Source organism: Actinophytocola glycyrrhizae (assembly GCF_042653545.1).
Taxonomy (GTDB): Bacteria; Actinomycetota; Actinomycetes; order Mycobacteriales; family Pseudonocardiaceae; genus Actinophytocola; species Actinophytocola glycyrrhizae.
Genome location: NZ_JBHSIS010000006.1, coordinates 516,690 through 573,291, shown reverse-complemented (window position 1 = coordinate 573,291; position 56,602 = coordinate 516,690). Strand labels below are relative to the sequence as shown.

Annotated in this window: 53 protein-coding genes and 1 tRNA gene (2 of these 54 only partly in view); 24 read left to right on the top strand and 30 right to left on the bottom strand. The window is 71.2% G+C overall.

Going from position 1 to position 56,602, the window contains the following annotated elements; translation table 11 throughout:
• Positions 1 to 149, bottom strand: partial view of a nitroreductase family protein gene (locus ACFPCV_RS13450; RefSeq protein WP_378056449.1) — the 5' portion only. Its footprint begins 442 nt before the window's first position; 149 of the gene's 591 nt are visible here — the first part of the coding sequence; the start codon lies at positions 147 to 149; its stop codon lies off the left edge, out of view.
• The gene (locus ACFPCV_RS13445; protein WP_378056448.1) at positions 149 to 1,378 is read right to left on the bottom strand and encodes a mannosyltransferase family protein; all 1,230 of its coding nucleotides are present in this window, start codon (positions 1,376 to 1,378) and stop codon (positions 149 to 151) included. Before ACFPCV_RS13445 ends, ACFPCV_RS13450 begins: the two co-directional genes overlap by 1 nt.
• 144 nt (positions 1,379 to 1,522) lie before the next feature.
• Between ACFPCV_RS13445 and ACFPCV_RS13440 the strand changes: the two genes are divergently transcribed.
• The 3 genes from ACFPCV_RS13440 to ACFPCV_RS13430 all read left to right on the top strand — a co-directional run bounded on the left by ACFPCV_RS13440 (position 1,523) and on the right by ACFPCV_RS13430 (position 5,415).
• Positions 1,523 to 2,788: an aspartate kinase gene (locus tag ACFPCV_RS13440; RefSeq protein WP_378056447.1), complete on the top strand. Its 1,266-nt coding sequence runs from the start codon at positions 1,523 to 1,525 to the stop codon at positions 2,786 to 2,788.
• A complete protein-coding gene (locus ACFPCV_RS13435; protein WP_378056446.1) occupies positions 2,788 to 3,849 on the top strand; it encodes an aspartate-semialdehyde dehydrogenase in 1,062 nt (353 codons plus the stop codon). The genes ACFPCV_RS13440 and ACFPCV_RS13435 overlap by 1 nt, the downstream gene beginning before the upstream one ends.
• A 303-nt stretch (positions 3,850 to 4,152) precedes the next feature.
• The gene (locus tag ACFPCV_RS13430) at positions 4,153 to 5,415 is read left to right on the top strand and encodes a GGDEF domain-containing protein (protein WP_378056445.1); all 1,263 of its coding nucleotides are present in this window, start codon (positions 4,153 to 4,155) and stop codon (positions 5,413 to 5,415) included.
• A gap of 42 nt (positions 5,416 to 5,457) precedes the next feature.
• Here the strand turns inward: ACFPCV_RS13430 and ACFPCV_RS13425 are convergent, their stop codons facing one another.
• Positions 5,458 to 6,669, bottom strand: coding sequence for an MFS transporter (locus ACFPCV_RS13425; RefSeq protein WP_378056444.1), 1,212 nt, complete (start codon positions 6,667 to 6,669; stop codon positions 5,458 to 5,460).
• 111 nt (positions 6,670 to 6,780) lie between these two features.
• Between ACFPCV_RS13425 and ACFPCV_RS13420 the strand changes: the two genes are divergently transcribed.
• Positions 6,781 to 7,209, top strand: coding sequence for a Fur family transcriptional regulator (locus ACFPCV_RS13420; protein WP_378056932.1), 429 nt, complete (start codon positions 6,781 to 6,783; stop codon positions 7,207 to 7,209).
• A gap of 5 nt (positions 7,210 to 7,214) precedes the next feature.
• Here the strand turns inward: ACFPCV_RS13420 and ACFPCV_RS13415 are convergent, their stop codons facing one another.
• A complete protein-coding gene (locus ACFPCV_RS13415) occupies positions 7,215 to 8,300 on the bottom strand; it encodes an alpha/beta hydrolase (RefSeq protein ID WP_378056931.1) in 1,086 nt (361 codons plus the stop codon).
• A 188-nt stretch (positions 8,301 to 8,488) separates the two neighbouring features.
• Between ACFPCV_RS13415 and ACFPCV_RS13410 the strand changes: the two genes are divergently transcribed.
• On the top strand, positions 8,489 to 9,046 hold the full coding sequence (locus ACFPCV_RS13410) for an NADPH-dependent FMN reductase (RefSeq protein WP_378056443.1): 558 nt from the start codon (positions 8,489 to 8,491) through the stop codon (positions 9,044 to 9,046).
• A 56-nt stretch (positions 9,047 to 9,102) separates the two neighbouring features.
• Positions 9,103 to 9,579 (top strand): Dps family protein, encoded by a 477-nt coding sequence (locus ACFPCV_RS13405; protein WP_378056442.1) that lies wholly within the window; start codon positions 9,103 to 9,105, stop codon positions 9,577 to 9,579.
• Positions 9,580 to 9,726: 147 nt separating this feature from the next.
• Here ACFPCV_RS13405 and ACFPCV_RS13400 read toward each other — a convergent pair whose 3' ends face one another.
• On the bottom strand, positions 9,727 to 11,568 hold the full coding sequence (locus ACFPCV_RS13400; RefSeq protein WP_378056441.1) for a prolyl oligopeptidase family serine peptidase: 1,842 nt from the start codon (positions 11,566 to 11,568) through the stop codon (positions 9,727 to 9,729).
• 124 nt (positions 11,569 to 11,692) lie between these two features.
• Here ACFPCV_RS13400 and ACFPCV_RS13395 point away from each other — a divergent pair, with 124 nt between their 5' ends.
• On the top strand, positions 11,693 to 12,235 hold the full coding sequence (locus ACFPCV_RS13395; RefSeq protein ID WP_378056440.1) for a hemerythrin domain-containing protein: 543 nt from the start codon (positions 11,693 to 11,695) through the stop codon (positions 12,233 to 12,235).
• Positions 12,236 to 12,962: 727 nt separating this feature from the next.
• Here the strand turns inward: ACFPCV_RS13395 and ACFPCV_RS13390 are convergent.
• From ACFPCV_RS13390 to ACFPCV_RS13375, 4 genes are all read right to left on the bottom strand, one after another.
• The gene (locus ACFPCV_RS13390) at positions 12,963 to 13,349 is read right to left on the bottom strand and encodes a VOC family protein (RefSeq protein WP_378056439.1); all 387 of its coding nucleotides are present in this window, start codon (positions 13,347 to 13,349) and stop codon (positions 12,963 to 12,965) included.
• A 124-nt stretch (positions 13,350 to 13,473) separates the two neighbouring features.
• Entirely contained in the window at positions 13,474 to 14,313 is an 840-nt protein-coding gene (locus ACFPCV_RS13385; protein WP_378056438.1) for a COG1361 family protein, read from the bottom strand.
• Positions 14,314 to 14,714: 401 nt separating this feature from the next.
• Positions 14,715 to 14,788: transfer RNA gene (locus ACFPCV_RS13380), tRNA-Pro, on the bottom strand.
• Between the two features lie 17 nt (positions 14,789 to 14,805).
• A complete protein-coding gene (locus ACFPCV_RS13375) occupies positions 14,806 to 15,759 on the bottom strand; it encodes a metallophosphoesterase (protein WP_378056930.1) in 954 nt (317 codons plus the stop codon).
• A gap of 91 nt (positions 15,760 to 15,850) precedes the next feature.
• Here ACFPCV_RS13375 and ACFPCV_RS13370 point away from each other — a divergent pair, with 91 nt between their 5' ends.
• Entirely contained in the window at positions 15,851 to 16,321 is a 471-nt protein-coding gene (locus ACFPCV_RS13370; protein ID WP_378056437.1) for a GatB/YqeY domain-containing protein, read from the top strand.
• A 52-nt stretch (positions 16,322 to 16,373) separates the two neighbouring features.
• Here ACFPCV_RS13370 and ACFPCV_RS13365 read toward each other — a convergent pair whose 3' ends face one another.
• A complete protein-coding gene (locus ACFPCV_RS13365) occupies positions 16,374 to 18,956 on the bottom strand; it encodes a penicillin-binding protein (protein ID WP_378056436.1) in 2,583 nt (860 codons plus the stop codon).
• Positions 18,957 to 19,191: 235 nt separating this feature from the next.
• On the opposite strand from ACFPCV_RS13365, the gene ACFPCV_RS13360 reads away from it, so the two are divergent.
• Positions 19,192 to 19,506 carry a WhiB family transcriptional regulator gene (locus ACFPCV_RS13360; RefSeq protein WP_378056435.1) on the top strand — a complete coding sequence of 105 codons (315 nt, stop codon included), beginning with the start codon at positions 19,192 to 19,194 and terminating at the stop codon, positions 19,504 to 19,506.
• A gap of 182 nt (positions 19,507 to 19,688) precedes the next feature.
• On the opposite strand, the gene bagB is transcribed toward ACFPCV_RS13360, so the two are convergent.
• From bagB to ACFPCV_RS13345, 3 genes are read right to left on the bottom strand one after another with little or no spacing between them, the layout of a single operon-like run.
• Positions 19,689 to 20,825 (bottom strand): ATPase BagB, encoded by a 1,137-nt coding sequence (gene bagB, locus ACFPCV_RS13355; protein ID WP_378056434.1) that lies wholly within the window; start codon positions 20,823 to 20,825, stop codon positions 19,689 to 19,691.
• Positions 20,822 to 21,826: an ATPase BagA gene (bagA, locus tag ACFPCV_RS13350; RefSeq protein ID WP_378056433.1), complete on the bottom strand. Its 1,005-nt coding sequence runs from the start codon at positions 21,824 to 21,826 to the stop codon at positions 20,822 to 20,824. Before bagA ends, bagB begins: the two co-directional genes overlap by 4 nt.
• A gap of 46 nt (positions 21,827 to 21,872) precedes the next feature.
• Positions 21,873 to 22,124, bottom strand: coding sequence for a hypothetical protein (locus ACFPCV_RS13345; RefSeq protein WP_378056432.1), 252 nt, complete (start codon positions 22,122 to 22,124; stop codon positions 21,873 to 21,875).
• Positions 22,125 to 22,164: 40 nt separating this feature from the next.
• On the opposite strand from ACFPCV_RS13345, the gene ACFPCV_RS13340 reads away from it, so the two are divergent.
• From ACFPCV_RS13340 to ACFPCV_RS13325, 4 genes are all read left to right on the top strand, one after another.
• The gene (locus ACFPCV_RS13340) at positions 22,165 to 22,320 is read left to right on the top strand and encodes a DUF4177 domain-containing protein (RefSeq protein WP_378056431.1); all 156 of its coding nucleotides are present in this window, start codon (positions 22,165 to 22,167) and stop codon (positions 22,318 to 22,320) included.
• Entirely contained in the window at positions 22,317 to 22,781 is a 465-nt protein-coding gene (locus ACFPCV_RS13335) for a RidA family protein (protein WP_378056430.1), read from the top strand. Before ACFPCV_RS13340 ends, ACFPCV_RS13335 begins: the two co-directional genes overlap by 4 nt.
• Positions 22,778 to 23,395 (top strand): hypothetical protein, encoded by a 618-nt coding sequence (locus ACFPCV_RS13330; RefSeq protein ID WP_378056429.1) that lies wholly within the window; start codon positions 22,778 to 22,780, stop codon positions 23,393 to 23,395. Before ACFPCV_RS13335 ends, ACFPCV_RS13330 begins: the two co-directional genes overlap by 4 nt.
• A 136-nt stretch (positions 23,396 to 23,531) precedes the next feature.
• The gene (locus ACFPCV_RS13325) at positions 23,532 to 25,073 is read left to right on the top strand and encodes a hypothetical protein (protein ID WP_378056428.1); all 1,542 of its coding nucleotides are present in this window, start codon (positions 23,532 to 23,534) and stop codon (positions 25,071 to 25,073) included.
• Here ACFPCV_RS13325 and ACFPCV_RS13320 read toward each other — a convergent pair.
• Positions 25,055 to 25,954, bottom strand: coding sequence for a Gfo/Idh/MocA family protein (locus ACFPCV_RS13320; protein WP_378056427.1), 900 nt, complete (start codon positions 25,952 to 25,954; stop codon positions 25,055 to 25,057). The genes ACFPCV_RS13325 and ACFPCV_RS13320 overlap by 19 nt on opposite strands.
• A 470-nt stretch (positions 25,955 to 26,424) precedes the next feature.
• Between ACFPCV_RS13320 and ACFPCV_RS13315 the strand changes: the two genes are divergently transcribed.
• Entirely contained in the window at positions 26,425 to 27,285 is an 861-nt protein-coding gene (locus ACFPCV_RS13315; RefSeq protein WP_378056929.1) for an NUDIX hydrolase, read from the top strand.
• The gene (locus ACFPCV_RS13310; RefSeq protein ID WP_378056426.1) at positions 27,282 to 28,085 is read left to right on the top strand and encodes an MBL fold metallo-hydrolase; all 804 of its coding nucleotides are present in this window, start codon (positions 27,282 to 27,284) and stop codon (positions 28,083 to 28,085) included. Before ACFPCV_RS13315 ends, ACFPCV_RS13310 begins: the two co-directional genes overlap by 4 nt.
• Positions 28,086 to 28,087: 2 nt before the next feature.
• Here the strand turns inward: ACFPCV_RS13310 and dnaN are convergent, their stop codons facing one another.
• The 4 genes from dnaN to ACFPCV_RS13290 all read right to left on the bottom strand — a co-directional run bounded on the left by dnaN (position 28,088) and on the right by ACFPCV_RS13290 (position 31,998).
• On the bottom strand, positions 28,088 to 29,179 hold the full coding sequence (gene dnaN / locus ACFPCV_RS13305; RefSeq protein WP_378056425.1) for a DNA polymerase III subunit beta: 1,092 nt from the start codon (positions 29,177 to 29,179) through the stop codon (positions 28,088 to 28,090).
• A 39-nt stretch (positions 29,180 to 29,218) separates the two neighbouring features.
• Positions 29,219 to 30,451, bottom strand: coding sequence for an MFS transporter (locus ACFPCV_RS13300; RefSeq protein WP_378056424.1), 1,233 nt, complete (start codon positions 30,449 to 30,451; stop codon positions 29,219 to 29,221).
• 460 nt (positions 30,452 to 30,911) lie between these two features.
• Positions 30,912 to 31,586 carry a Crp/Fnr family transcriptional regulator gene (locus ACFPCV_RS13295; RefSeq protein WP_184811270.1) on the bottom strand — a complete coding sequence of 225 codons (675 nt, stop codon included), beginning with the start codon at positions 31,584 to 31,586 and terminating at the stop codon, positions 30,912 to 30,914.
• A 118-nt stretch (positions 31,587 to 31,704) separates the two neighbouring features.
• Positions 31,705 to 31,998 (bottom strand): hypothetical protein, encoded by a 294-nt coding sequence (locus tag ACFPCV_RS13290; RefSeq protein WP_378056423.1) that lies wholly within the window; start codon positions 31,996 to 31,998, stop codon positions 31,705 to 31,707.
• Between the two features lie 205 nt (positions 31,999 to 32,203).
• On the opposite strand from ACFPCV_RS13290, the gene nth reads away from it, so the two are divergent.
• The 4 genes from nth to ACFPCV_RS13270 are packed head-to-tail and all read left to right on the top strand — an operon-like array spanning position 32,204 to position 35,376.
• Positions 32,204 to 32,914, top strand: coding sequence for an endonuclease III (gene nth, locus ACFPCV_RS13285; RefSeq protein WP_378056928.1), 711 nt, complete (start codon positions 32,204 to 32,206; stop codon positions 32,912 to 32,914).
• Positions 32,915 to 33,502 carry a redoxin domain-containing protein gene (locus ACFPCV_RS13280; protein ID WP_378056422.1) on the top strand — a complete coding sequence of 196 codons (588 nt, stop codon included), beginning with the start codon at positions 32,915 to 32,917 and terminating at the stop codon, positions 33,500 to 33,502.
• Positions 33,495 to 34,187, top strand: coding sequence for an NUDIX hydrolase (locus ACFPCV_RS13275; protein ID WP_378056421.1), 693 nt, complete (start codon positions 33,495 to 33,497; stop codon positions 34,185 to 34,187). Before ACFPCV_RS13280 ends, ACFPCV_RS13275 begins: the two co-directional genes overlap by 8 nt.
• Positions 34,188 to 34,191: 4 nt before the next feature.
• Positions 34,192 to 35,376, top strand: coding sequence for a MarP family serine protease (locus tag ACFPCV_RS13270; protein WP_378056420.1), 1,185 nt, complete (start codon positions 34,192 to 34,194; stop codon positions 35,374 to 35,376).
• On the opposite strand, the gene ACFPCV_RS13265 is transcribed toward ACFPCV_RS13270, so the two are convergent.
• From ACFPCV_RS13265 to acs, 6 genes are all read right to left on the bottom strand, one after another.
• On the bottom strand, positions 35,373 to 36,746 hold the full coding sequence (locus ACFPCV_RS13265) for an alpha/beta hydrolase (protein WP_378056419.1): 1,374 nt from the start codon (positions 36,744 to 36,746) through the stop codon (positions 35,373 to 35,375). The two genes, ACFPCV_RS13270 and ACFPCV_RS13265, sit on opposite strands and share 4 nt — an antisense overlap.
• 62 nt (positions 36,747 to 36,808) lie before the next feature.
• Entirely contained in the window at positions 36,809 to 37,699 is an 891-nt protein-coding gene (locus ACFPCV_RS13260; protein WP_378056418.1) for an alpha/beta fold hydrolase, read from the bottom strand.
• Between the two features lie 59 nt (positions 37,700 to 37,758).
• Positions 37,759 to 38,268 carry a phage holin family protein gene (locus tag ACFPCV_RS13255; protein WP_378056417.1) on the bottom strand — a complete coding sequence of 170 codons (510 nt, stop codon included), beginning with the start codon at positions 38,266 to 38,268 and terminating at the stop codon, positions 37,759 to 37,761.
• Between the two features lie 46 nt (positions 38,269 to 38,314).
• A complete protein-coding gene (nhaA, locus tag ACFPCV_RS13250; RefSeq protein WP_378056416.1) occupies positions 38,315 to 39,478 on the bottom strand; it encodes a Na+/H+ antiporter NhaA in 1,164 nt (387 codons plus the stop codon).
• Positions 39,479 to 39,541: 63 nt separating this feature from the next.
• Positions 39,542 to 40,255: a VIT1/CCC1 transporter family protein gene (locus tag ACFPCV_RS13245; RefSeq protein WP_378056415.1), complete on the bottom strand. Its 714-nt coding sequence runs from the start codon at positions 40,253 to 40,255 to the stop codon at positions 39,542 to 39,544.
• A 453-nt stretch (positions 40,256 to 40,708) separates the two neighbouring features.
• Positions 40,709 to 42,697 (bottom strand): acetate--CoA ligase, encoded by a 1,989-nt coding sequence (acs, locus tag ACFPCV_RS13240; protein ID WP_378056414.1) that lies wholly within the window; start codon positions 42,695 to 42,697, stop codon positions 40,709 to 40,711.
• 145 nt (positions 42,698 to 42,842) lie between these two features.
• Here acs and ACFPCV_RS13235 point away from each other — a divergent pair, with 145 nt between their 5' ends.
• Complete coding sequence (locus tag ACFPCV_RS13235) at positions 42,843 to 43,574, top strand: Fic family protein (protein WP_378056413.1); 732 nt, start codon at positions 42,843 to 42,845, stop codon at positions 43,572 to 43,574.
• A gap of 113 nt (positions 43,575 to 43,687) precedes the next feature.
• On the opposite strand, the gene ACFPCV_RS13230 is transcribed toward ACFPCV_RS13235, so the two are convergent.
• The 6 genes from ACFPCV_RS13230 to ACFPCV_RS13205 all read right to left on the bottom strand — a co-directional run bounded on the left by ACFPCV_RS13230 (position 43,688) and on the right by ACFPCV_RS13205 (position 51,956).
• Positions 43,688 to 44,614, bottom strand: coding sequence for an N-acetylmuramic acid 6-phosphate etherase (locus ACFPCV_RS13230; RefSeq protein ID WP_378056412.1), 927 nt, complete (start codon positions 44,612 to 44,614; stop codon positions 43,688 to 43,690).
• A gap of 20 nt (positions 44,615 to 44,634) precedes the next feature.
• A complete protein-coding gene (locus ACFPCV_RS13225; protein WP_378056411.1) occupies positions 44,635 to 45,552 on the bottom strand; it encodes a MurR/RpiR family transcriptional regulator in 918 nt (305 codons plus the stop codon).
• A 176-nt stretch (positions 45,553 to 45,728) separates the two neighbouring features.
• Complete coding sequence (locus ACFPCV_RS13220; protein WP_378056410.1) at positions 45,729 to 47,477, bottom strand: serine hydrolase domain-containing protein; 1,749 nt, start codon at positions 47,475 to 47,477, stop codon at positions 45,729 to 45,731.
• Between the two features lie 19 nt (positions 47,478 to 47,496).
• Positions 47,497 to 48,753, bottom strand: coding sequence for an exo-beta-N-acetylmuramidase NamZ family protein (locus ACFPCV_RS13215; RefSeq protein ID WP_378056409.1), 1,257 nt, complete (start codon positions 48,751 to 48,753; stop codon positions 47,497 to 47,499).
• A gap of 20 nt (positions 48,754 to 48,773) precedes the next feature.
• The gene (locus ACFPCV_RS13210) at positions 48,774 to 50,528 is read right to left on the bottom strand and encodes a glycoside hydrolase family 3 protein (RefSeq protein ID WP_378056927.1); all 1,755 of its coding nucleotides are present in this window, start codon (positions 50,526 to 50,528) and stop codon (positions 48,774 to 48,776) included.
• A 621-nt stretch (positions 50,529 to 51,149) separates the two neighbouring features.
• Positions 51,150 to 51,956: an HAD-IB family hydrolase gene (locus ACFPCV_RS13205; RefSeq protein WP_378056408.1), complete on the bottom strand. Its 807-nt coding sequence runs from the start codon at positions 51,954 to 51,956 to the stop codon at positions 51,150 to 51,152.
• A gap of 442 nt (positions 51,957 to 52,398) precedes the next feature.
• On the opposite strand from ACFPCV_RS13205, the gene ssd reads away from it, so the two are divergent.
• The 4 genes from ssd to ACFPCV_RS13185 form a co-directional block, all read left to right on the top strand.
• Positions 52,399 to 53,505 carry a septum site-determining protein Ssd gene (ssd, locus tag ACFPCV_RS13200; RefSeq protein ID WP_378056407.1) on the top strand — a complete coding sequence of 369 codons (1,107 nt, stop codon included), beginning with the start codon at positions 52,399 to 52,401 and terminating at the stop codon, positions 53,503 to 53,505.
• Between the two features lie 632 nt (positions 53,506 to 54,137).
• Positions 54,138 to 55,262, top strand: a complete 1,125-nt coding sequence (locus tag ACFPCV_RS13195; protein WP_378056406.1) for a TadA family conjugal transfer-associated ATPase — start codon at positions 54,138 to 54,140, stop codon at positions 55,260 to 55,262.
• Positions 55,256 to 56,053, top strand: coding sequence for a type II secretion system F family protein (locus ACFPCV_RS13190; protein ID WP_378056405.1), 798 nt, complete (start codon positions 55,256 to 55,258; stop codon positions 56,051 to 56,053). The genes ACFPCV_RS13195 and ACFPCV_RS13190 overlap by 7 nt, the downstream gene beginning before the upstream one ends.
• A protein-coding gene (locus ACFPCV_RS13185; RefSeq protein WP_378056404.1) for a type II secretion system F family protein crosses the window boundary here: on the top strand, positions 56,050 to 56,602 show its 5' portion. Its footprint extends 152 nt past the window's final position; 553 of the gene's 705 nt are visible here — the first part of the coding sequence; it begins with the start codon at positions 56,050 to 56,052; its stop codon lies off the right edge, out of view. Before ACFPCV_RS13190 ends, ACFPCV_RS13185 begins: the two co-directional genes overlap by 4 nt.

Genomic DNA, 56,602 nt, shown 5'->3' with positions numbered 1-56,602 from the left:
CCGTTCGACGGTGCCCACCGCGCGGCCTCCAGCACCGCCCGTAGCTGCTCGTCGGTCACCACACCGGCCGGGTCCAGCGCACGGGGGCTCCACCTGGCCGCGATCAGCGGGTGGATGGGCACGCTCGTGTCGGCATTCCTGTCACTCATCAGATGGCGTAACCCCACGACGTCAGCGCGTATGCCCCGAACCAGGAGGTGACCACCGCCAGCGCGCACAGCGTCACGACGAACGTCGACACCCGCCGTTTCGCGAGCGCCAGCGCCACCGGGATCAGCAGTGTGAAGGCGGGCACCAGCAGCCGCGCCTTCGAGTTCATCAGGCCGTTCGACGTCAGGTCCATGGCCAGCACCGCGGCCGAGTACGTGACCAGCGGCCACTCGACCTTCCGCACGATCATGATCACCAGCAGCACCAGCGCGACCACGATCAGCCCGACGGTCGTGACCTCCAGCACGGACCGGGCGTCGGCCAGCGCGTCCAGCGAGAACCGCAGCGTCGCGGCACCGCCGTCGAAGCCGGTGCCCCACCCGCGTTGCTGCAGCGCGAACCAGCCGTTCCACTCGCCGGTCCGCGTCCCGACCCACGCGAGGTAGCCGAGCAGCCCCAGCGGCGCGATCGCCCCGCCGAGCCACGCCCGCCACGACCTCGGGTTCCTGATCACCACGAGCAGCGCGGCCAGCCCGACCGCCAGCACCAGCGCCGCCCCGGTCGACCGGACCAGCCCGGCCAGCGCGCAGCACACCCCGGCGAGCAGCCACCGCTTCTCCAGCACCCCGACCAGCGCCCACGCGGCGAACGCGCAGAACAGGGCCTCCGAGTACGCCATCGCCAGCACGACCGACATCGGCGACGCAGCGAACAACGCGACCAGGATCAGCCCGGTCCGCCGCGACCCGCCGCGGACGTGCTGCCCGAGCCGCGCCAGCGCGTAGGAGCACACGACGCCGGCGACGATCGTCACGGTCAGCGCCGAGGTGACCAGCCCGATCCCCTCGGGCCCGTCGATCGCGGCGAACCACCGCACGACCAGCGGGTAGCCGGGGAAGAACGCGAGCGGGGTCTCCGCGCTGCGTTGTCCGTACGCGTCGACCAGCCCGTCGGGCACGCCGGAGTAGCCGCCGTCGGCGATCGCGAGGAACCACTGCCCGTCCCACGACCGCAGCGCCCCGGACACCGAGTGGTCGTTGCGGCTCGCCATCCACGTGAGCACGAGCAACCCCAGCTCACGGATGCCGAGGAAGATCAACGCGGGGGCGAGGACCGCGCCGGTTCTCCGGACGGTCCACGCGTGCCCGCGCTTGCCCGCCTCGACCGGTTCCTCGTCCGGGACGGCGGACCCCTCCGCCTCCGCCCGCGTCACGTCCGTCGCCGACACCCCGATCCCTTCCCACCCACCGGCTGGCTGCCCACAACAGGGTAGGGCGGGCGTTCACGCACGTGGCGGGCGCCACACGGACGACCGGTCCGATTCGCCCTACCGGTTAGGCTCGCCTTTGACTCTTCGAGGAGGTAAGAGCCAGTGGCGCTCGTGGTCCAGAAGTACGGCGGTTCATCGCTCGAGAACGCGGACCGGATCAAACGGGTGGCCGAGCGGATCGTCGCGACCCGCAAGGCCGGCAACGACGTGGTGGTGGTGTGCTCCGCGATGGGGGACACCACGGACGAACTCCTGGATCTCGCGCAGCGAGTCAACCCCGTCCCACCAGAACGCGAGATGGACATGCTGCTCACCGCGGGTGAGCGCATCTCCAACTCGCTTGTCGCGATGGCCATCGGCGCCCTCGGTGCCGAGGCCCTGTCCTTCACGGGTTCCCAGGCCGGTGTCATCACCGACTCGACACACGGCCGGGCCCGCATCATCGACGTCACGCCCAGCCGGGTGCAGCAGTCGCTCGACGACGGCTACATCTGCCTCGTCGCCGGCTTCCAGGGCGTCAGCCAGGACACGAAGGACATCACCACGCTCGGCCGGGGCGGCTCGGACACCACCGCCGTCGCGCTGGCCGCCGCGCTGAACGCGGACGTGTGCGAGATCTACACGGACGTGGACGGCGTGTACACCGCGGACCCGAGGATCGTGCCGAACGCGCGCAAGCTCGACCGGGTCCCGTACGAGGAGATGCTGGAGATGGCGGCGTCCGGGGCGAAGGTCCTGATGCTGCGCTGCGTCGAGTACGCCCGCCGCTACGGCGTCCCCATCCACGTCCGCTCGTCGTACACCAACAAGCCGGGCACGATCGTCACCGGCTCAACGGAGGACATTCCCGTGGAACAGGCCATGATCACCGGCGTAGCGCACGACCGCTCCGAGGCGAAGGTCACCGTGACCGGCGTCCCGGACCAGGCGGGTGTCGCCGCCCGGATCTTCCGGGTGGTCGCGGACGCCGAGATCGACATCGACATGGTGCTGCAGAACGTGTCGAGCACGGTCTCCGGCCGCACCGACATCACGTTCACGCTGTCGAAGGACAACGGGCCGACCGCGGTGGCGGCGCTGGAGAAGATCAAGGAAGAGCTGGGCTTCAAGTCGGTCCTGTACGACGACCACGTCGGCAAGGTGTCGCTGGTCGGCGCGGGCATGCGGTCCCACCCCGGTGTCACGGCCACGTTCTGCGAGGCACTCGCCAAGGCGGGCGTGAACATCGAGATCATCAACACCTCGGAGATCCGGATCTCGGTGCTGATCAGGGACACCCAGCTCGACGAGGCCGTGCAGGCCATCCACAGCGCCTTCGGGCTCGGCGGCGACGAGGTCGCCCAGGTTTACGCGGGGAGTGGTCGCTGATGTCCGCACCGGTACTCGCACTGGTCGGCGCCACCGGCGCGGTCGGCACGGTGATGATCGACATCATGGACTCGCGGCCCACGTTCCCGTTCGGTGACGTGCGGCTGATCGCGTCGCAGCGCTCGGCGGGCAGGAAGCTCACCGTGCGCGGCGAGGAGAAGACGGTCGTCGCGCTGTCGCCGGAGGCGTTCGACGGCGTCGACATCGCGATGTTCGACGTGCCCGACGAGATCTCCGCGGAGTGGGCGCCGGTCGCCGCGTCGCGCGGCGCGGTCGTGGTCGACAACTCGGGTGCGTTCCGGATGGACGACGACGTGCCGCTCGTCGTGCCCGAGTGCAACCTCGACAAGATCCACGAGCGGCCGCGCGGGATCATCTCGAACCCGAACTGCACGACGCTGTCGATGATGGCCGCGCTCGGCGCACTGCACCGGTCCTTCGAGCTGAAGGAGCTGGTCGTCGCGTCCTACCAGGCCGTGTCCGGTGCCGGTGTCGCCGGTGTCGAGCGGCTGTACGCGGAGCTGGCAGCGGTGGTCGGCAAGGGTGTCGGCGTGCGGGCCGGTGACGTGCGCGAGGCACTCGAGGCCGCCGGGCTGCCGCTGGCCGACTCGCCGTTCCCGGCGCCGCTCGCGCTGAACGTGGTCCCGTCGGCCGGTTCCTACAAGGGCGACGGCTGGTACTCCGAGGAGCTGAAGGTCCGCAACGAGTCGCGCAAGATCCTCGGCATCCCGGACCTCAAGGTGTCGGCGACCTGCGTGCGCGTGCCCGTGGTGACCACGCACTCGCTCGCGGTCCACGCGACGTTCGCCTCCGAGGTGACCGTCGCGCGGGCCCGCGAGGTGTTCGAGGCACAGTCGTCGATCGTGCTGCAGGACGACGCGGAGAACGGCGTCTTCCCGACCCCGGCCGACGTGGTCGGCGGCGACCCGACGTACGTGGGCCGCATCCGGCAGGCGCTGGACTTCCCGAACACCCTCGATTTCTTCGTGTGCGGCGACAACCTCCGCAAGGGCGCCGCCCTCAACACCTACGAGATCGCGGAGGCACTCGCCCAGCGCTGAGCGGACTGTTCCGCCTCCCCGGAATTTCAAAGTGTTGGTTGCGTGCCGACGAACGGTGCGGTCGGCGGGTGGTTTGTGGCTGGTTGCCGTCACGTTCCCCTGGGGTTCCGTTCGTCGGCGCGGGACATTGTTCGAAGATCGCGTGGTTCGTGAGGTGCGCTGAGCGAGCGCTTCCGTTCCTCGGATTTCAGGTGCGCTGAGCCGAACGGGTTGGTCAGCGTCGCCCAATCCGGTCGGGTGCACGGTTTTCCGGTACCTTCATGCCTTCTGGCTCGGGGACGTGAAAACCGTGGAGCGACGAGCATGACCGCAACCCGACCGCGGTGGGCGATCCTCGAGGCGCCGCGACTCGTGCTTCCGCTGTGCCTTGGCGTGGGGACGCTCGCGGTGGTGCTCGTCGTCGCGTTCCCCGGGCCCGTACCCACCGAAACCGACTGGGCGCGTTTCCTTGCGCTGCTTGTGGTTTCGTGCGTGCAGACCGAGTTGTCGCTCGGCACCGAGAAGGCCCGCCGGTACCTGGCCGACCGGCCGCACATCAACATGACGTCGGTGTGGATGTTCGGCGGCGCGGTCGTGCTGCCCGCGGCGCTGGCGGTCACGCTGGCCGTGCTCACCTACCTGCACCTGTGGTTGCGGGTGTGGTGGCCGATCCAGGGCAGGCCCGCCTACCGCGTCGTGTTCTCCTCGGCGACGATCGTGTTGTCGGTCCTGTCGGTGCCGCCGGTGCTGCGGCTGTTCGGCGCGGCCGACGTGCTCCGCGACGACTGGCACGGCGGCCGGGCGCTGCTGGCGATCGCGGTCGCGATCCTCGTGTACACGACGGTCAACGGCGGGCCCGTCGCGGTCGCCGTGAAGCTGCACCACCCGGAACGGCCGTGGCGCAAGACGTTCGGCACCAAGGCGGAGAACGCGCTCGAACTGGCGACGCTGAGCCTCGGTGGCGTCACCGCGACCGTCCTACTGACACAGCCGGTGCTGGTGGCGCTCATGCCGCTGCCGGTGATCGTGTTGCACCGCAACGTCCTCATGCGCCAGCTGGAGGAGAAGGCGGCGCAGGACTCCAAGACCGGGCTGCTCACCGCGGAGGAGTGGCAGACGCGGGTGGCGGCCGAGCTGGTGCGCAACGCGAAGAGCAGGGAGCCCTTCGGGGTGCTGATGATCGACCTCGACCGCTTCAAGAAGGTCAACGACACCTACGGCCACGTCGCGGGCGACGCCGTGCTGCGCACCGTGGCGGCGACGATCACCGGCCAGCTCCGCGCGTACGACTCCGTCGGCCGCTGGGGCGGTGAGGAGTTCGTCGTGCTGCTGCCCCAGATCCCCGACCAGGGCGCCTGTGACGTGGCGGAACGTGTCCGCACCGCCGTCGGTGACCTGTCCGTCACCGTGGCCGTCGGCGACACCACCCACGTGATCACCAACCTGTCCGCCTCGGTCGGGGTGGCGTGCTTCCCGGACGCGGCCACCACCGTCGACGGCCTGGTACACCGGGCAGACGAGGCGATGTACTTCGCGAAGCGGGCGGGCAGGAACACGGTGGTGAGCAGCGCGGAGCGGGCGACCTGATGATCAGGCACGCACAGGACTACCTGCGGCTTCGGAGAACGATCAACTGACCGACCCGGCCCTGGTGCCGGGCTCGACGGCCGTGCCCGCCGGTGCCCGGTCCCGTTGCCGTGCGGCCAGGAGCCACGCCAGGGCCGCGACCAGGACGCCGCCGACGCCCGCCAGCGCGAAGCCCCAGCCCGGTGACGCGTGGTCCACGACGAACCCCACGCTCGGCGCCCCGACGGCCGCGCCGAGCGTGAACGCCGACGACTGCAGCCCGGTCGCCTCGCCGCGGGCGGCGGGTGGGGCGAGCCGGGCGACCTCCTCGCCGGTGGCGGCGATCGTCGGCGCGCACAGGAACGCGGCGGGCAGCAGCACCAGCATGAGCGACCACCACGAGCCGCCCGCGAGCCCGATCGGGATGGTCAGCACGCCGAGCCACGCCATCAGGGTGACCTGCCGGTACGACCGCGCCAGCGCCCCGTAGACGAGCCCGCCCACCGCGGACCCCGCCGACCACACGATCACCACGACACTCGTCCACGACAGTTCGCCGCTGTGCTGCATCTGCGCGACGATCGCGACCTCGGTGCCCGCGAGGATGAACACGGCGCCCGCGCCGACGAGCAGGACACCGACCAGCCGCGGCGTGAGCCACACCCGGCGCGGGATCCGTTCGGTCGACGCCTTCTCCGCCTCGCTGCGCACCGCCGGGTTCATCACGAACAACGCGGTCCCGACGACCGCGATGCCCACCGCCATCGCGACCAGCGCGGTCTGCGTGGAGAACTGCGTCGCCACGACCACTGCCGCCGCGGGCCCCACCATGAACGACAGCTCGGTCGACACCGAGTCCATCGAGTACGCGGTGCGCCGCAGGTCCGTCGGTACGAGCGCGGCGATCGCCTGCCTGCCGATGGACATCGCGGGCAGCACGAGCATGCCGCCGAGGAACCCGCACACCAGCAGCAGCGGGTAGGACATGAACCGCGCGAACACCCAGAACGTGGCCTCGCCGATCGTGGTGATCACGAGCATCGGCCGCAGCCCGTACCGGTCGACGACCCGCCCGAGCACCGGCGCGCCGAGCGCGATGCCGATGGTCGCCACCGCGCCGACCGTGCCCGCCGCCCCGTAGCCGCGGTCCATGGTCACGGCGATGTGCAGGGTCAGTGCCATCCCGGCGGCCGTGGCCGGGATGCGGGCGAAGAACACGAGCACCAGTAGGGTCCGGACCCCGGGCAGGGCCAGCGTTCGGCGGTACAGCTGCATGGCTCGATGTGACCTCTCGCGCTCGTCGCTCGGCAACCAATTTACGGGCGACCACCGACACTGCCGCGAGCAATCTTGACTCGTTCCAAAGATGGTGGTGTCGTGGAGGCCATGAACGACCACCGGGCCGAACAGCTGCGTACCGTCGGGCTGCGGGTCACCGCGCCGCGGCTCGCCACGCTCGACTGGCTGGCCGAGCACCCGCACGCCACCGCCGAGCAGGTGGCCGCCGGGGTGCGCGCCCGGCTCGGGTCGGTGTCCACCCAGGCCATCTACGACGTGCTGCACGCGTGCACGCAGACCGGGCTGCTGCGGCGCATCGAGCCCGCGGGTTCGCCCGCCCGGTTCGAGACCCGCACCCAGGACGGCCACCACCACGTGGTGTGCCGGGGCTGTGGCCGCACCGAGGACGTCGACCGCGTCGTCGGTGCCGCGCCCTGCCTCGAACCGGCGGCGTCCACCGGGTTCGTGATCGACGAGGCCGAGGTGGTGTTCTGGGGGTTCTGCCCCGCCTGCCGGTCGGGCCCCGCCGCCGGATAGACCTGCTACGCGGTCGGCCGGAACAGGTCGACGACGTTCGCGCGGGACCGCAGCGCGAGGCCGGTGCGCAGCGCGCCCGCCGCTTCCGCGACGGCCTCCCGGAAGCGCACGCCCAGGTTCACGAAGCTGACGAACCCGTGGATGAGGTCGTCGTGCTGCCGCTTCACCACCGGCACCCCCGCCTCGCGCAGCCGGTCGGCGAACGCGTTGCCCTCGTCGCGCAGCGGGTCGAACCCGGCCGTCGCCACGTAGGCGGGTGGCAGCCCGCGCAGGTCGTCCGCGAGCAGCACGGACAGCCGGGGGTCGGCACGCAGGTCGAGGTCCGGGCAGTAGTGGTCGAGGAACCACGTCATGTCGTCGTCGGTCAGGAAGAAGCCGTCGCCGAACAGGTCCCGCGACCGGCGGCGGGTGGTGCCGTCGGTCGCCGGGTAGAAGAGCAGCTGGAAGACCGGCCGGGGCCCCTTGCCCATGGTCTGCAGGCACACGGACGCGGCCAGGTTCGCGCCGGCGCTGTCGCCGCCGACCGCGATCGCCGACGGGTCCGCACCGAGTGTCTCGGCGCGGGCCGCGGCGAACCGGAACGCGGTGAGCGCGTCCGCCACGGCGGCGGGGAAGTGGTGCTCCGGCGCGAGCCGGTACCCGACCGACAGCACCCGGACCTGGGCGTTCCTGGCCAGGTAGCGGCACGTCGCTTCGTGCGTCTCGATGCTGCCGATGACCCAGCCGCCGCCGTGGAAGTACACGAGCAGCGGTGACCCCGGCGCGAGACCGACCGGCTCGTACAGCCGCGCGGGCACGGGCTCGCCCGACTCGGCCGGGAGGTCCAGGTCCCGGCTCCGCACCCCGGTCACGCCGGGCCCGACCAGCCCGTGCCGCAGCTCCAGCCGCGCACGCGCGGTCACGTGGTCGCCGCCGCCCAGGCTGGTGTCGGTGAACGCCAGCATCCGCAGCAGCAGCTGCGCGTCGAGCGCCAGCTCCAGCCCGTCCCGCCGGATCGGCGCGCCCGCGATCAGCCTGCGCACCGGCCGGGGCAGCGCGAACACCGTCTGCAGCACCGCGCCCTGAACGGGCAGCGGAACCCTGTCCATCATCGTCGACATGAAACGCCTCCCCAGGCGGCTACGGGTGGAGGCTAACCAATGAACGTGGTCGCGGTCACCCGACCTGCCGAAACTCCACCGCCGGGTTCCTCCCGGTGACCGGGCGGTCGACGGAACTACCGGGAGTGGAGCCGGACGTCGCCAGAAGGGAGGATGATCGGGGTGACGAGAGGAGCGCGGTGACTGTCAGCGTGGTGGGCATCGGTGGGTCGTTGCGCACGGACTCCCAGTCCGAACGCGCACTGCGGATCGCCCTCGACGGCGCGGAGCGCCTGGGCGCCAGGACCACCGTCATCTCCGGCGCCGACCTGGTCCTGCCGTTCTACGACCCGGCTGAGCCGGAGCGCAGCCCGGCCGCGGACCGGCTGGTCGAGGAGCTGCGGGCCGCCGACGGCGTCGTCCTCGTCTCACCCGGTTACCACGGCACCGTCTCCGGCCTGGTCAAGAACGCGCTCGACTACGTGGAGGACCTCCGCGAGGACCCCCGCCCCTACCTCGACGGCCGCGCCGTCGGCTGTGTCGCGGCCGCCCGTGGCTGGCAGGCGGCGGTCACGACGCTCACGTCGCTGCGCTCGATCGTGCACGCGCTGCGCGGCTGGCCGACCCCGCTGGGCGCGGCCGTGAACTCCGCGCACGTGCTGTTCGGGCCGGACGGCGACTGCTCCGACGAGCAGGTCGCCGCGAACCTCCGCACCATCGGGTCACAGGTCGTGGAGTTCGCCACAGCGCGCGTGTGACCAGGAATCTCCCCGGGTACACCACCGTTTTCACAGGTGTACTGAGGAGGTATGAGATGACCAAGTCCCCCATCACGAGTCCACTCGGTGACGCGGAGCGCGAAGCCACCGGCGCCGTGCTCCAGGCAACGCTCGTCGACCTGATCGACCTGTCCCTGATCGCCAAGCAGGCCCACTGGAACGTCGTCGGCGCGAACTTCCGCAGCGCGCACCTCCAGCTCGACGAGCTGGTGTCGGCGGCCCGCCAGTACGTCGACGACGTGGCCGAGCGCGCCAACGCCATCGGCATCTCCCCGAACGGCAAGGCCAAAACCGTCGTCGAGTCGTCCGGCATCCCGGCCTACCCCGACAACTGGCAGCCCGTCGAGGCCACCGTCGCCGCGATCGTCAAGATCCTCGGCGAGGTCGTCAAGCGGCTGCGCAAGCGCATCGACGAGACCGACAAGACCGACCTGGTCACCCAGGACCTGCTGATCGAGATCGCGGCCGAACTCGAGAAGCAGCACTGGATGTGGCAGGCGCAGATGGCCTAGCTGGTCCGCCACCCCGCGATTCAAAGTGTTGGTCCTGACCCAGCGACACCAGCGGACCGCAGGCGGTTGGTGGTCCAGTGCCGTCACGTTCCCCTGAGGTAGCTGCTGAGCGGGGTGCGGACTTTTGCGCAAGGATCCAAGTGCGGCCTAGGCCATCCGCAGGTGACGGCGGACGAAGTCGACCTCGATCGCCGTCTGCTTGATCGTCTCCGCCACCACGAGCGACCCGTGCCCCGCGTCGTACCGGTACACCTCGTACGGGCTGCCGCGGTCCGCCAGCCTCGCCAGGTAGTTCTCGATCTGGCGGATCGGGCAGCGCGGGTCGTTCTCCCCGGCCACCACCAGCACCGGCGCCGCCACGTTGTCCACGTACGTGAGCGGCGAGCACTCGACGTAGCGGTCGGGCACCTCGTTGGGTGAGCCGCCGAACAGCGCCCGGTCGAACGCCCGCAGCGGCTCCATCTCGTCCTCGTACGCGGCGAGGTAGTCCGCCACCGGCACCCCGGCCACTCCCGCGGCCCACAGCCCCGGCTGCGTCCCCAGCGCCAGCAGCGACAGGTAACCGCCCCACGACGCGCCGTTGACCACGCACTTCGCGGGGTCGGCCAGCCCCTTCGCCACCGCCCACTCGTGCACCGCGGCCACGTCCGCCAGTTCCGTCAGCCCCGGCCTGCCCTCGATGGCGTCCCGCCACTTCGAGCCGTACCCGGACGAGCCGCGGTAGTTGACGTGCACGACCGCGAACCCGGCGTCGAGCCACACCGCCCGGTACGCGGAGAACCGGTCCTCGTCGTGCGAGTGCGGGCCGCCGTGCAGCGCGAACACCGTCGGCAGCGGCCCGTCGGGCGCGTCGGCGGGCCGCGCGTACAGGGCGTGCACGTCGCCGCCCTCGCCGGGCACGAACACGTCGAGCAGCTCGACCGACTCGGGTGCGCGGTGGCCGGGCGGCGCCAGCAGCACCCGCTCGGTGCCGTCGGTGTACAGCGCCCGCACCACGCCCGGCCTGGCCGCGTTGGACCACGAGTACTCGACCGTCTGGTCGGGCCGCACGTCCACCGACCCGATCGTGCCCGGCGGGGTGTTCAGCCTGGTCAGCTCGCCGTGCCGGAGGTCGTACCGGTACACGCTGTTGCGGGCCTCGTGCGTGTGCACCACGACGATCGCGCTGCCGTCCGGATACCAGTCGGCGGTCAGCTCACCTGGCAGCTCGATGACCAGCTCGACCTCGGTGCCGGCCGCGACGTCCCAGATCAGCAGCTCGTCGCGGCCGCGCCGCTCGTGCCGGACCAGGAGCCGCTGGTCGCCGGCGACCGGGCTGAACCCGACCGCGTCGAGCCCCTTGCCCTCGCCGTCCCACTTCTCGGCGACCGTCGCGCCGTCGGCCACCGCGAGCACCCGCAGCGCAGGGTGCCGGTTGTCGCCGTGCTCGGAGTGCTCGATGGCGAGCAGCGTCTCGTCCCGGGACAGCGCCGCGACGCCGCCGTCGTGCTCGTTCCGGTACACGACCTGGGCCCGCGCACCGCCCTTCGTGACGAACACGGTCGTGCCGTCGTCGTTGGAGACGCCGGTCACCGTCACCTCGCGGCCGATGGCGAGACCCGCGGGGTAGCCGGGCACGCTGCCGGGCACCGCGGCCGTCGGCGGCTCGTGGACCGGCCTGCCCGCGAACGGCTCGGACACCCAGCTGCCGAACTCGTCGCCGTCGGAGTCGGAGAACCACCACACGCGCTCGCCGTCCGGGCTGATGGCGCCGTTGTGGGTGCCGTTGGGCCGGTCGGTGACCTTGCGGTGCGTGTCGGTCGCCCGATCCCACGCGTAGATCTCGAACACGCCACTCGCGTTGGAGACGTAGATGTTGCGGTCCGGTGCGTCGTGCGCCCAGTCGGGCAGGGACACGCGGGCCGCGGTGAACCGTTCTCGCCACCGGGCCTCGGCTGCGTCGTCGGCGAAGAGTCGGTCGGGGACCGCGGCGGGTGGGTGGTTGCTCACCCCCTGATCCTGCCAAACCGCGGCCACTTCGCACAGTGAGTCCGCGGGTCGGCGACACGTGGCGGAAATCCACTGTCCCACAAGGAAAACGTTAACAATGGCCGAAACGGGGTACCCCCCGTACATGGGATACGTCGTGGACCTGCACCGCCCGGTGGCAGGCGATGTCATTGACCTGATCCTGGCCGACCACCGCCTGTTCGAGGACCTGTTGCGCGCCCTGCGGGACGCCGGTGCGGACCGCGACGAGGTCCGCCACGCACTGGCCGCGGTGCTGGTCGCCCACGCGGAGGCCGAGGAGAAGTACGTCTACCCGAAGCTGCGCAAGCGCCGTGCGGTCGGCAAGGAGGAAGCCGAACACAGCGAGGAGGAGCACGCGGAGGCCCACGAGGCCTTGCTGAAGGTGCTGGAGCTGAAGGGCACCGACACCAAGGCCTTCGCCGACGCCGTCGAGGAGCTGTCGGGCACCGTCAACCACCACCTGGCCGAGGAGGAGCTGACCATCCTCAACCCGGCCCGCGACGAGGTGGGCCCCCAGGTCCGCGCGGAACTGGGCCGCGAGTTCCTGGCCGAACGCAACCGCCAGATCGACGCGGACTGCGGCCGGGTGGAGAACGTCCGCCTCCTGGTGAAACGCGCGAAGGAACAGGGACAGCTCGACGACTAGACAATAGATTCCGTGAAGCTCACGTGAAGTGGCTTCGGCGTAGGCACATCCCCTGCGGTCGCCCGAGACGGGGCGGGGCCAATGCCGTGAAAGGCGCGTTCACGGCACAACGGGTGCCGTCAATGCGCCTTTCACAGCACTGCCAACGCCGTCAACGCGCCTTTCACAGCACCAAACCAGGCCGCTACGCGCCCGGGCCCCGCGAAGCGGGGCCCTTGCCCGCCAGACGGGCCCGCAACCCCACGCAACACCGACGGTGGCGCAAGCCCACCCAAAAGGGGCTCCCTGCCATCCCGTCGACCTGGCAGCGCCCGATCACGCCGCGTCAAGGGGGGCCAAACACCCGAATCACAACACGCACGAATCGGCCCCCCTTGGCGCGGTGTGATAGCCCGTAGGGAGGTCGACGGGATGGCAGGCAGACCCGAACCCAACCGCCGCCGAACAGCCCCTCCGCCACCCCGGAGACCTGCCCGTCCGGCGAGGACAAACCCACAAGCCAGCACACCCCGACCGACGAGACCAGCACACGACAACCACCCACTCACACCGACTTCATGGAATCCTTGCGGTTGCGCGGGCTCGGTCCTTCGGGACGGTGGTGAGGTCGTGTTCCTGAGAGCGTCGTTCGGGACACCGGTCCTGCCGTCAACGCGCCATTCACAGCACCGGAGCCAGGACGCTGCGCGTGGCGGGGCCGTACCCCGACGGTGGCGCGATCAGTCGTCTAGAGCACACAGAACTCGTTGCCTTCCGGGTCGGCCATGAGGTAGTGGTCGGGCCGCCCCTCCCACTCACACACCGTCACCACGGTGGCCCCGGCCCGCACGAGCCGTTCGGCGGCGGCGACGGCGCGGGGCCACCGCTCCTCCCACGGCACCGCCCGCCCACCCCCGGCCTGGATGTCCAGGTGAAGCCGGTTCTTGCCGACCTTGCCCTCCGGCACCCGCAGGAAGCTGAGGGAGGGCAGGGCCCCGTCCGGGTCGTGGAGGAACGCCCCGTCGTCGTCGGTATCGAGCGGCTCCCGCGACTCGTACCCGAGGGCGGTGGCCCAGAACCCGGCGACCACAGCGGGCGCCGCACAGTCGATCGTCACACTCCACCGGACAGCCATACCGGCAACGTACAAGCGACCACCGACAAACCCGGCTGGACGGCAGTTGGTGACGGCCGCGTGAGAACGACCAGGCCCCGCCCGCGTCGAAGCGCGGCCGGGGCCTGATCCGGCATCGTCCCCGTCAGCACCGCACGAGCAGCCCAGTCAACGCGGTGCAGGACCGGCGAGCACTGTCGTTACCACCATCAGGGTCGGAAGGCGTGGAGGAAACCCGGGCCACGGAAGCGGAGAAGGAGCCCAGCGTCAACAGCCCGGCGTTGACGGAGAAGGAAGCGGAACCCGTGCCACCGACAGGGACCGAGGAGAAGTCACACACCACGGACCGGCCCCCGTCCCGGACACACCCGCTGCCACCGGCCCAGGCCAACCCGGCGGCGTAGGTCCCGCCGACCCGGACCGGGGAAGCATTGGCAGGCCCATGGTTCGCGACGGACACGGTGTAGGTGACCCGGGAGGTGAGAATCCCCCGAGGCGAGGCATCGAGCGAAACGGCGAGATCAGCGACCTGAGGCGACGGGACAACGGAAACCACCGGCCCGTGCCCAGGCGCGAACGAGTAGTTGGCGCCGACGAGCTGGTGTTCGAGCGGGTAGTCGCCGAGCGCGGCCGACTCGAGCACCCGGAACGTGAAGACCACAGTGGCCTCACCACCGGGAGCGAGATCCCCGACCCCACCGCGGTAACTGGTCGGCGAGTACTCGTAACAAGCCCCGCCATCGCAGGAAACCAGTTCCACCACGGCGGTGATGGGCGCCTCCGCCAGCCGCAACTGCGCGGCAGCGGACTCGATGCCGAACCCGTGCGGATTGAACAATTCGACGGAAACCGTGAAGGTACCCCCGGGCACGACCTCGGCGGCCCCGAGGATCGCGGCACTGGGCTCAGGAGGTGCGGCGACAGCGCTTCCCGGCAACACAAGTCCCGCAAGCACAACAAGCGCCCCGACAAGCCCTGCGCGCATACCCCACCCATTCCCCTCGGCAACACCACAGCGACAGTCGCCCCCTCGTCCACCCCCGTTACGTCACCCCCGAACCACTACTCGAAAGGGTGAACAGCCGAAGTGGACCCCGAACTCCCAAGGACAGACAATGGCGAGCCGCGGCTACGCCCAAGCGCGTTTCGCGCAGGGAAACCTATGAGATATAGGCAGCGCCGTCACCTGCCCCAAACAAAGGCGCCGGGCTCGTGGAGACGTCACACCGAAGCCATGTGGACTGGCGTTCATGTGTGATCGCGAATGGTGCATCCTTGACGTGAGAGTCCTCAGTAGACGGGACCTTCGGCGTCGAGATGCAGGAGCAGTTCGTCAGGCAGAGACAAATCAGGCCCCGTCTACGAGTAGACAGGGCCTGACCACCGTCGGGGTGACAGGATTTGAACCTGCGACCCCTTCGTCCCGAACGAAGTGCGCTACCAAGCTGCGCCACACCCCGGTGGTACGGGAAAGAGTCTAGCCGACGTCCGCACCGGCTCCGAAGCGGGCACTGTCTGTGGCTCCGGCATGCCCGGAACCGCTGGTGGGACGGGGTACGAGCGTCAGAAGTGAGGCCTCCGGCGGGCACGCGAACCGCACCGGGGCGTAGGGCGAGGTACCCAGGCCGGCGGACACGTGGAGCCACGTGTGCGCTCCCCACCGCGACGCTCCGCGGGCGCGGGTCCGGTCGAGTTGGCAGTTGGTGACGATCGCCCCGTAGCCGGGCACGCGGAGCTGGCCGCCGTGGGTGTGACCGGCCATGACCAGGTCGTAGCCGTCGTCGGCGAACGAGTCCAGCACGCGGGGTTCGGGGGAGTGCGTCAGCCCGAGGCGGAGCGTGGCGGTGCGGTCCGGTTTGCCTGCGACGTCCGAGTAGCGGTCGCGGCGGAGGTGGGGGTCGTCGACGCCGGCGACGGCGATGGTCTGGCTTTCGACGGTGAGGAGGCGGCGCACGTGGGTGAGGTCGTGCCAGCCGCGTTCGACGAGGGCCGCGCGCAGGTCCCGCCACGGCAGGGGGATGCCGTGGATGCGTTTCTTGGACTTGGTGAGGTACCGCACCGGGTTCTTGGGGCGGGGCGCGTAGTAGTCGTTGCTGCCGAACACGAACACGCCCGGCACGTCGAGCAGGGGGCCGAGGGCGCGGAGCACGCCGGGGACGGCGTGCTGGTGGGCGAGGTTGTCGCCGGTGTTGACGACCAGGTCCGGTTCGAGGTCGGCGAGCGCGGCGACCCAGCGCTGCTTGGACTTCTGGCCTGGCGTCATGTGCAGGTCCGAGATGTGCAGGACCTTGAGTGGCCGGGCGCCTTCCGCGAGCACGGGCAGGGTGGCCTGCCGCAGCGTCCAGTGCCTGCGTTCGATGCCCGCGGCGTAGGCGACGGTCGCGGTGCCGACCGCTGTCGCGCCCAGTGCCGCCCGGCCGATGTTGCGCACGAAGTTACCCACGTACCCGAGCCTAGATGCGTCCTGCCGCTGATCGGAAACCGCCGTGAGTCAGGTCCCGCTGACCAGTAGTGTTCGCGTCATGGCTGACCTCAAGGCACGGCTGCGGGCTGACCTGGCCGCGGCCATCAAGTCCCGGGAGACGACCCGCATGGCGTCGTTGCGCATGGCGCTCGCGTCGATCACCACCGAGGAGGTGGCCGGGGACGAGGCGCGTGAGCTGTCGGACGCCGAGGTGGAGAAGGTGCTGGCCCGCGAGGTGAAGAAGCGCCGCGAGGCCGCGGAGGCGTTCGCGGGTGCCGGGCGCGCGGAGCAGGCGCAGGCGGAGCGGGACGAGGCCGCGGTGCTGACCGACTACCTGCCCGAGCAGTTGACCGACGACGAGCTGTCCGCGCTGGTCGCGGACGCGGTGACCGAGGTGACCGAGCAGCTCGGGCAGGCACCGGGGCCGCGGCAGATGGGCCAGGTGATGAAGGCCGCGAACGCGAAGGTCGCGGGCCGTGCCGACGGTGGCCGGGTGGCCGGCGCCGTGAAGGCCCGCCTGCAGAGCTGACCGACGAACGAAGCCGGGGCCGAAGCGTTCGCTCGGCCCCGGCTTCTTCACGTCATCCGCCGGGCGGCGGGCCGCCGGGCTGGGTTCCGCCACCGCCGCCGCCGCCACCGCCACCACCGCCACCGGGATTACCGGGGCCGGGGTTGCCGCCGCCGCTGGGCGGTGGCGTGCCGCCGCCACTGGGGGGCGGCGACGGCGGATCGCTCGACGGCGGCGGGTCCTGGGTCTGTGCGGGCGGGACGTAACCGGTGCTCACGTAGATGGTGATGGTGGCGCCGGGGATCGTGGCACCGCGAGGGCTCTGGTTGACGACCGTGCCCTTCGGGTCGGAGCGGTTGGTCCGCTTGACCGTCACCTTGTAGCCGGCGTTCTGGAGCGTCGCGGTCGCGTCGGCCTCGCTGTCGCCGACGACGTTCGGCACGCGGCTCTCCGGGCCGCCGTCGAGGTAACGCGGGTCGCCAGGTGGCAGCGGCGCGGCGGGTGCGTTGCCGAGGATCTGCCCCATCGCCTCGAACCACGTCCTCGCCGGGGCCCGGCCACCGAAGATGGACCCCCTGCCGCACAGGTGCGGCGGCCTGCCGGACTGTGTCGTGTCGCAGATCGGCCTCGGCCGGGGACCGTCGTTGAAGGTCATGGTCGCGGCGGCGAGCTGCGGGGTGGCGCCGACGAACGCGGCCGACTTGTAGTCCTGCGTCGTGCCGGTCTTGCCGATCATCGGGCGGGTCCAGTTGAACGCGCGCGCGGCACCGGCGGAGGTGCCCTCGCCGGTGTCGTCCTTGCTCATGCCCAGCGCGAGCGAGTTCGCGAGCCCCTCGGCGACCGCCTGCTCACACGGCTCCTCGTACTTGGTGATGTCGAGCTTCTTGCCGTTGCGGTCCAGGACCTCCACCAGCGGCGTCGGCGGGCACCACATGCCACCGCTCATGATCGTCGCCGCGACGTTCGCCATTTCCAGCGTGCTCACCGGCGCGGGGGACAGCGTGAACGACGCGCGGCCCGGGTAGCCGCCAGGCTTGGGCCGGAAGTACTCGGTCTGCGTCTGCGTCTCCTCGGCGCGGTCGCCGGACGGGTCCGGGGTCTGACCGCTCATGTTGGTCGCCATGGTCTCCCGCAGGCCGAGCCTGCTGGCCATGTCCACGACCAGGTCCATGCCGATCGCTTCCTCCAGGATCACGAACCCGGTGTTCGGCGAGGTCGCGAGCGCCTCCTGCAGTGTCATCTGCGACGGGTACTTCTCGTTGAAGTTCGACAGGCAGTACTTGCGGTTGTTGCCGTCGTTCGGCGCGTCCGTGCGGGGGCACCGCTCGGCGCCACCGCTGAACACGTTCGACACGTGGTTGTAGGGCGTCTGGATGACGTGGTTGATGCCGCCGCCCTTCTCCAGGTACGCGGCCGCGGTGAAGATCTTGTACGTGGACCCGGCGCCGAACTTGTTCATCACGCCGTACGGGTAGGAGATCGTGGTCTGGCCCGCGTCGCCGTTGAGGCCGTAGTCGCGGTTGGCGACGAGCGCCACCACCTCGTGCCGCTTCTTGCCCGGCCGGACGATCGACATCGTGTTCGCGATGCCCTCGGTGTTCTTCGGCACCTGGTGCTCGACGGCCGCCTTCGCGAGCTGGGTGGCACGCGCGTCGAAGGTGGTCTTGATGGTGTAGCCGCCGGAGTACAGCTGGTCCTCGGAGAACATCCCGATCTTCATCAGGTAGTCCTCGACGTACTGGCAGAAGAAGCCGTACTCGGGGCCCGCGCCGACGCAGTTCGCCGCGGGCTTCTTCGCCCCGTCGGGGTGCACGCCGAGTGGCTCCTTCTTCGCCTTCTCCGCGTCCTCCTCGGACAGCCTGCTCGTCTCGACCATCGTGTCGATCACCCGGTTGCGCCGCTTGAGCGTCTCCTCCGGCCGCCGCCACGGGTGGTACAGGCTCGGGTTGTTGACCATCCCGGCGAGCATCGCGGACTGGCTGACGGTCAGCTTGTCCGGCGTGGTCTGGAAGTAGGCCGCCGCGGCCGCCCCGACGCCGAACACCCGGTCGGTGAACTCGACGACGTTGAGGTAGCCGGTGAGGATCTCCTCCTTGGACATCTTCTGCTCGAGCTGGATCGACAGGCGCGCCTCACGCAGCTTGCGGGTGACGGTCTGCTCCTGCGCCCGCTGCCGCCCGATCTCGTTCTCCGGGTCCTCCTCGGCCCCCACCTGGTCCCGGTAGACGACGTTGATCAGGTAGTTCTTGACGTACTGCTGCGTCAGCGTGGACGCGCCCTGCGTGTCCGACGACGACGAGTTGCTGATGGCGGCGCGGATGGTGCCCTTCCAGTCCACGCCGTGGTGCTCGTAGAACCGGCGGTCCTCGATCGAGATCAGCGCCGCCTTCATGGTTGGCGAGATCTGCTCGGACGTCACCGGCAGCCGGTACTGGCTGTACAGGTAGGCGATGTCCTTGCCCTGTGAGTCCGTGATCCGGGTGATCAGCGGGGGGTCGGTGGTGACCAGGTCCGCGGAGACACTGTCGATCGTGTCGCTCGCGCGGTTGGACGCCACGCCCAGGGCACCGACGACGGGGAAGAGCATCCCGGCCATCAGGACACCGGCCAACAGGCAGAGGCCGAACATCTTCAGCAGACCGTCTCCGACTCGCACGGGGGCCAGGGTACGCGGGATAGGGCGGCCACCCGGTTACCCGACGGAGTTATTGACTTTCTGTAACGGCTGTGCCCCCAGACGTTCTCGTGGGAACCGGCGGGCCTTAGAGTCCGTCAACGTCTCAAACGACATGAGCCGGGCAGGGCGACCACAAACGGTGGCCGGCCGCTGGCGCTCCGGGGCCTAAGGGGGGACCCGGGGTAGGGGTCGAGACGAGGTAGGGGCGGGGGTTATGCAGCAGATGGAAAAGGCGGACTGGCGGGTCAACGCGTCGTGCCGCAACGAGGACCCGGACGGGCTGTTCGTCCGTGGCAAGGAGCAGCGCAAGGCCAAGCTGGTGTGCATCGCGTGCCCGGTGCGCACGGAATGTCTCGCCGAGGCGCTGGACGGCCGCATCGAGTTCGGCGTGTGGGGCGGGATGACCGAGCGTGAGCGCCGCGCTCTGCTCCGTCGCCGCCCGGACGTCACGTCGTGGCAGGAGCTGTTGACCGAGGCCAAACGCCAGCACGTCGACGAGGACGAGGACGAGGACGTCCGCGTCGGCTAGGTCCATGCCCAGGTCCAGTGTCCTGAGCCGAACCGAACGTCAGACTCAGGACACTCGGGCCCTCCGGTGGGATCGTCGTGCGAAGGTCCGAGCCTGGTCAGCGGTTACCTCAGGGGAACGTGACGGCACTGGCCCACCGACCACCTGCGGTCCGGAGATTCGCCGGGTCGGGACCAACACCTTCAAATCCGGGGAGGCGGACCAGCCAGTCGTTCGCCGATCGTGCGCAGCCCGGTGAGGTCGTGCACGTCCGAGGGCATGGCGGGCACGCTGACCGCGGGCACGCTCGGGTGCGCCTTCGTGAACCTGGCCAGCAGCCGGCGTTCGCGCATCCGCACGGCCACCCGATCCGCGTGCAGGCGCAGCACGGCGGCCGCGAGGCGGGACTCGCCCTTCGCGTCGAGCCCGTCCGCGGCGGCGATCGCCTTCGTGGCGGACAGCTCGGCCAGCACCGGGTGCGTCCGGTTGATCACCAGCCCGGCGAGCGGCATCGACTCGGCCGCCAGCCGCTCGACGAAGTAGCTCGCCTCCCGCAGCGCGTCCGGCTCCGGCGAGGCCACCACCACGAACGACGTGCCGGAGGAGCGCAGCAGCTCGTAGGTCTTGCGGGCCCGCTGCTTGAAGCCGCCGAACATCGAGTCGAAGGCCTGCACGAACGCGGACGCGTCGGCGAGCAGCTGCCCGCCCACGATGGTCGACACGGCCTTCGCGAACAGCATCACCCCGGCGCCGACGACCTTGCGGATGCCCCAGCCGCCGCCGCGCGCGGGCCCGGACAGCAGGCGGATCATCCGGCCGTCCAGCGCGGTCGACATGCGCTGCGGCGCGTCGAGGAAGTCCAGCGCCGACCGGCTCGGCGGGGTGTCCACGACGATCAGGTCCCACCGGCCCTCAGCGGCGAGCTGACCGAGCTTCTCCATCGCCATGTACTCCTGCGTGCCGGAGAACGACGACGAGATCGTCTTGTAGAACGGGTTGGCGAGCACCTCCTGCGCCCGCTTCTCACCCGCGTGCGCCAGCACCATGTCGTCGAACGTGCGGCGCATGTCGAGCATCATCGCCGAGAGCTGGCCGTCCGGCTCGAACCCGTCGACCTCGACGTCCTTCGGGGTGTTGCCCAGCTCGCGCAGCCCGAGCGCCTGCGCGAGGCGGCGCGCCGGGTCGATGGTCAGCACCACGGTCTTGCGGCCGCGCTCGGCGGCGCGCACCGCGATCGCCGCGGCCGTGGTGGTCTTGCCGACGCCACCGGACCCGCAGCACACGATCACCCGGATGTCCGGGTTGTCGATCAGCGTGTCGACGTCGAGCGCGCCGGTCATCGCACCCCCTGCTCGACCATGGCCTCGGCCAGCTCGTACAGGGCCGCGGTGTCGATGCCCTCGTTGACGTCGGGCAGCTCGACCGCGGGCAGGTCCACCTCCGCGAGCTGCTCGCGGGCGTTCTGCTCGGCCAGCACCCGGACCGCGTGCTCGACGGTCTCCTCGACCAGGCCGTCCAGGTCCTCCTCGGACAGGTCCAGCCCGGCGGAGGCGAGCCCGTTGCGGACCCGGGAGGCGTCGACGCGGCCACCGGCGGCCGGGGTCACCGACCGGGTGGGCAGGCGGGGCGGGCGCACCCGGTTGAGGAACACCACGCCCGGCCGCAGGTCCGCGCCGTCCAGCTCGGTGACCGCCTCGATGGTCTCGCGGACCGGCATCTCCTCGAGCAGCGTCACCAGGTGCACCGCGGTGTCGCCGGAGTGCAGCAGCCGGACCACGCCCTCGCTCTGGCCCTTGATCGGGCCGACCTTCGCCAGGTCGGCCATGGCCTTGGTGACGTCGAGGAACTTCACGATCCGGCCGGTCGGCGGCGCGTCCAGCACCACCGCGTCGTACCTGTGCCTGCCGTTCTCCTCGGTGCGCCCGACGGTCTCCTTGACCTTGCCGGTCAGCAGCACGTCCCGCAGGCCGGGCGCGAGGGTGGTGGCGAACTCGATCGCACCCATCCTGCGCAGCGTCCGGCCCGCGAAGCCCAGGTTGTAGAACATCGCGAAGTACTCGAGCAGCGCCTCTTCCACGTCCACGTGCAGTGCGCGGACCTCGCCGCCACCCGGCGCGGACGCGATCCTGCGCTCCTCGTAGGGCAGCGGATTCGTGTCGAAGAGCTGCGCGATGCCCTGGCGGCCCTCGACCTCGATCAGCAGGACCCGGCGCCCGCCCGTGGCCAGCGCGAGCGCGAGCGCGGCGGCCACGGTGGTCTTGCCGGTTCCGCCCTTGCCGGTGACCACGTGCAGGCGCGCCCGCGCGACCTGGTCGGTCCATCCGACGACGGGAGTGCTCACGTTTTCAGAGTAAGTGGACCGGTGCGGGCCGCGCTCACGAACCGGGTCAACTAGCGAGCATCATCACGGTCACGGTGCCGCCGATCACGACCACGACACCCCACGCGAGGCCCGCGGGCAGCACCAGCAGCACGAGCCCGACCAGGATCACCAGGACCACGAACGAGATCGCCCCGGCCACCGCGACGTCCCCGCCGGTCGAGCCCCGGCGTTCGCGCACCTTCGCCATCGTGAGCAGCATCAGCACGATGCCCGCCATCGCCAGCAGTGCCCCCGCCAGCAGCCGCCAACCCTCCACGCGGCACACGGTACCGGGACGGCGGCTAGAGTCGCGGACCATGACCAAGTGGGAGTACGCCACGGTGCCGCTGCTGATCCACGCGACCAAGCAGATCCTCGACCAGTGGGGCGAGGACGGCTGGGAGCTCGTCACGGTGCTGCCGGGGCCGACCGGTGAGCAGATGGTCGCCTACCTGAAGCGGCCGAAGCCGTGACCTGGGCGGACCGGCTCGCGGAGCTGGGCGTCGAGCTGCCGTCGGTGCCCGCGCCCGCGGGCGCGTACGTGCCCGCCGTCCGGTCCGGCGACCTGGTCTTCACGGCCGGGCAGGTGCCGTTCGTGGACGGCAGGATCGCCGCGACCGGCAAGGTCGGCCGCGAGATCAGCCCGGAGGAGGCCAAGGCGCACGCCCGCACCTGCGCGCTGAACGCGCTGGCCGCCGTGCACGACCTGGTCGGCATCGACAACGTGGTCCGCGTCGTCAAGGTCGTCGGGTTCGTCGCGTCCGCGGAGGGCTTCACCGGCCAGCCAGCGGTGATCAACGGCGCGTCCGAGCTGCTCGGTGAGGTGTTCGGCGACGCGGGGCAGCACGCCCGGTCCGCGGTCGGGGTCGCCGAGTTGCCGCTGGGCGTGCCGGTCGAGGTCGAACTGACCGTCGAGGTGCGGGAGGGCGCATGACCGAGATCGACGACCGGAACGACGCGTGCCACGAGCTGCTGCTCCGGCTCGCGGGACGGCTGCCCGACCGGCAGCTGTGGCGGCTGCGTGACTGGCTCGCGGGCGGCGCCATCGACGCGCTGGCCCGTGCGCTGCCGCTGACGTTGCTCAGAGAACGGGTCGCGATCACAGCCCGTGAATCGATGCTGCTCAACGCGGCGCTGCTCGACTCGGGAGCGGACGCCGGACGGCTGCACGCGGTGCCCTGGGTGGACCAAATCGACGAAGTCGACTACACATTCACTTCGGAGTCGCCCGAACGGGTGAACTCGGGTGACTCCGAAGCAGTAGTGCTCGGGGCGGTCCTCCACGGTCGTCCCGAGTTGGTCGACGTGCGTGGGAGCTGGCGACGACACCGGTCCGGGGTGGGGCAGGCCACCAGGATCGTGCTCGTCACGGCATCGACGGGCTGCGCTCGGTTGACCGGGGAGCTGCAGCGCGTGCTGCGTGCTCTTGGTACGCACGAGCCTGGCGTCGAGGTCATGCCGGAAGGCATCGATCTCCCGCCCTACCACCGTGCGGCACTGGCGGCTTCCGAGCCGTTGCTGCCCGGAGTGCTCGTGCACCAGGGGTGATCCTGCTCCCCAGCACAAGCCGTCGATGCCGACGAGAGCTGGGAAGGAGCCGACCGTGACACAGGTCGCGCGGGGGGTAGGAGCGGGTGGCGCGAACCGTCCGGGTATCGCGTTGCCCATCCGAATACATGATCTGTTGCTGACGCTCGCAGGGCGGCTCGACGACGACGCGCTGGGGGACGCACGCCAGATGCTGGCGTCCGCCGAGCTGGACCGGTCGCTCGAGTTCGTCGCCGGGTGCCTCGCGGCCGGCCGGGTCGTGCTGACCAGGGACCAGCACAACGAGCTGGAGTCGCTGTTCGCCGACATGTACCTCGACCCGACGGTCATCGACCGCGTGATGGTCACCGATCGCGTCGAGGCGGGCAGGCACCGGTTCGCGTTCGGTTCGGTCGACGGCCGCGAGCCGGACCGGGGCGTCGCCGACGCGGTGCGCCCGGTGCTCGGCGTGCTGCCGGACGTGCGGTCCATGTGGTGCGTGTGGCGCCTGACCCCGGCAGGCCCGGCGTCCGGCCCGGTCCCGCACCTGCTGGTGCTGGTGGGCATCGGTCCCGGCGGGTTCCCGCCCGCGACCGCCTACCGCGTCGAGGAGGCGCTGCGGCGCGCCGGTATCCGCGCGTCGGTCGAGGTGCTGATGGACGGCGTCGAGCCGGGCGAGTACCACCGCGAGGCGATGCGGAGTGCGCGCCAGGTCCCTTTTGACGGTCACGGCTCCAGCAGACCGCGGGTGGAGCCGGCGTACGAAGCGCCGCGGATCGAGTCGGCCAGAGCCAGGGTCGAACCGGCCAGGGTCGAGCCGCCGAGGATGTCGGCGGTGCCCGAGTCCCCGAGGATCGAGTCGGCCCGCGTCGAACCGCCGCGGCTGACGACCGCACCGGAACCGCCGAGGATGCCCGAGCCCGAGCCCGAGCCGCTCCCGGAACCGGTCCCCGAGCCGCCGCGGCTGTCCGCGGTCCAGCCGGAACCGCCCCGCGTGGCCGCCGTGCCGCTGGAGCGTCCGCGCATGGACCCGCCTGCCGTGGACGCGCCGAGGATCGACTCGCTGCCGGTGCGCAAGGACCCGCCGTTCGGCGACCAGTTCGGCGACCAGCCGGTGTTCACCGAGCCGCAGCAGGAAGGCCCCAGGGTCGACCCGCCGACGATGATGACCCCGGCGGCGGGTGGCCTGGAGGACGGCGAGCCACCCCGCGCCGACGCGTTCGAGCCGCCGCAGGCCCAGCAGCAGTTCGCGCAGGAACGGCTGCCTGAGGAGCCGCAGGCGGCGCCCGACCTGCCGCCCTCCGCGCTGCGCGAGGAGACCCGCACGGACTCCCAGCCGTCGCCGAGCCCGCGCCGCAGGGCCGAGCCGCCCAAGGACGAGCAGCCCCCGCAGGAGCCGCCGTCCCGCCCGCGGCTGGCACCGGCGGGTGGGGGTGTCGACAAGCACTCACAGGCGTTCGTCGACGACATCCTCAACACGCAGGAGCGCAACCTCCTGCGTGAACTGCAGGACGAGCTGGCGAGGCGCGAGCAGCAGGAGCCGCAGAGCACCGGCTCGTGGAAAGTCGACCGGTCCGGTCGGCACGGCAAGCCCGCCACGGCGGGCCCGTTCGAACACCCGAACCAGACCACCGGCCCGATGATCATCAACGGGGTGCCGCCGCACGCGGACAACCGGGGTTACCCGCCCGTCAACTGATCGGTGACACGGCCGAGCAGCCGCTGAAGGTGCAGCCCCCGCCGCACGTCCAGCGGATGCTCGGCCGTTTCGCGCTCGACGAGCCGGACGAAGTCGTCGAGCAGCACCGCGTACCGCGTGGTCGCGTCCCCACTGGCGTCGAACGCGAGGAACCCGTGCGGCCCGTGCACGGCGAAGTCGGTGACCGCGGGCTGGGCTGGCGTGTGCATGGACAACGTCGCGGTGCTCAGGCGCCCGTTCTCGTGACCGAGCATGACGTGCCAGACCCCGCGATCGAGCCGGGCCTGTTCGACACCGGTGACGGGGCCGAGCGCGGCGTCGAGCAGATCGAACACGTGCGGCCCGATGTCGGCCAGCGCACCGCCGTCATGCCGCCACCGCGACTGGTCGTACCCGATGTCCAGCAGGGTGCCGGAGAACCAGCGGGCGAGCCCGCCGTCCCACTCACCGACCCTGGCGACCTCGTCCAGCCACCGCCGGGTGCCGAGGTCGTACCGGAAGGTGAGCACCATGATCGTGGTGACCCCGGCGTCCGAGACGGCGCCGGCCAGCCGCTCGGCGTCGTCGACGGAGGGCGCGACCGGCTTCTCGAGCACAAGGTGCTTGCCCGCGGCGGCCGCCCGGGCGGCCAGGGGCGCCTGCACGGCGGGCGGCACCGCGAACGCGACCGCGTCGACGTGCCGGAGGAACTCGTCGAAGTCCGCGAAGGGCGTCGCGCCCCCGATCGCCGCGACGTCGGCCGCCGCCTCGGGCCGACGAGCCCAGGTCGCGACCAACTGCGTGCGTGGGTGGGCCACGATCCCGGGCCCATGCACCTTGTGAGCCCACGGCCCAGCCCCGACAAGCCCCATCCGCAGCACGTCTCCAGTCATGGCCCCCATCCTGCCGCGTCCACCCCCGGCGCCGAGCCCGGCCGCCCCCGGGTGCCTTGCCGCCGCCGAAGCGCTGGGTTCGGCGCGGCGGACGGTCGCCGGATCGACAGGCGGCCTGCTCCGTCCCATTGCGACGCTGAGGTCGGAGCCGCTGCGCCGGTTCGGCCTCCGGCCCCCGATGCCACGCTACCGTGGAGCACCGACATTCCCTTGCCGCGCAAGGAAGTTGTCCACAGGGGCCGTCTCCGTGCCGGGTTGTCCACAGGCTCGGTCTTCGAGGCCCGGTTCTGTCGGTGGTTGCCGCTACGCTGGATTTCGGGGGGCCGGAGGCCGCCCTCGGGACCCGAGGGCGGCGTGGGTTTGCGTGTTGACGTGCGCGGGGGTTTCGGCGGTCGCCGGGGCTGGGTGTGTTCGTGGCCTGCGCCTCATCGTGGGGTTGTCGGGGTGGGACGTCGAAGTAGGCTCCCTCTGTGCGTGAGCTGCCGAAGGAGCTGAGCCTGCCGTCCGGGTTGGTGCCGCCCGAACCGCCTGACCCGCCGGTCACTCCCAAGGACGCGGCCACCGTGATGCTTGTCCGGGACACGGCTGCCGGGCTCGAGGTGTTCCTCCAGCGGCGGGTGCGTGGCATGGCGTTCGCCGGGGGGATGACCGTCTTCCCCGGGGGTGGGGTCGACCGGCGCGACGACGACACCTCCATCGCCTGGCACGGGCCCGCGCCCGAGTGGTGGGCCGAGCGGTTCTTCTGCGACGTGGGGCTCGCCAGGGCGCTGGTGTGCGCTGCCGTGCGGGAGACCTTCGAGGAGTCCGGGGTTCTTCTTGCCGGGCCAGACGGGCACAGCGTCGTCGCCGACGTGCGGCCGTTCGCCGCGGCCCGGGAGCAGCTGGTGGACCGGGAGTTGTCGCTCGCCGGGTTTCTCGCTGAGGCCGGGCTTGTGCTGCGGGCCGACCTGTTGCGGCCCTGGGCCAACTGGCTCACGCCCGAGCAGGAGACCCGCCGGTTCGACACGCGGTTCTTCCTCGCGCGGTTGCCCGAGGGGCAGCGCGCCGACGGGGACACCTCCGAGGCCCAGGACACGCGCTGGCAGCGGCCCGGTGACGCGCTCGACGACTGGAAAGCCGGGCGTGACGGGCTGCTGCCGCCGACCTGGACCACGCTCGCCGAGCTGGAGGAGTGCGCGACCGTCGCCGACGCCATGGCCGTCGAGCGGCCGATCACCGTGCTCATGCCCAAGGTGGCCCGCGACGGCAACTCCCTGCGCATCGTCCTGCCCGGCGACCCGCGCTACGACGACTCGCCCGCGCACCTCGACGCCCGGCCCGACGACCGGATCGGTCGATGAGCGGAGCCAACCATCGGGTACCGGGCGGGCACCCCGCCTACGGTGAGCTGCGGACGGTCACCGGCACCGCCTCGGTCATGCTCGAGGACAACCCGGGCACGATGACGCTCGAGGGCACGAACACCTGGCTGCTGCGTGCCCCCGGCGCGTCGGCGTGTGTCGTCGTCGACCCCGGTTACGAGGACGAGCCGCACCTGACCCGCGTCGCCGAGGCGGCTGGTGAGGTCGCGCTGATCCTGGTGACCCACCACCACCCGGACCATGTGCAGGGCGCGCCCTGGCTCGCGCGCCGCGTCGGTGCGCCGGTCCGCGCGTTCGACCCGGCGCTGTGCGCGGACGCGGCCGCCCTCACCGACGACGAGGTCATCGAGGCCGCCGGTCTGGCGATCCGCGTGCTGCACACCCCCGGCCACACCGACGACTCGGTGTGCCTGGCCCTCGACGGTGCCCTGCTCACCGGGGACTCGGTGCTCGGCCGCGGCACCACGGTGATCTCCGACCTCGGCGCGTACCTGGGCACACTGCGCCGGTTGACCGCGCTGCCCGGCGACACGATCGCGCTGCCCGGCCACGGGCCCGAGCTGCCCGACATCGCCGAGACCGCGCGCCAGTACCTCACGCACCGCGAGCAGCGGCTCGACCAGGTCCGCGCGGCGCTTCGGGTCCTCGGCGCCGACGCGACCGCCCGCCAGATCGTGGAACACGTGTACCGCGACGTGGACGAGTCGCTGTGGGGACCGGCCGAGTGGTCGGTCCGCGCGCAGCTCGACCACCTCCGCACCACGGGCGAGGCCCGCTGACGTCATTTGGGCGGCAGCATGGGCATCACCACGTAGCGGACCGTCGGTTCTGTCGGCTCCACCGCGGAGAAGACGGTGGCGCGCATGCCCGGCTGGATCTCCATCCGGACCTCCTTGCCGCCGAAGCAGCGGAGCGCGTCGGTCAGGAAGCGGGACTGGTAGGCCTGGCCGGTGCGGCCACCGTCCACCCCAGCCTTGACGGACTCCTCCGCCTCGCCCGCCTTCGAGTCCGCGCCACGCAGGCGGATCTCGCCATCGCCGATCTCCACCAGCAGGACACCGCGGGCGTCGGTGTACAGGCCGACGCGGCGGACCGCACCCGCCAGCGCGTCGGCGTCGGTGGTGACGACCGTGTCCACGTCCGAGAGGTGGATCTTCGACTCGTGCAGGAACGAGCCGTCGAGCACCGCGGTCGTGGCCAGCGCGCCGCGCCAGCCGAGACCGAACCGGTCGCGGTCGGCGTGCACCGTGACCTCGCCGGCCGGGAGCTGACGAGCCAGCTCGTTCAGCAGGCTCGCCGGCACCAGCGCGTCGACCTCGCCCCGCGCGTGCCAGGGCAGCGACGCGAGCGCCATCTGGTAGCGGTCGGTCGCGACCATGATCAGCCGGTCGTCCTCCGAGCGGACCCGGACGCCGGTGAACATGGGTAACGCGTCGTCCCGCGACGCCGCCAGCACCGTCGTGGCCAGCGCGGACGCGAACAGGCCGCCGTCGACCGTGCCCGCCACCGCGGGAGCGGCGCCGACACCGGGGTGGACGTCCGCGTCCAGCAGCGGCAGCGCGTAGCGGGCGCCCGGCGCGCGGATCGCGAGCTTCGAGCCCTCCACGACCAGCCGGACCTGCTCCTGCTCCAGCGCACGTAACGTGTCGGCCAGTGGCTTGGCCGGCACCAGCACCCGTCCCTCGGTGTGCACGACCGCGTTCCGGTGCACCCTGACCGCGCGCTCCCGGTCGTTGGCCGCGAGCGCGACACCCTCGGGCGTCGCGGTGATCAGCAGCCCGGCCAGCACCGGGTCGATCAGCTTGCCGGGAACCAGCTTGACCAGCGCGGATGCCGCGCCGGCGAGTTCTGCGGTGGTGACGGTGACGTCCATGCGCACAAGATAGCCGCGACCACCGACAATCGCGGTCGGTCAGTTCACGGCGGCCAGTTCCGGCGCGGGCTCCGGCTGCTCGGCGAACGTGTGCCTGCGGGCGAGGACCAGCCCGGCGATCAGCACACCCGCGACGCCGGCGGCGATGAACGCCGACCACACACCGACGCGCTCCACCAGGTAACCGCTGACCGACTGGCCGGCGGCGAGGCCGAGCGTCACCGACGTGATGATCCAGCCGAACGCCTCGGTCGCCGTGCCCTCCGGCGCCACCAGCTCGATCGCGGTCGAGTGCGTCGTGGACTGCGGGGTGATCCACATGCCCGCGAACAGCGACAGCACAGCCAGCCAGATCAGGCTCGACGTGCTCGCCATCGGCGCTACGAACAGCGCGAACATGCCGAGCAGGAACGGCAGCCGCAGTCCCATCGGCTTCGGCCACGGCCGGGACGCGTAGTACACGCCGAAGACCACCGAGGTCAGCGACCACGCGGCCAGCATGACACCGCCCAGCGGCGCGTGTCCGGCGTTGGTCGCGGCCGCGGGGATGGCGACCTCGACGAACCCGACGGTGACGCCGAACCCGAGCGCCGCCAGCGCCACGGTGCGCATGCCGGGGGTGGCGAGGGCGCCGAGGAGGTTCCCGCCACGGCTCGGGGCAGGCCGCACGGCGCGGACCGCGGCCGTGAACGCGAAGCCGACCCCGCCGACCACCATGCACGCCGCGCTGAACACGAGGCCGGTGCCCGCCCACGGCGCCGCGACCATGATGCCGGCGAGCGCGGGCCCGAGGATGAAGAAGACCTCGAGGCTGATGGCCTCGTAGGCGAAGGCGGCGTGGCGGATCGGGCCGGGTGGCACCAGGTGTGTCCACAGTGCACGGGACGCGGAGCCGACCATCGGTTCGGTGAGGCCGATGAGCCAGCCGAGCGCGACGAGCGCGGGCCCGCTCCGGTCGGCCTCGATGGCGACGATCACCGCTGTGACGGTCGCCACGAACAGGGCCGACGCGATCAGCAGCGGCCGGGTCGGGCCGAGGCGGTCCATGATGCGGCCCTGCGCGACGGCGCCGATGGCGACGCCGACGAGCGAGCCGGCGGAGACGAAACCGGCGATCGTGAACGAGCCGGTCTCGCGCTGCACGTACAGCAGCAAGGACAGGCCGACCATGGCGATCGGCATCCTGGCCAGCAGTGATGTGAGTACGGGAGCACGGGCGCCCGGCGTCGTCAGCGCGGCGCGGAAGTCGGCGAGGCCGGCGGAGTGGGACACGCGTACCAGTATGACAAATTTTGGTACATGCGTACCAATCGAATTATTTGGTAACGGTTCGATAACGACAGGGGAGAACCGCACAACGGATGGGTACTCGAATCAGTCCTCGTATATGAAAAAGCTCCCGTTCGCGGGTAACGATCTGCGATGGTGTGCGTTCAACTGAACAAGCTCCCTCCGACAGACATGGGTCGGGGCCTAATGGTTCGGAGGGCGGGGAGCGTGGGCCGTCGGGGGATGGTTCACGCAAAGCAAGGAGCCGGTGTGCCGCGTCGGGGGCGGCACCCGGCTCCTTCGCTGTTCTGAGCGGCGGGTCTGGCCTCCGGCCCCCGGTTTCCGCGCTACGGCAGTGCACCGACAGGCAACGGCCACGTGTGGACAACCTGTGGACAACTCGGCCCTCGTCCGGGCATGCCGAAGGGCCCGCACCTGGTCGGCGCGGGCCCTTGGACGTGGGTCACCTGGCGCGGCGGGCCAGGCGCTCCGGGTCGAGGATCAGCACGCTCTTGCCCTCGAGCCGCAGCCAGCCCCGGTGCGCGAAGTCCGCGAGGGCCTTGTTGACCGTCTCGCGGGACGCACCGACGTACTGGGCGATCTCCTCCTGCGTGAGGTCGTGCATGACTCGCAGCAGACCGGCCTCCTGGCTGCCGAAACGCTGCGCGAACTGCAGCAGCGCCTTGGCGACCCGGCCCGGCACGTCCGTGAAGATCAGGTCCGCCAGCATGCCGTTCGTCCGGCGCAGGCGGCGTGCGATGACGCGCAGGAGCTGCTCCGCGATCTCCGGGCGGGTCGCGATCCACTGGCGCAGCGCCGGCCGGTCCATGGTCCGCGCGACGACCTCGGTGACCGTCGTCGCGGTCGAGGTCCGGGGGCCGGGGTCGAAGATGGACAGCTCGCCGAACATGTCGGCGGGGCCCATGATGCCCAGCAGGTTCTCCCGGCCGTCCGGTGACTTGCGGCCGAGCTTCACCTTGCCCGACTGGATGATGTACAGACGGTCGCCGGGCTCGCCCTCCGCGAAGATCACGTGCCCACGCGGAAACTCGACGGTTTCCAGCGTCTGAGCGAGCGCTTCAGCGGCAGCCGGTTCGACACCCTGGAAGATGCCGGCCCTGGCAAGGGTCTCGTCCACCTGCGTCCCTCCCAATCAGACTCGTGCGGTGAACAGCGGCAACGGCGCCCTGATCACCCTTGGGAAGTGTAGAGCGTGTGCGGTGGATCACCTCGTAGGGCATACCACGGGTATGTCGTCAGCCCATCCTCTTGGGGAGGTCGGCCCGCGAAATACGCACGGTCGGCGCGTTCATGACCTTCTTGGCGCGCGCGCTGACCTTGCCCTTGCGACGCAGCCGGAAAAGCTCGAGCGCACGGCCGATGCCGTGGCCGTACAGCGCGCGGACCTCGTCCGGGCGCGGGTTGTCCAGGAACGCCTCGACCTCGTCCTCCTGGACGGCGACGTGCCGGAGCCGCGCCTCGACCCGCTCCATGAACAGGGCGAAGAACATCACGACGATCGGGACGGCGAACACGAACCAGACAGCCATAGTGTTGTGATCCTCGCTCAGTTCCGGTCGGGTGACGCGGACCACCAGGTCCGGCGTGTCCCTCACTTGATGGACGTCCATGGCACGGATGTGGTTGTGCGGCGGCCCGTAGGCTAGCGGGGTGCCGCCCGCCACTCGACAGCTACCCCGCGCCGCGACCGTCAAAACCCCGCCGCCGACCAGCCTGGTCCGCCGCGCCCGCCGGATGACCAGAGTCCTGGCCGAGGCGTTCCCCGACGCGCACTGCGAGCTGGACTTCACCAACCCGCTCGAGCTGACCGTCGCCACGATCCTGTCCGCGCAGAGCACCGACGCGCGGGTCAACCTGACCACGCCCGCGCTGTTCGCGCGGTACCGGACGGCCGCCGACTACGCGGGCGCCGACCGGCTGGAGATGGAGGAGCTGATCCGGCCGACCGGCTTCTACCGGAACAAGACGACCTCGCTGATCGGCCTCGGGACCGCGCTCGTGGAACGGTTCGGCGGCGACGTGCCGGACAAGCTGGCGGACCTGGTCACCCTGCCGGGGGTGGGCCGCAAGACCGCCAACGTGATCCTCGGCAACGCGTTCGGCGTTCCCGGCATCACCGTCGACACGCACTTCGGCCGCCTGGTCCGCCGCTGGGAGTGGACCGAGGAGGAGGACCCGGTCAAGGTCGAGCACGCGATCGGCGAGCTGGTCCCCAAGAAGGACTGGACGATGCTGTCCCACTGGGTGATCTTCCACGGCCGCCGCGTGTGCCACGCGCGCAAGCCGGCGTGCGGCGCGTGCGTGCTCGCCAAGGACTGCCCGTCGTCCGGCACCGGGCCCACGGAGTTCGAGGAGGCGGTGAAGCTGGTCAAGGGACCGGAGGCGCCGCACCTGATCGACCTGGCGGAACGCGTCCGCAACGGGTACAAGCCGGGGCGCGCGTAGATGGGGAACGGAGCGCGGTGGTCGATCGCGGCGGTGATCCTGATGATCGCCGGCGTGGTCGCGATCTGGCCGCGCTCCGAACCGGAGCCGACGCCGCCCCGGGACACGACGCGGACCGCCACCGACCTGTCCGGCGCGCGCGCCAAGGCGGCGTTGCCCTCCTGCCCCGAAGGCGCGGCGGGCCCCGCCGACCTGCGCGGGATCACCGTCGAGTGCCTCGCGGACGGTGGCACGCTCGACGTGGCGACCGCGCTCGGCGACCGGGTGCTCGTCAACATGTGGGCCACCTGGTGCGAGCCGTGCAAGACCGAGCTGCCCGTGCTGGCCGAGTACGCGGCAGGGCCGGACGCCATCCCGGTGGTCACCCTCGGCGTCGAGTCCCGGCCGGGCGACGCGCTCGAACTGCTCACCGCACTGAACGTGCGGCTGCCGAGCCTGCTCGACGAGGACGGCCGCACCAGGCAGAAACTGCACCCGATCGGGTTGCCCGCCTCGTACCTGGTCGAGAACGGTGCGATCACGCTGATCGAGAGCCCCCGGGTGTTCACCTCGGCCGACCAGGTCAGGCAGGCAGTCGCGAATGGCTGACCACGGACCGCTGGTCGACCCGGCGATCATCCCCGCATGGCTGCGGCCGGTCGTCGAGGGCAGCCGCGACCTCGACCCGGCGATGTTCCGGCGCATCTCGCCGCCGACGGCCGACGCCCGCGACGCCGCGGTGCTGATCCTGTTCGGCGAGCACGAGACCCGCGGCCCGGACGTGCTGCTGCAGTTGCGGGCCGACGGCGGCGGCGCGCACTCGGGGCAGGTCGCGTTCCCCGGCGGCTCCAGCGAACCCGGCGACGACGGACCGGTCGAGACCGCGTTGCGCGAGGCCGTTGAGGAGACCGGGCTCGACCCGGCGGGCGTGCGGCCGGTCGCGCTGCTGCCCCAGCTGCACATCCCGGTGTCCCGCTTCCACGTCACGCCGGTGGTCGCGCACTGGGAGAAGCCGAGCCGGGTGTGGGCGGTCGACCCGGCGGAGAGCGCGGCGGTGGCCCGCGTGCCGGTCACCGACCTCGTCGATCCCGCGAACCGGTTCCTGTGCAGGCACCCGTCCGGTTTCACGGGACCCGCGTTCGCCCTGCCGGGGATGCTGGTGTGGGGATTCACCGCTGCGCTGCTGACTCTGCTGCTCGAACTCGGTGGCTGGGCGAAGCCGTGGGACGGCTCGGACATACGCGACCTTGACGCCGCTTGGCGTTCAGTGACGCAGAGCGTCGGGGAGGTATGAACGGGTGAACTGGGTCGACCTGGTCGTGATTCTGCTCGCGATCCTGGCCGCGATCTCGGGTGCGCGGCAGGGCGTGATCACCGCGCTGCCCGCGTTCATCGGGGTGCTGCTCGGCGCCATCGCGGGCATCAAGATCGCGCCGCTCGTGGTGCGGTACATCGAGTCGACGCCGACCAGGGTCGCGTTCGCCGTGGCGATCTTCGTGCTGCTGGTGGCGCTCGGCGAGACACTCGGCGTGTGGCTCGGCCGCAGTCTGCGCGAGAAGATCAAGTCACCGCGGCTCGCCGGGGTGGACAACGCGCTCGGCGCGGTCGTGCAGGGTGCCGTGGTGTTCGTCGTGGCGTGGCTGATCGCGTTGCCGCTGGTCACCGTGGGCGGCCTGCCGGACCTCGCGTCCGCGATCCGCAACTCGACCGTGCTCGGCGGTGTCGACAAGGTCATGCCGCAGGCCGCGCAGGACCTTCCCGACGAGCTGCGGCGGCTGCTCGACGTGTCCGGGTTCCCGGAGGTCGTCGACCCGTTCGACCGGACCCCCAACCGTGAGGTCGCGCCACCGGACCCGGCACTGCAGAACAGCGCGGTCGTACAGAACGTGCGGCCGAGCATTCTGAAGATCCACGCACGGGCGCCGTCCTGTTCGCGTGCGCTCGAGGGCAGCGGGTTCGTGATCGCGCCGGAGCGGATGATGACCAACGCGCACGTCGTCGCCGGCACCACCGAGGTCGTGGTGGAGACCGACGACGGCCAACTGGACGCGCGGGTCGTGCTGTACGACCCGGACACCGACGTCGCGGTGCTGTCGGTGCCCGGCCTGGCCGCGGCGCCGCTGTCGTTCGCAGGCCAGCCCGCGGCCTCCGGCCAGGACGGGATCGTGCTCGGCTACCCGCTGGACGGGCCGTACCGGGCAGCACCCGCCCGGGTGCGGGACCAGATCACGCTGAACGGGCCGGACATCTACGACGCGAAGCAGGTGCAGCGTGAGGTGTTCACCCTGCGCGCGCTGGTGCAGAGCGGCAACTCGGGTGGCCCGCTGGTCGACACGCAGGGCCGCGTGATCGGCGTGATCTTCGGCGCCGCGACGGACCAGTCCGAGACCGGCTTCGCCCTGACCGCCGCCGAGGTGGCGGAGGAGGTCGAAGCGGCCCCGGGCCTGTCCCGTGCGGTGGCGACCGGAAACTGCGCGACCTAGCCCGCCGGGCAGTGCGTGCCGGGCCGCGGGGTCTCGCGGGCCAGCACGTAGTCCGTGAACACGGCCCTGGTGCAGTCGGTGCGGTCCATGACACCGTGGCCCGCGCCGTCGTAGGTGAGCAGGACGCTGTCGTCGAGCTGCCGGTGGACGTCCTTCGCCCACGCGTAGCCGGTCGCCGGGTCGTGCAGCGAGTTCATGATGAGGATCGGCGGCGCGTCGTCGGCGTCGGTGCGGTGCTGCGGGTTGGGAGTGGCCGCGGGCCACGCCGAGCACAGCGAAACGACCGCCAACGCGAAGTGCGTGCGCATGACCGGCGCCGCCGCGTTCTGCTTGCGCCACAACGACAACCACTCGCCCTGAGACGAGAACCGGACGCGGTGGTCGGTGCAGAACGCAGCCACCGGGAACGGAGCAGTCCTCGCCGAGGCGGTCTGGGGTGCGCCCTCGGCCAGTCCCTTCAGCTGCTCGGCGAGCCCCGCCCAGTCCGGGCCGTAGAGCTTGTTCAGCGTGTTCTGGTTCAGCGCGACGGGGGGCACCGGCAGCTCGCCACGCAGGGACTGCTCCCACAGGTCGCCATACAGGCGGTTCACGTCCTGGCCGTGCAGCGCGCACGTGGCGTCGTCCGCGCACCAGTTCGCGAACGCGGCGAACGCGTCCTCACCGGCCGCCGCCTGCGTGGTGATGAACGTCGACTGGCTGAGGCCGTGGTCGAAGACGCTGTCGAGGACGATGCCCCGCACCCGGTGCGGGAAGTTCTCGGCATACATCTGACCTGCCAACGTGCCGTAGGACCGGCCGTACAGCGTGATCTTCCGTTCGCCGAGCGCGGCCCGCAGCGCGTCGATGTCGCGGGCGACGCTCACGCTGTCGACGTGGTCGAGCAGCGGACCGGTGTGCTCGCGGCAGCTGGTGCCGAGATCGCGGGCATACTCCTGGATGTCCGCCAGCCGCGCCCCGGTCCCGGGGATCACGTTCGGCAGGTTCGCGACGAGGTTCGCGTCGCACTCGATGGGGTGGCTGCGGTTGGTGCCGCGCGGGTCGTAGCTGACGACGTCGTACCGTTCCGCCACGGCGGCCGGCACGACGTTCCCGGCCAGCAACCGGTCGACGCCGGAACCGCCCGGCCCGCCCGGCATGAACACGAGCGTGCCCGCGCGTTCGCCTGTCGCCCGCTGGCGGGCGACGGCCACCTCGATCGTCCCTGTCCAGGGACGTGTGTGGTCGACGGGCACGGTGATCGTCGCGCACTCGACGGGACTGTCCGGCTCACAGGGCTGCCAGTCGGGCGTATTGCCTCGTTCGGCCGCTGCGGTGCCGGTCACGACACCCGTCAGCAGGACGGCGGCCAGCAGCACGGAAACACGTTTCATGCGCCGAGTCTTTCGCCGGCGGGCGCACCGCCGTCTCCGGGAGAACCCTGAGATGTCCCGGACTATCGCGTCAGGAACTCGGCGAGCGCCTGGTTTGTCGCGGCGGGCGCCTCCTGCTCCGGGAAGTGGCCGACCCCGTCGAGCGTCGTCGTCCGCACCGGCCGCGTCGCCCACGCCGCCGACTCGGTCAGCGTGCGCGGCAGCACGCACGGGTCGACCGCGCCCGCGAGCTGCAGCACCGGCACGGTCACCTTCCGCTGCATGGCTTCCGAGAACCGGCGGCCCTCGCCACGCAGCTGCGAGCGGCCGGCCCAGCGGTAGTACTCGAGCGCGCTGTGCGCGACGCCGCGGACCATCATCGCCGAGCGGTGCCTGCCGACCGTCGCCGCGAAGTCCGGTGTTTCCGTCCACTGTGGACCAGACCAGCGGCGCATCAGTTCCTCGACGGTCGCCGCGTTGTCCCTGGTGAGCCAGCGTTCCGGCGCGATCGGGACCTGCGCGCGGAACACGTGCCCGAGCGCGCGGGCCTGGTTGGTCGCCTTCCGGTGCAACGCGGTGCGGCGCATCTGCCTGCGCAGCGCCATCGGGTGCGCGGACGCGACCGACGTGACCGACCGGACCAGCCGGGGGTGCAGCGCGGCGACCGTCCACGCCAGCATGCCGCCCCACGCGTGCCCGACCAGGTGCGCACACGGCTCACCCAGCGCCTTGATCAGCCCGCCGACGTCACCCGCGAGGGTCCAGCCGTCGTAGCCGCGGGGCGGCTTGTCGGAGTCGCCGTAGCCACGCAGGTCGACCGCGACCGCGCGGTAGCCGGCGTCCGCCAGCGCGCCGAGCTGGTGGCGCCAGGACCACCAGAACCCGGTGAACCCGTGCAGCAGCAACACAAGCGGGCCCTCACCGGCCTCCGCCACGTGCAACCGGATGCCGTTGGCGTGGACATCGCGATGCACCCATGGCCCGTCGAGGCGCACTGTCGACGGATCGGGACGCACGACGGTGCTCGGGCCGCTCAAGAGCGGCGGAGTTCCAGCTCGTCGTACTGGTCGTCATCACCGCGGCGCAGCGCCGCGATGGTGTCCTTCGCGGAGTCGATCGTCCGCTGCGGCGCCCGGATCCGCTTGATCTTGCGCACTCCGACCAGCACGAGCAGGCCGACCACGACGAGGAAGAGCACGAACGTGATGAGGAAGCCAGCCCACGGGTGGTCCTCCCAGTCCACGAGGTCGTTGAGCCCGAGCGCGAACGCGACGAAGAGGAACGGGATGGACAACAGCAGCACCGCGAGCGCGACGATCAGCGAGATGCTGCCCGTCAGGCCCTTCTTCACCTCGCCGGCGACCTCGGCCTTCGCCAGTTCGAGCTCGCCTCTGATCAGCGTCGACAGATGTGTCGTGGCGTCCTTGACCAGGCCGCCGATCGACTGGTCTCCCGATGCGCTCGCGTCGTCCGAGAGCGGGATCGACGGGACCCTGGGCAGCCCCGCCCCGTTTCCGTGGCTGTTCTCGTGCGCACTGGTCACCGCGCCATCGTGCCATGTGCGGATCAAAGAAGCTGGCCGGGCAGGGTCAACCCACCGAATGCGCCCTGCTTCTGCGCAACAACAGCACCGCGGCGAGCAGCGAGGCCAGCAGCGAAGCGACCAGAACCGCGCCCTTCGCGAGCTCCATGTCGGGCCCGTCGAGCGACAGGTCGGCGATCAGCAGGCTCACCGTGAACCCGACCCCGCCGAGCATCGCGACCGCGACCAGGTCCCGTTTCTCCAGGTCCGAGGGCAGCCTGGCCACCCCGAACCGGACCGCGAGCAGCGACGACCCGACGATCCCCACGAGCTTGCCGACCACCAGACCGGCGATGATCGCGAGCGAGAGCCGGTCGGTGAACAGGCGGCCGAGCGCCTCACCGTTGATCGTGATGCCCGCCGCGAACAGCGCGAACCCCGGCACCGCGAGACCGGCCGACCACGGCTGCAGCCGGTGCTCCAGCCGCAGGCACGGCGACTCGTCCTCGCCGGGATCGGCGCGCACCCTGGTCAGGAGGGCGAGTGCGACACCGGCGACGGTGGCGTGCACCCCGCACGAGTGGACGGCGACCCACGTGGCGACGGCGACCGGCACGTACACCCACGGCGTGCGGACCCGCTTGCGCTGCAGGAACCAGTAGAGCACCAGCAGTGCCACCGCGGCGCCCGCCGCGACGAGGTCGAACGAGCCGGTGAACAGGATCGCGATCACCAGGATCGCGCCGAGGTCGTCGACCACCGCGAGGCTGAGCAGGAACACCCGCGCACTGCTCGGCAGCCCCGACGCGGTCAGCGCCAGCACCCCGAGCGCGAACGCGATGTCCGTGGCGACGGGGATCGCCCACGCCTGCGCCATGCGCGGATCGCCCCAGCCGACCCCGAGCGCGACCAGTGCCGGGACGACCATGCCCCCGAACGCGGCGATCACGGGCAGCATGGCGTTCTTGAGCCGCGACAGCTCGCCGACGACCAGCTCCCGCTTCAGCTCCAGCCCCGCGACGAAGAAGAACAGCGCGAGCAGCCCGTCCTTGGCCCAGTCGCCGACGGTGAGGTTCAGGTGCAGGAAGTGCGGCCCCACCTCGGTGTCCCGCAACGTCAGGTAGGCGTCGGCCCACGGCCCGTTCGCGGAGAGCAGCGCGATCGCGGTGGCGCCGACGAGGATCGATCCGCCAACAGTCTCGGTGCGGAGGAAGCGGCCGAACTCGGTCACGGATCTCCTGGGGTTCGGGGACTGAACATGCCGACCAGACTTCCCGGCTCACCTGCGACGACCCTAACCGCCAACGGTGACCCCGAACAAAACCCCGACAAGATATGTGACGAGCATCGTCAACGCCCCGACCCCGACGTTCCGGGCGATCGCGCGGGTGACGTTCGCGTTGCCGAGCCGGGCGCTGACCGCACCCGTGACCACGAGCCCGACCAGCACGGCAGCCGCGCACGCCCACACCCGCATGCCGACCCCCGGCACCGAGATCGCGAGCAACGGCAGCAACCCGCCGACGGTGAACGCGACGAGCGACGCCCATGCCGCGAGCCAGGGGCTGGTGAGGTCGTCCGGGTCGATGCCGAGCTCGGCCTCCGCGTGGGCCTCGAGCGCGTTCTTCTCGGTCAGCTCGTGCGCGACCTCGGCGGCGAGACCGGGGGAGAGGCCGCGTTCCTCGTAGATCTCGGCCAGCTCCCGCTCTTCCTCCTCCGGCATGGTCTCGAGCTCGTACTGCTCCAGCCGGAGCGCGGCCTGCTCGGTGTCGCGCTGCGTGGAGACGGAGACGTACTCACCGCCCGCCATCGAGAGCGCACCGGCGACCAGGCTCGCCACACCCGCCACGAGGATCGCGGTCCGGTCGGGCGTCGCCCCAGCCACCCCGACGGCCACCCCGGCGACCGACACGATCCCGTCGTTCGCCCCCAGCACACCGGCCCGCAACCAGTTGAGCCGCTCACCGAGACTCGCGTGGTGCGGCTCGCCGGGATGGGTGACTGACACCGCCATATTGAACCGCGACCGGGCCGGGCGCGCCCAGTCCGTGGGGGGAGTTGTCCACAGCTGGGGTAGTTATCCACAGTTGGGCTCGTGTGCCTTGTTTTGTCGGTGGGTGCCGGTAGACTGGCATGGCGGGACGCCCCCGGGTTCGGGTGGGGGTTGCGTTCCGCGCGGTTTGCTTGTTTTCGCAGGTCGGCGTGGCAATGCCCTGAAAGGCGCGTTTAGGGCGCTGGGCGCCCTGAATGGCCCATTGACGGCACTTGTTGTGTTTTCACGGCACCGGCCCGTCCTGCGGGGGCCCGTCGGGCGCTGCGCGCCCGGCGTCGCTGCGCGGGCGCGGGTGTCATGCCCTGAACGGCGCTTTCGGGACACCGGCGGGCGGGCACGGGACGCCGAGTTTGTCGCACAACGGGACGGGCCGCGACCACACTGGTCGCGGCCCGTCGTCGGGTCGGGTCACTCGTCCGAGCCGGTGTCCTTCAGGCCGGTCGAGATCAGTTCCATCACCGACGAGTCGGCCAGTGTGGTCACGTCGCCGATCTCGCGGTTCTCGGCCACGTCGCGCAGCAGGCGGCGCATGATCTTGCCGGACCGTGTCTTCGGCAGCTCCGGCACCACCATGATCTGCCTCGGCTTGGCGATCGGGCCGATCTCCTTCGCCACGTGGTCGCGCAGCGCCTTGATCGCGTTCGCGCCCTTGGCCTCGTCCTCGGCGACGCCGCCGCGCAGGATCACGAACGCCACGATGCCCTGGCCGGTGGTCGCGTCGGACGCGCCGACTACCGCGGCCTCGGCCACCGTCGGGTGTGACACCAGGGCCGACTCGACCTCGGTGGTCGAGATCCGGTGGCCGGACACGTTCATCACGTCGTCGACCCGGCCCAGCAGCCAGACGTCGCCGTCCAGGTCGTACTTCGCGCCGTCGCCCGCGAAGTAGAAGCCCTGGTCGGCGAACCGCGACCAGTACGTGTCCCGGTACCGCTCCTCGTCGCCCCAGATGCCGCGCAGCATCGACGGCCACGGCTTGTCGAGCACCAGGTAGCCACCGCCACCGGCGGCGACCTCGTTGCCCTGGTCGTCGACCACCTTCGCGGAGATGCCCGGCAGCGCGCGCTGCGCGGAACCCGGCTTCGCGGGTGTCACGCCGGGCAGCGGCGAGATCATGATCGCGCCCGTCTCGGTCTGCCACCACGTGTCGACCACCGGGGTCCTGGCCGCGCCGATGGTCTCCCGGTACCAGATCCACGCCTCCGGGTTGATCGGCTCGCCGACCGACCCGAGCACGCGCAGCGTCGACAGGTCGTACTTCGCGGGGATTTCCTTGCCCCACTTCATGAAGGTGCGGATCAGCGTGGGCGCCGTGTAGTAGATGGTGACGCCGTACTTCTGCACGATCTCCCAGTGGCGGCCCTCGTGCGGCGTGTTGGGCGTGCCTTCGTACACGACCTGCGTGGCACCGTTCGCCAACGGTCCGTACACGATGTAGCTGTGCCCGGTCACCCAGCCGATGTCGGCGGTGCACCAGTACACGTCACTCTCCGGCTTCAGGTCGAAGACGTTCCTGTGCGTGTACGCGGTCTGGGTCAGGTAGCCGCCGGACGTGTGCAGGATGCCCTTCGGCTTACCGGTCGTGCCGGAGGTGTACAGGATGTACAGCGGGTGCTCGGAGTCGAACGCCTCCGGCGTGTGCTGGTCGGACTGCCCGTCGACGGTGTCGTGCCACCAGACGTCGCGGCCCTCGGTCCACTCGACGTCGGTGTCGGTCCGCCTGACCACCAGCACGTGCTCGATCGACGGCGTCTTCGCGACCGCCTCGTCCACCGCGGCCTTCAGCGGTGCCGGCTTGCCGCGCCGGTACTGGCCGTCGGCGGTGATCACGAGCTTGGCCTGCGCGTCGTCGATGCGCGACCGCAGCGCCTCCGCGGAGAACCCGCCGAACACGACGCTGTGGGTCAGGCCGAGCCGCGCGCACGCGAGCATCGCGAAGATCGCCTCCGGCAGCATCGGCATGTAGATCGCGACCCGGTCGCCGGTCCGCATGCCCAGCGAGGCCAGCGCGTTCGCGGTCTTCGACACCTCGCGCAGCAGGTCGGCGTAGGTGATGGTGCGGCCGTCGCCGGGCTCGCCCTCCCAGTGGATGGCGACGCGGTCCCCGTTGCCCGCCTCGACGTGGCGATCGACGCAGTTGTAGGCGACGTTGAGCCTGCCGCCCACGAACCACTTCGCGAACGGCGCGTTCGACCAGTCCAGCACCTGGTTCCACGGTGTCTCCCAGGTCAGCTGCTCCGCCTGCGCGGCCCAGAACGCCTCGCGGTCGGCGTCCGCCTGCTCGTACAGGTCGGCCTTGGCGTTCGCCTGCTGCGCGAACTCGTCGCTCGGCGGGAAGGTCCTGCTCTCCGTGAGCAGGTTGTCCAGCGTCTGGCCCTGGCCGGACTGCTCGGTCATGATGCGGATCCTCCTCGACCCAGGGGACGGCGTGTGTCTGCCGTGAACGGTAGTGCTCTATCACGCCTGGCGACAGCACGTACAGAGGTCCAGACCAATGAACTGGAGGTTCCCGGACGGATGTCACCCGGTAGGGTCCGTCCACGTGACAGACCCCCTGGCACCGCTGCTGGAGCTGCCCGGCGTCGACGAGGCGGTGGCCGCCGCCCGTGAGGCGGTCGACTCCGTTCACGGACACCCGGCGAACCGGCGCGGTTGGCCCGCCACCGCGGCGGAGGCATCGGTGCGCGCCGCCCGCGCGTCCGCAGCGCTCGACGGCGGCGCGGCGGACATCCCGACGACCGGCGAGGTGACGGATCCGCACCTCGCGGGTGCGTTGCGCATCGGCGAGTCCATCGGCCCGATCCTGGCGGTGTGGCAGCGCGCCCCCATGCAGGCGCTGGCCCGGCTGCACGTTCTGGCCGCCGCCGACCTGGCGGACGACGACTCGCTCGGCCGTCCCCGGCAGGCGCGCTGGATCTCCAAGCGGCTGGACATCCTGGCCGGGATCGTCGCGGGTGGCACGTCCGTGCCGGGGCCCGTCCTGACCGCGGTCGTGCACGGTGAGCTGCTGGCCCTGTCCCCGTTCGGCACCGCGGACGGGGTGGTCGCACGCGCGGCGGCCCGGCTGACGATGATCGCGACCGGCCTCGACCCGAAGGGCCTGATCGTGCCGGAGGTCTTCTACCTGCGCCGCTCCGACCGCTACCGCGAAGCGGCCGCCGCGTTCGCGAGCGGCGGCGACGGTCTCACCGAGTGGCTGCTGTTCTCGTGCGAGGCCATCGCGGCGGGTGCCCGCGAGGCGACGAGCATCGCGGAATCGGCACTACCCGCCTGACCCGCCTCGCCAGCGCGCTTCCGGCGGCGAGGAGCGAGTCCCCCGTTCTTCGCCGAGCGGGCCCCTCAGGAAGTGGGCCGGGAGTCCCGGCCCACTTCCTGAGGGGCCCCTGATCAGAACGCGGACGTGTCCAGTTTGGTCAGCGCCTGGCGGACGTGGCCGTCGGTGGCGGCGAGGACGGCGGCGGCACGCTCCGGGTCGACGCCAGACAGCAGGTGCACGAGCGCGACCTTGAGATCGCCTCGCGCCTCGTCGAGCGCGACCGCGCACTCCTGCCTGCTCACCCCGGTGGCCTCCTGCAGGATCCGCAGCGTCCGCCCGCGCAGCTTGGCGTTGGTGGCGCGCATGCTGACCATCAGGTTCGAGTACGTGCGGCCCAGCTTCACCATGACGGCCGTCGAGAACGCGGTCAGCACCAGCTTCTGCGCGGTGCCGGCCTTCATGCGGGTCGACCCGGCGACCACCTCGGGTCCGGTGTCGACCTCGATCAGCACGTCGATGTCGAGCAGGCCGGTCGCGTGCGGGTTGGAGAACACGAGCCCCGTGTGCGCACCGAGCTCACGGGCGGCACGCAGGGCGCCGAGCACGTACGGGGTCCGCCCGGACGCGGTCAGGCCCAGCACGAAGTCGCCCGCCGAGGCCGACGCGGCGAGTTCCGCCGCGCCAGCGCCGTCGTCGTCCTCGGCGTCCTCGACCGCGTTCTGCAGCGCGTGGTTGCCGCCCGCGTGGTGCACCACGAACCAGTCGGCAGGCGTGTTGTACGTCGGCACCAGCTCGGCGGCGTCGACGGTCGCCAGCCGGCCGGACGTGCCGGCGCCCACGTAGTGCACGCGGTGACCAGCACGCAGTGCCTCGGCGGCGAAGTCCACCGCGGTGGCGAGGGAGGGCAGCGCCGCCGACACCGCGTCGGGCACCAGGCGGTCCTCCGCGTTGATCGCTCTCAGCAGGTCGAGCGTCGGCAGCTGATCAAGATCCGTCGTCCGCGGGTTCCGCCGTTCCGTCGGCGATTCGACGTGCACGGCCTGTCGCGGCACAGTCATGTTGCTGCCTCCCCCACCGATCATTTACCGGTCTCCCGCGCCTTGCGGCGACCGTCGTGGCGGGTCTCCAGCCGGTGCGAGCCCACCGCGTCCCTGGTGTCGTCGAGGGCCTTCATCGAGTCGTCCAGGTGGCGCTGGGCGACCCCGATGAAGAGGCAGTCGATGACCGTCAGCTGCGCGATCCGGCTTGCCATGGCGCCGGACCGGAACGTGGTCTCCCGCGCCGCCGTGGTGAGCACGAGGTCGGAGACCTCGCTGATCGGCGCGGTGGGGTAGTTGGTCAGCGCGACGGTCGTGGCACCGGCGCGCCGCGCCTCGCGCAGGGCCTCGACGGTGTCGGCCGTCGCGCCCGTGTGCGAGATGCCGACGGCCACGTCGCCGCGCCCGAGCACGGCGGCGGAGGTCAGCATGATGTGGGTGTCGCTCCACGCGAAGCTGATCCGCCCGATGCGGTGCAGCTTCTGCTGCAGGTCGGCGGCGACGAACGCGCTGGCGCCGACGCCGTAGACGTCGACCCGGCCGGCCGAGGCCAGTGCCGCGACGACCTTCTCCAGCACCTCGGCGTCGAGCTGGGCGGCCGTCTCCTCGACGGCACGCGCGTCGGCGAAGGTGACCTTGCCGACCACGGTGGCCATGTCGTCGTCGGGAGCGATCTCGCCCCCGAGGTCCCGGTCGACGCGGGCCTCGGAACGTGCGGTGTCCGCGGCCAGCGCGATGCGCAGCTCCGGGTAGCCGCCGACGCCGATGGCCTTGCAGAAACGGGTGACGGTGGTCTCGCTCGTACCGGCCGCCTCGGCGACCTCGGTGATGCTGCGCCGGGCGACGGTGCCGGGGCTGTCGAGGACGACCTTCGCCACCCGCTGTTCGGCGCGGGCCAGACCGGGCAGGAGCGACCGGATTCGGACCAGCGGACTTGACTCAGTGTGTTGTGTGGTCATGGCACTCGCGCTCACGTGGGAAAGTTACTAACAGGCATGTGGATGACAAGGCGGCAGCCGTCGTCTGTAGACAACGCTACCCAAAACCAGTCGAAACTTCAGGTGCGGTTGTGTGCGTGCAACATCCCAGTCGACGTCCGACCGCACCTTGTTAGCGCTTCAACCAGTTTTCTTTCTCATCGTGATCTAAGCTGCCAGCCTTCCGGCCCGAGCTTGTGGGGTTCTTTCTCACCGTTGAGGAGCGTTCGACCACGTTCCGTGACCGTGATGTGGTCAAGGTGCACGCCGCGCCCGGTGTAACGGGCGTCGGTAGCGAATCGCCAGCGCAGCGTGATCTCCGCTGCGTACGGCAACCGGGCTTCGACTCGCCACCATGCGCGGTGGCCGTTTCCGGCGAGCGAATCGACCGTTCCGTCCGGTGCGCCGCGGCCCTGGACGGACAACGGCACCGCCGTCCAGGTCGCCCCATCGGTGGTTACCTCGAATACCAGCCGATCCGTGCTCTCCGTGTCCACAAAGGCGTCGAAGTTCACCCGAACGGGTCGCCGAGGGTGCAGCGTAATTGTCGTCAGTGACGCAGAGGATGCGTCCCCAAGGCCCGCATACCACGCGTCCCTGCCGTGCCGAGGCTTCACCGCGAGCGCTCTGGCAAGCCCGCCGCTCAGCGCCTCGCGGGCGATGTTGATCGACCCCCAGCTACGGCTCGGGTGCACCCGGTTGGTGAGCAGGATCGCGAACGACCGCGACGCGGGGTCGATGACCACGTCCGTGCCCGTGTACCCGGTGTGCCCCGCCGTGCGCGGGCCCGCCAGCGCGCCCATGTACCACATCTGGTTCAGCTCGAACCCGTAGCCGTGGTCGTGGCCGGGGAAGTCCTCGTTGTGGTCGGTGAGCATCGCCGTGACCGTCTCCGGCCGCATGATGCGCTGGCCGCGGTAGCTGCCGCCGTTGAGGATCGTCTGCGCGAGAACCGCCATGTCACCGGCGGTCGAGAAGACACCGGCGTGCCCGGCGACCCCGCCGAGCGACCAGGCGTTCTCGTCGTGCACCGAGCCGCGGACCATGCCGCGGGGCGGTGTCGTCTGGTACTCCGTCGCCGCGATCCGGTCCAGCTTCGACGCGGGCGGGTTGTAGCCGGTGTCGGCCATGCCCAGCGGACCGGTGATCCGTTCGGCCACCACCTCGTCCAGCTTCTTGCCGGTCAGCCGCTCGACCAGCACGCCGAGCGTGATCAGGTTCAGGTCCGAGTACTCGTAGTTCGTGCCCGGGGTCGTGCGCGGCGAGACGTCCATCACGGCCTTGATCCGCGACGGGATGTCCGGGTGCGCCGACCACAGCGGCAGCCACGACACCAGGCCCGAGGTGTGCGTGAGCAGCTGCGCGACGGTGATCGACTCCTTGCCGTTCACGCCGAACTCGGGCAGGTAGGTCGCCACCGGCTCGTCCGGGTCGACCTCGCCCGCCTCGACCAGCTGCATCACGGCGATCGACGTGAACAGCTTCGACACCGAAGCCATGTCGAAGATCGTGTCCTGCCGCATCGGGACCCGCTGGTCCTCGGGCAGCTCGGTGCCCGCCCCGTCGGCGTACCGGACCGCGTACCCGGCGGTGTCGCGGCCGACCACGACCCCGTCGTGCGCGACGAGGCTGACCGCGCCGGAGTACAGCGGCACGGTCAGCCTCGGGTCGTAGTTCTTCCTGGTCCACTCGTCGATGCGGCCCAGCGCCGCGTCGATGGGCGCGGGATCGAGGCCGACCGAGGCCGGTGGCCCGTCCCGCAGGACCGTGTGTGGTGACGCGTACCCGGGTAAGGGCACGTCGAAGCGGCCGGTGACCCCGCCCCGCGACTCGGCGGCACTCACGCCCGAGCCGGCCGTCACAGCGACGGCCAGCGCGAGGACGGTGACGCGAAGGACTCCGGACATGGCCACCTCTTATCGATCGTCACCGGTAGAGCAGGTACTTCTCCCGCAGCCTCGTGAACGCGGCCAGTTCGTCGCGCCACGCGCCGGTCACCTCGTTGACCGTCGCTCCCGCGTCGATCATCGTGCGCAGCCGGGCCGAGCCGGAGAGCTTGTCGATGAAGTTGTCCGGCCGCCAGCCGAAGACCTCCGGGTGCACCTGCTTGGCCGTGACCAGCATGGTGATCGCGGTCCTGATCGCCTGGAAGCGCCGTTCGTCGGTGATGTGGACCTGCACACCGCCGCAGGTCTTGCCGGCCCACTTCGAGAACGTCGGCACGAAGTAGTGCTCGCGGAACCGCACCCCCGGCAGCCGCGCCTGGTTGAGCGCCTCCGCCCAGCGCCAGTCGACACCCGGTGCGCCGATGATCTCGAACGGCCGTGTCGTGCCCCGGCCCTCGGAGTACACCGTGCCCTCGAACAGGCAGGTGCCCGGGTAGGCGAGCGCGGTCTGCGGCGTCGGCACGTTCGGGCTCGGTAAGACCCACTCCAGGCCGGTGTCGGAGAACAGGTCGTCCCGCCGCCAGCCCCGCAGCTTCACGACCTCGAGGCTCCGCAGCCGCCCGCCCGCGTCCGCGGGCAGGAACTGGGCGTCGAAGAACCTGGCCAGCTCACCCGCGGTCATGCCGTGCTGCTGGACGATCGGCTTGCGGCCGACCCCGGAGGAGAACGCCGGGTCCAGAATGGGGCCGTACGCAGTGCCGCCGATCGGGTTCGGCCGGTCGAGCACCATGAAGTCGATGCCGGTCAGCACGGCCGCGTGCATCGCGTTGTACATCGACCAGATGTAGGTGTAGAAGCGCGCGCCGATGTCCGCGATGTCGAACACCAGGAGGTCGATGCCCGCCTTGGTGAACTGTGCCGCGATCCGCTCCGCGGTCAGCGTGTAGGTGTCGTAGACGGGGATCTGGGTGCGCGGGTCGAGGTAGTCGCCCTCCGAACCACCGGCCTGCGCGGTGCCGCGGAAACCGTGCTCCGGCCCGAACACCGCGGTCGGCGGCATGTTCGCGGCCGCCATCGAGTCGACGATGTGCGTGTTGTCGCGCAGGACGCCGGTCGGGTTGGTCAGGATGCCGACCTTGCGGCCGCGGAACCTGCGCCAGCCGTCGGCGGCCAGCGACTCCGCACCGGTCGTCGTGCCGCGGTGCGAACGCTCCTCGTCGGCGCTCGCCGTCGCCGCGCCCGCGCCCATCAGAGGGGCCGCCATCGCGGATGCCATCAGGAAGTTTCGGCGGTCCATGCCGCGCCTGCCTTTGTCGCTCACCAGGTCAGCCCGTGGTCGAAGGGGTAGAGGACGTCAGAGGTGCCGCCGACCGGGATGTCCACCGGCAGCTTGCCCTGCGGCGAGACCTCGCCGGTCAGGACCTTCGTGAGGGACTCCATCGCGTGCGCGCGCCAGCCGTAGGTCGCGACCCAGGTCGGCGCGTCGACGTAGCCCGCGTCGTACGGGATCTGGGAGGCGACCGCGATGACCGGCCTTCCGGTCGCGAGGAGCGCGTTCACCAGGTTCCGCTGCGCGGTCCGGTCCTTGAGGTTGTTGGTCAGCACGACGACCAGGTCGGACGTGCCGGCCGCCGCCACCGCGTTCGCGATGGTCGTCGCGTTGGGGTTGGTGCCGGTCGGCATCGCCGTCGCCGTGGCGCCGCGCCGGTTGAGGCTGTCGGCGAGCCACTGCGGGCTGCGGCTGTCGCCGACACCGGTCACCAGCACCTTGCCGGGATCCCCGGCCAGCGGCAGCAGGTTCGCGTCGTTGCGGACCACCGTGGTGGTGCGGTCGCTGATCTGCTGGACCGTGTCGATGTGCTCCGGCGTGCCGACGATGCCGGCCACCTTGCCCTCGTCCACGAACGGCGAGGTGATGATGCCGCGCTTGAGCTTGAGCAGCAGGACCCGCAGCACGCTCTGGTCGATGCGCCGCTCGCTCAGCCGCCCGCTCTCCACGGCCGCCTGCACCGAGTCGAGTGCCAGCGGCAGGTTCGGCGGCATGAGGAGCTGGTCGACACCGGCCTCGATGGCCATGACCGGGATCTCCTCCGGCGGGAACACGTTCGCGCCGCCCATGCCGAGGGCATCGGTGACGATCACGCCCTTGTACTTCAGTTCGCCGCGCAGCAGGCCGGTGAGGATCGGCTTCGACAGCGTGGCCGGGACGCCGGACGGGTCGAGGCTCGGCACCTGGATGTGCGCGGTCATGATCGAGTCGACGCCGGCCTTGATCGCGGCCCGGAACGGCGGCATGTCGATGGCCCGCCACTCGGCCTCGGTGCGGTCGATGTTCGGCAGACCGGTGTGGCTGTCGGTCGAGGCGTCGCCGTGCCCGGGGAAGTGCTTGGCCGAGGAGGACACGGTCTGGTTCGCCCGGCCGCCCTCCTGGTAGCCCTTGACCTCGGCGGTCACCATCTGGCTCGTCAGGTCCGGCCGTGACGAGAACGACCGGGCGCCGATCACCGGGTTGTCCGGGTTGGAGTTGACGTCCGCGACCGGCGCGAAGTTCTGGTTGATCCCCATGGCCCGCAGTTCACGGCCGTTGAGCGTGGCGACCGTCTCGGCGTCGGCGGCACTGCGGCCAGCGCCGACGGCCATGCTGGCGGGGAACTCCGTTGCGGGCGTCTCCAGGCGGGTGACGTTGCCGCCCTCCTGGTCGATGGCCACGATCAGCGGGATCCGCGTGTTGTGGCGGACGGCGGCACGCTGCAGGCCGTTGGAGAACGCCGCCATCTGCGCGGGGTTGTCCACGTTGTCGGTGCCGCTGTTGTTGAAGTAGATGACACCGCCGACGCCGAACTTCTCGACCACCTGGGCGGGAGTGTCGACGCCGTAGTTCGCCTGGTTGGTGGGGTGGACCTCGTCGGCGCTCTTGCCCCACACCGAGACCACGAACAGCTGGGCGATCTTCTGCTCCAGCGACATGCCGCGCATCTGGGCGCGGGCAAGCGCCTGGGCCGCCGCTTCGCTGCTCACCTGGGGGGTGGCGGTGCCGGCCACGGCGGTGGCCGGGTGCGCACCGCTAACCATGGCGGTGGTCGCGACCGCCGCGACCGCGACGGACAGACTGCGACGGGCGGACGTTCTGGACAGAGACACAGCGGCCTCCTTGGCCGGCAGGGCGGGACAATCCGTAACCTCTTAACCGATAGCTGGCAGCATCGGTAAGTTACCCACGAGACGATCCCGTGGGCAAGCAGGTGTTCGGCCTAACCTAGCCCGCCGCACCGACAAAGCGCGGTACGTGTCATGCCAGAAAAAGAGCGATCCCGGTCCGCCGTGATGGCGGACGGGGATCGCCCAAATCGACCGCACGAGCATCTCGGGTTACCAAGCGTGCAACAGTGTCGTACCTACCTGGCCTCGGCGTCCGGCGTCCCGGTACGCAGTCCCTTGACGACATGCCTCCCGCGGCTCGCTGCGCGTGGGTGCCCGGTGCTCGTGCACGGAGATCCGCCGGGGTGGACCAGGCTTCTCTTCCGCCTGCTCCCTGGCCGACCGGATGTCCGCACCTCCTTTGTACCCAGTGGTCAAGGTCACTTCAAGTCCACAATCGGGTGCACCGTTCAAGACTCCGCGGGCGGTCGACGGCCACGCATCGTGAGCGTATTCTGCGTGGCCGACCAGCGGCCGGTGCCATCGTCGACTGTGTCAACGCTTCCTCCTGCGGTGGATGCCGTACCACGTGGCACCCGCGGTGGCGATCGCGCCGAGGCCGATCGCGGTGACCGTGACCGCCGTGCCCGATGGCTGGAAGCGCGACCGCAGCGACACCGGTTTGGTGAACTCGAGGACCGGCCAGCCCCGTTCGAGCGCCAGCGTGCGCAGCCCCCGGTCCGGGTTGACCACGGTCGGGTGGCCGACGGCCTCCAGCATCGGCAGGTCGGTGATCGAGTCCGAGTAGGCGTGGCTCGCGGCGAGGTCGTAGCCGTGCTCGGCGGCCAGCTGCTTCATGGCGGTCGCCTTGTTGTGGCCGTAGCAGTAGAAGCCGATCTCGCCGGTGTACTTCCCGTGCGCCTCGACCATCCGGGTGCCGATGCTGTGCGTCGCGCCGATCATCTCGGAGATGGGGGTGACGATCTCCGCGCCGGATGCCGACACGACAACGATGTCACGGCCTTCTTCCTTGTGTTCCACCACGAGTTCCGTCGCCTCGGCGTAGACCAGCGGGTCGACGATGTCGTGCAGCGTCTCCTCGACGATCGCGCGGACCTGCTGGACGTCCCAGCCCGTGCACAGCGCGGTGAGGTGCGCGCGGATGCGCTCCACCTGGTCGGCGTCGGCACCGGAGACCGCGAACACGAACTGCGCGTAGGCGCCCTTGAGAACCGCGCGCCGGTTGATGAGACCGTTGCGGAAGAAGGGCCTGCTGAAGGCAAGCGTGCTGGATTTGGCGATGACTGTCTTGTCCAGGTCGAAGAACGCGGCGGCGCGCAGCTCGGTCACGCGGCCGAGCATAGGAGGGCAACCTCACTTCCCGGCGGTTGCCGCAGGTCGTGCGTGTTGGAACTCGTTCGTTGCCCCACTTCGAGCAAGTTGCAACCACGAGCAGGACGTAACGGGATACAGTGGGGACGTCCGGCTTCATGCCGGACTGGTTCAGTCCGACCCCCCGGGGCTGAACCTCTGACGACCCCCGTCCCTCCCCCCTGGCGGGGGTCGTCCCTTCTCTGCGTTTCCCTTGGTGTTCAGGCCCTTGCGCCCACGCGTGCCCAAACCGCGAGAGCTTACTCCGGCCCACCGACGACGAAGGCCCTCGAACGGCCCGTGAACCGGGAGTTGTCCACAGCCCATCCGGTTGTCCACATGTTGATCTTGCCGGGTTGTCCGGCCCCCGCCGCCCGCCGATCGTGGAACCAGACCCGGGCAAACCCGCCCGGCGAGGACCCGAGGGGGCACCGTGAGCACGAGTCGGCCGATGGCGTTCGTGGCGGACGAGGACCTGCTCGACGACCTGCTGAAGCTGGCCGCCGCGGCAGGTTGCGACCTGGAACGCGTCCCGGACGCGGCGGCCGCGAGGCTGCGCTGGTCGACGGCCCCGCTGGTCCTGCTCGACGCGACCGGCGTCGCCGAGTGCGCACGGGAAGCGTTCCCACGCCGTGACTCGGTGGTGGTCGTCGTGCCCGACCCGGAACCCCAGGAACTGTGGAAACAGGCGATGGAGGTCGGGGCCGAGCGGCTGGTCACGCTCCCCGGCGCCGAACCCTGGCTCGTGAGCGCGCTGGCCGACGCCGCGGAAGGTCCGCCCGGCAACGCGGGAAAGGTGCTGGCGGTACTGGGCGCCAGGGGAGGAGCGGGTGCGTCGGTCTTCGCGGTGTCGGTGAGCCTGACCGCGTTGAGAGCGGGCGACAACACTCTCCTGATCGACTGCGACCCACACGGCGGCGGCCTGGACCTGGTGCTGGGCGCGGAAACCGAGGAAGGCCTCCGCTGGCCGGACATGCAGCTGAGCGCGGGCCGGGTGGCGGCGTCGGCACTGCACATGGCGCTGCCCACAAGACGAAAAGGCAACGCCCGCCTGACCCTGCTGTCCGGCGCCCGCAAGGGCGAGGGCCCCGCCCCGGACGCGGTGGCGGCGGTGATCGAAGCAGGAAGGCGCACCGGCGAGGTGGTGGTCTGCGACGTCCCGCGCCGGCTCGATGCGGCGGCCTGGGCCGCGGTGGACCGCTGCGACCTCGCAGTGATCGTCACCCCGGCCGAGGTGCGGGCCTGCATCACCGCCAGACAACTGGCAGACGAACTGCGGGCACGAGGAACCCGGCCACAGCTGATAATCCGCGGCCCGTCGCCGGGTGGCCTGAGGATGACGGAAATAGCCGCGGCGGTCGGCATCCCGGTCCTGACCACGATGCGCCCCGAACCCCAACTGGCCCAGTCCCTGGAACGCGGCGACTTCCACCCGAGACCCAGGGGCCCACTGACCATGGCGGCACGGGAAACCCTCACAGAACTGGCGGACCGGCCCCCGAAAACCCGCCCCTGCCAAGGCGAAGCGCGGGCCGCCTGATGCCCGCCCCCACAGCCGTCCGCCAACCGCCCCTCCCTTCCGGCGGCAGGCGGACAACGGGCGCCGGACCGAGCCTCCACGCAGCCCAGTCACCTCGGTCCGGCGCCCCGCACCAACAGAAACGTCCGTCGCGCCCGCCTTCCCACCAGGCGGCACGGCGGGACGGCGAGCGCCGAACCGGGCGTCAGTGGGCCCCGGAACCACACCGGTTCGGCGCCCTGCCGGGAAAACGTCCTCAAGGGCCACCCCACGAGTCGCCCGCACACGAGGACACCGGTGGCCGCCGGACCGGGTGTTCCACCAACCGGTCGACTCGCTCCGGCGGCCACCCCGGACTCCCTCAACGCGGCACCCGGCACTCCGGCCGCGTAGCGGGACGGCCGGTGCCGGACCGGCTTCCCCGACCCGGTCCGGCACCAGGTCCCTGACCGTCCCGGCGACCGGCCGGGACCGCCCGCACCGCTCGTCCCACCGGGCATGAGGTCAGTGCACGCCTGGCCGGGGATCGTCCTCGCCCAGGCACCCCCCAGACTCCGCCCGCTCCGACAGCGGGCGGGGACGGCCGGCGCCGGTCGGCCAACCGCAAGCCCCCGCGGTCCGCGGCCGGCGCCGGCCACCACGAAGGAGCACACATGTCCACCTCCGAGCTCGTCGACCGCGTCCGCGGCCGCCTGGCCGGCAGCGGCACCGCCGTCACGGGTGCCGAGGTCGCCCGCGCCGTCCGCGAGGAGAGCGGCGTCGCGGGCCACGACGACATTCTGGTCGCGACCGACCGCATGACACAGGAGTTCGTCGGTGCGGGCCCGCTGGAACCGCTTCTCCGCGAACCCGGGACGACCGACGTCCTGGTCACCGCTCCCGACGAGGTCTGGCGTGACGGCGACGGCGGCCTGCGCCGCACCGACGTCCGCTTTCCCGACGAGGACGCCGTCCGCCGTCTCGCGCAACGGCTGGCGCTCGCCTGCGGCCGCCGCCTCGACGACGCCCAGCCGTTCGTCGACGCGTGGCTGCCCGGCCGCGTCCGGCTCCACGCCGTGCTCCCGCCCATCGCCCCCGACGGCACCTGCATCTCGCTGCGGGTGCTCCGCCCCGCGGGTCACGACCTCGCGTCGCTCCGCGCGCTCGGCACCTTCGACGACACCGTCCACCGCACCCTCGAGGCCATCGTCACGGCACGGCTGGCGTTCGTCGTCACCGGCGGCACCGGCGCGGGCAAGACCTCCCTGCTGAACGCACTGCTCGGCCAGGTGCCCTCCCGCGAACGGATCGTCTGCGTTGAGGACGCCGGGGAGCTGTCGCCGAACCACCCGCAGTTCGTCCGCCTGATCGCGCGCCCGCCGAACGTCGAGGGCGCGGGCGAGGTCACCCTCGCCGACCTCGTCCGCCAGGGCCTGCGCATGCGACCCGACCGCCTCGTCGTCGGCGAGGTGCGCGGAAGCGAGGTGTGCGACCTCCTGACCGCGTTGAACACCGGGCACGACGGCGGTGCGGGCACCGTCCACGCCAACTCGCCGGCCGAGGTCCCGGCCCGCATGGAGGCCCTGGCCGCGCTGGGCGGCCTGCCCAGGGCAGCGCTGCACAGCCAGCTGGCCGCCGCTTTCCACGTAGTCCTGCACATGGCGCGGGAACAGGACGGCACCCGGCGGCTCACCGACGTCGGCGTGTTCGACCGCGACGGCGACACGGTCCGCGTCGTCCACGACCGGACCCGGCTCAAGACCCTCCTGGCCACGCGAGGAGTGGACGCGCCATGGTGAGCCTCCTCCTGACGGGCCTCGCGCTGCTGTGCTGGCCCGACCGACGAGCGGGCCAACGGCTCCGCGTCCTCACCGGTCACCAGCAACGCAAGCGTTTGCGTGCGCCACGGCCGACAGCGGTCACCGTCACCGCAGCCGCGGTGGCTGCGGGCTGGCTGGCAGCAGGGCCGGGTGGCGCCGCGTCAGCGGGTCTCCTCGCGGTGACAGCCCGACGGCAACTCCGCGCCCGCACCGAGAACCGGCGGTCGCTGGCCGCCGTCGACGGCCTCGCGGAAGCACTGCGCACGCTCGTCGCCGGCCTCCGGTCGGGCGCCCACCCGGCGACAGCGGCCGAGGCCGCCGCCGAGGACGCCCAGCCACAGACGGCAGGCACGATGCGTGCGATCGCCGCCGCCGCACGTCTGGACGGCGACATGGCCGCCGCTCTGGCAGACGCCCGCTCCCCGGCGCTGGCACCGGCCATCGACCGGGTCGTGAAGGCGTGGCAACTCGCGCAACGACATGGTCTGCCCCTGGCCGACGTCCTCGACACCGTTCGCAGGGACCTCGAACAACGCGCCAGGTCCGCCCGTCAGGTACTGGCCCGCATGACCGGGCCGAAGTCGAGTGCCGCGGCCCTGTCCCTGCTCCCGGTGTTCGGCATCGCGCTCGGCGAGGCCATCGGCGCGAGCCCGCTGCGGATGTTCACCAGCACCGGGCTCGGACAGCTGCTGTTGCTCGCCGGCGTGACGTTGTTGTGCACAGGAGTCGTATGGTCCGGTCGCATCACGAGCCAGGTGGCGCTCCGGTGAACACCCACAGCGTCGCTCTCGTGCTGCTGGCGGCCGCCGTGCAGCTGGCCTCACGGGCGGGCGTCCCCCGGCTGCGCCTCGCCTGGCTGACCGGCAGGCCCGGACGCCGCTCGTGGGCCCGCGTGACACCGGTGAAGCCCTCTCCGCCCCTGCTGGCCGCGGCCGGTGGCGTGCTGGCGGTGGCCGCGGCAGGTCCGCTGGTCGGTATCGCGGTCGCGGTCGGCGTCTGGTGGTTCCTCCGCCGCGCGCGAAGACCGCCCAGGACCGACCCGATGACCGTCGCCGCCACGTGGGACCTGCTGGCCGCGTGCCTGCGGGCGGGCCTGCCGGTGCCGACCGCGATGACGGTGGTCGCCGACGAGCTGCCCGCCGAGGCGGCACGGGCGTTGCGCTCGGCCGCGGAACTGCTGGCGCTGGGCGCGGACCCGGCGACGGCCTGGCGACCCGCGACGAGCTGTCCGGACACCGCCCCACTGGCGCGTGGTGCCCGTCGCGCAGCCCAGTCCGGTGCCGCGCTGGCCGACCTGGTCACCGACCTGGCCGCGGCAG

Coding starts and splice junctions, on each gene's coding strand:
- ACFPCV_RS13435 (WP_378056446.1), top strand. CDS start 2,788: ATGTCCGCACCGGTACTCGCACTGGTCGGCGCCACCGGCGCGGTCGGC.
- ACFPCV_RS13430 (WP_378056445.1), top strand. CDS start 4,153: ATGACCGCAACCCGACCGCGGTGGGCGATCCTCGAGGCGCCGCGACTC.
- ACFPCV_RS13425 (WP_378056444.1), bottom strand. CDS start 6,669: ATGCAGCTGTACCGCCGAACGCTGGCCCTGCCCGGGGTCCGGACCCTA.
- ACFPCV_RS13420 (WP_378056932.1), top strand. CDS start 6,781: ATGAACGACCACCGGGCCGAACAGCTGCGTACCGTCGGGCTGCGGGTC.
- ACFPCV_RS13415 (WP_378056931.1), bottom strand. CDS start 8,300: ATGATGGACAGGGTTCCGCTGCCCGTTCAGGGCGCGGTGCTGCAGACG.
- ACFPCV_RS13405 (WP_378056442.1), top strand. CDS start 9,103: ATGACCAAGTCCCCCATCACGAGTCCACTCGGTGACGCGGAGCGCGAA.
- ACFPCV_RS13395 (WP_378056440.1), top strand. CDS start 11,693: ATGGGATACGTCGTGGACCTGCACCGCCCGGTGGCAGGCGATGTCATT.
- ACFPCV_RS13390 (WP_378056439.1), bottom strand. CDS start 13,349: ATGGCTGTCCGGTGGAGTGTGACGATCGACTGTGCGGCGCCCGCTGTG.
- ACFPCV_RS13385 (WP_378056438.1), bottom strand. CDS start 14,313: ATGCGCGCAGGGCTTGTCGGGGCGCTTGTTGTGCTTGCGGGACTTGTG.
- ACFPCV_RS13370 (WP_378056437.1), top strand. CDS start 15,851: ATGGCTGACCTCAAGGCACGGCTGCGGGCTGACCTGGCCGCGGCCATC.
- ACFPCV_RS13360 (WP_378056435.1), top strand. CDS start 19,192: ATGCAGCAGATGGAAAAGGCGGACTGGCGGGTCAACGCGTCGTGCCGC.
- bagB (WP_378056434.1), bottom strand. CDS start 20,825: ATGACCGGCGCGCTCGACGTCGACACGCTGATCGACAACCCGGACATC.
- ACFPCV_RS13340 (WP_378056431.1), top strand. CDS start 22,165: ATGACCAAGTGGGAGTACGCCACGGTGCCGCTGCTGATCCACGCGACC.
- ACFPCV_RS13330 (WP_378056429.1), top strand. CDS start 22,778: ATGACCGAGATCGACGACCGGAACGACGCGTGCCACGAGCTGCTGCTC.
- ACFPCV_RS13320 (WP_378056427.1), bottom strand. CDS start 25,954: ATGGGGGCCATGACTGGAGACGTGCTGCGGATGGGGCTTGTCGGGGCT.
- ACFPCV_RS13310 (WP_378056426.1), top strand. CDS start 27,282: ATGAGCGGAGCCAACCATCGGGTACCGGGCGGGCACCCCGCCTACGGT.
- dnaN (WP_378056425.1), bottom strand. CDS start 29,179: ATGGACGTCACCGTCACCACCGCAGAACTCGCCGGCGCGGCATCCGCG.
- ACFPCV_RS13290 (WP_378056423.1), bottom strand. CDS start 31,998: ATGGCTGTCTGGTTCGTGTTCGCCGTCCCGATCGTCGTGATGTTCTTC.
- nth (WP_378056928.1), top strand. CDS start 32,204: ATGACCAGAGTCCTGGCCGAGGCGTTCCCCGACGCGCACTGCGAGCTG.
- ACFPCV_RS13280 (WP_378056422.1), top strand. CDS start 32,915: ATGGGGAACGGAGCGCGGTGGTCGATCGCGGCGGTGATCCTGATGATC.
- ACFPCV_RS13275 (WP_378056421.1), top strand. CDS start 33,495: ATGGCTGACCACGGACCGCTGGTCGACCCGGCGATCATCCCCGCATGG.
- ACFPCV_RS13265 (WP_378056419.1), bottom strand. CDS start 36,746: ATGAAACGTGTTTCCGTGCTGCTGGCCGCCGTCCTGCTGACGGGTGTC.
- acs (WP_378056414.1), bottom strand. CDS start 42,697: ATGACCGAGCAGTCCGGCCAGGGCCAGACGCTGGACAACCTGCTCACG.
- ACFPCV_RS13230 (WP_378056412.1), bottom strand. CDS start 44,614: ATGACTGTGCCGCGACAGGCCGTGCACGTCGAATCGCCGACGGAACGG.
- ACFPCV_RS13225 (WP_378056411.1), bottom strand. CDS start 45,552: ATGACCACACAACACACTGAGTCAAGTCCGCTGGTCCGAATCCGGTCG.
- ACFPCV_RS13220 (WP_378056410.1), bottom strand. CDS start 47,477: ATGTCCGGAGTCCTTCGCGTCACCGTCCTCGCGCTGGCCGTCGCTGTG.
- ACFPCV_RS13215 (WP_378056409.1), bottom strand. CDS start 48,753: ATGGACCGCCGAAACTTCCTGATGGCATCCGCGATGGCGGCCCCTCTG.
- ACFPCV_RS13210 (WP_378056927.1), bottom strand. CDS start 50,528: ATGGTTAGCGGTGCGCACCCGGCCACCGCCGTGGCCGGCACCGCCACC.
- ACFPCV_RS13205 (WP_378056408.1), bottom strand. CDS start 51,956: ATGCTCGGCCGCGTGACCGAGCTGCGCGCCGCCGCGTTCTTCGACCTG.
- ACFPCV_RS13195 (WP_378056406.1), top strand. CDS start 54,138: ATGTCCACCTCCGAGCTCGTCGACCGCGTCCGCGGCCGCCTGGCCGGC.
- ACFPCV_RS13190 (WP_378056405.1), top strand. CDS start 55,256: ATGGTGAGCCTCCTCCTGACGGGCCTCGCGCTGCTGTGCTGGCCCGAC.